Annotated in this window: 51 protein-coding genes (1 of these 51 running past the window's edge); 26 read left to right on the top strand and 25 right to left on the bottom strand. The window is 66.7% G+C overall.

The genetic code is table 11. The annotated features are described in order from the left end of the window. The 8 genes from AC27VL_RS09345 to AC27VL_RS09310 form a co-directional block, all read left to right on the top strand. On the top strand, nt 1-194 hold the 3' portion of the coding sequence (locus AC27VL_RS09345; protein ID WP_180167383.1) for a GlxA family transcriptional regulator. Its footprint begins 874 nt before the window's first position; 194 of the gene's 1,068 nt are visible here — the last part of the coding sequence; its start codon lies beyond the left edge, outside the window; it ends in the stop codon at nt 192-194. A gap of 85 nt (nt 195-279) precedes the next feature. Then, the gene (locus AC27VL_RS09340) at nt 280-1,083 is read left to right on the top strand and encodes a redoxin family protein (protein WP_346559693.1); all 804 of its coding nucleotides are present in this window, start codon (nt 280-282) and stop codon (nt 1,081-1,083) included. 30 nt (nt 1,084-1,113) lie between these two features. After that, on the top strand, nt 1,114-1,956 hold the full coding sequence (gene dsbG / locus AC27VL_RS09335) for a thiol:disulfide interchange protein DsbG (RefSeq protein WP_100460336.1): 843 nt from the start codon (nt 1,114-1,116) through the stop codon (nt 1,954-1,956). 521 nt (nt 1,957-2,477) lie between these two features. After that, on the top strand, nt 2,478-3,920 hold the full coding sequence (locus AC27VL_RS09330) for a DcaP family trimeric outer membrane transporter (protein ID WP_488766112.1): 1,443 nt from the start codon (nt 2,478-2,480) through the stop codon (nt 3,918-3,920). 78 nt (nt 3,921-3,998) lie between these two features. Next, a complete protein-coding gene (gene adiC, locus AC27VL_RS09325) occupies nt 3,999-5,351 on the top strand; it encodes an arginine/agmatine antiporter (RefSeq protein ID WP_488766111.1) in 1,353 nt (450 codons plus the stop codon). Between the two features lie 20 nt (nt 5,352-5,371). Continuing rightward, entirely contained in the window at nt 5,372-7,660 is a 2,289-nt protein-coding gene (locus tag AC27VL_RS09320; protein WP_488766110.1) for an Orn/Lys/Arg family decarboxylase, read from the top strand. 28 nt (nt 7,661-7,688) lie between these two features. Continuing rightward, entirely contained in the window at nt 7,689-8,591 is a 903-nt protein-coding gene (locus tag AC27VL_RS09315; RefSeq protein WP_100552845.1) for a cation diffusion facilitator family transporter, read from the top strand. Nucleotides 8,592-8,705: 114 nt separating this feature from the next. Beyond that, nucleotides 8,706-9,140: a RidA family protein gene (locus tag AC27VL_RS09310; RefSeq protein ID WP_049464364.1), complete on the top strand. Its 435-nt coding sequence runs from the start codon at nt 8,706-8,708 to the stop codon at nt 9,138-9,140. On the opposite strand, the gene AC27VL_RS09305 is transcribed toward AC27VL_RS09310, so the two are convergent. The 10 genes from AC27VL_RS09305 to AC27VL_RS09260 all read right to left on the bottom strand — a co-directional run bounded on the left by AC27VL_RS09305 (nt 9,137) and on the right by AC27VL_RS09260 (nt 17,579). After that, nucleotides 9,137-9,850 carry an energy transducer TonB family protein gene (locus AC27VL_RS09305; RefSeq protein ID WP_488766109.1) on the bottom strand — a complete coding sequence of 238 codons (714 nt, stop codon included), beginning with the start codon at nt 9,848-9,850 and terminating at the stop codon, nt 9,137-9,139. The two genes, AC27VL_RS09310 and AC27VL_RS09305, sit on opposite strands and share 4 nt — an antisense overlap. After that, complete coding sequence (locus tag AC27VL_RS09300) at nt 9,843-10,643, bottom strand: ChaN family lipoprotein (RefSeq protein WP_100552843.1); 801 nt, start codon at nt 10,641-10,643, stop codon at nt 9,843-9,845. The genes AC27VL_RS09305 and AC27VL_RS09300 overlap by 8 nt, the downstream gene beginning before the upstream one ends. Further along, complete coding sequence (locus tag AC27VL_RS09295; protein ID WP_488766188.1) at nt 10,630-13,104, bottom strand: TonB-dependent receptor; 2,475 nt, start codon at nt 13,102-13,104, stop codon at nt 10,630-10,632. The genes AC27VL_RS09300 and AC27VL_RS09295 overlap by 14 nt, the downstream gene beginning before the upstream one ends. A 79-nt stretch (nt 13,105-13,183) precedes the next feature. Continuing rightward, a complete protein-coding gene (locus AC27VL_RS09290) occupies nt 13,184-14,107 on the bottom strand; it encodes a FecR family protein (protein WP_488766108.1) in 924 nt (307 codons plus the stop codon). Beyond that, nucleotides 14,104-14,613 (bottom strand): RNA polymerase sigma factor, encoded by a 510-nt coding sequence (locus AC27VL_RS09285; protein WP_099784563.1) that lies wholly within the window; start codon nt 14,611-14,613, stop codon nt 14,104-14,106. The genes AC27VL_RS09290 and AC27VL_RS09285 overlap by 4 nt, the downstream gene beginning before the upstream one ends. A gap of 141 nt (nt 14,614-14,754) precedes the next feature. Next, the gene (locus AC27VL_RS09280; protein WP_488766107.1) at nt 14,755-15,294 is read right to left on the bottom strand and encodes a hypothetical protein; all 540 of its coding nucleotides are present in this window, start codon (nt 15,292-15,294) and stop codon (nt 14,755-14,757) included. After that, nucleotides 15,291-15,818 carry a hypothetical protein gene (locus AC27VL_RS09275; RefSeq protein WP_488766106.1) on the bottom strand — a complete coding sequence of 176 codons (528 nt, stop codon included), beginning with the start codon at nt 15,816-15,818 and terminating at the stop codon, nt 15,291-15,293. Before AC27VL_RS09275 ends, AC27VL_RS09280 begins: the two co-directional genes overlap by 4 nt. Before the next feature lie 68 nt (nt 15,819-15,886). Beyond that, nucleotides 15,887-16,111 carry a hypothetical protein gene (locus AC27VL_RS09270; RefSeq protein WP_488766105.1) on the bottom strand — a complete coding sequence of 75 codons (225 nt, stop codon included), beginning with the start codon at nt 16,109-16,111 and terminating at the stop codon, nt 15,887-15,889. Further along, a complete protein-coding gene (locus AC27VL_RS09265) occupies nt 16,096-16,809 on the bottom strand; it encodes a glutamine amidotransferase (protein ID WP_488766104.1) in 714 nt (237 codons plus the stop codon). The genes AC27VL_RS09270 and AC27VL_RS09265 overlap by 16 nt, the downstream gene beginning before the upstream one ends. Then, nucleotides 16,806-17,579, bottom strand: a complete 774-nt coding sequence (locus AC27VL_RS09260) for a YggS family pyridoxal phosphate-dependent enzyme (RefSeq protein ID WP_089235968.1) — start codon at nt 17,577-17,579, stop codon at nt 16,806-16,808. Before AC27VL_RS09260 ends, AC27VL_RS09265 begins: the two co-directional genes overlap by 4 nt. Nucleotides 17,580-17,654: 75 nt before the next feature. Here AC27VL_RS09260 and ptsJ point away from each other — a divergent pair, with 75 nt between their 5' ends. Then, nucleotides 17,655-18,938: a MocR-like B6 salvage transcription factor PtsJ gene (gene ptsJ, locus AC27VL_RS09255; protein WP_488766103.1), complete on the top strand. Its 1,284-nt coding sequence runs from the start codon at nt 17,655-17,657 to the stop codon at nt 18,936-18,938. Nucleotides 18,939-18,944: 6 nt separating this feature from the next. Here ptsJ and AC27VL_RS09250 read toward each other — a convergent pair whose 3' ends face one another. The 7 genes from AC27VL_RS09250 to AC27VL_RS09220 all read right to left on the bottom strand — a co-directional run bounded on the left by AC27VL_RS09250 (nt 18,945) and on the right by AC27VL_RS09220 (nt 27,736). Next, nucleotides 18,945-19,451 (bottom strand): hypothetical protein, encoded by a 507-nt coding sequence (locus tag AC27VL_RS09250; protein ID WP_100552801.1) that lies wholly within the window; start codon nt 19,449-19,451, stop codon nt 18,945-18,947. Between the two features lie 82 nt (nt 19,452-19,533). Beyond that, nucleotides 19,534-22,644, bottom strand: a complete 3,111-nt coding sequence (locus AC27VL_RS09245) for an error-prone DNA polymerase (RefSeq protein WP_488766102.1) — start codon at nt 22,642-22,644, stop codon at nt 19,534-19,536. A gap of 5 nt (nt 22,645-22,649) precedes the next feature. Next, nucleotides 22,650-24,059, bottom strand: a complete 1,410-nt coding sequence (locus AC27VL_RS09240) for a Y-family DNA polymerase (protein WP_100552800.1) — start codon at nt 24,057-24,059, stop codon at nt 22,650-22,652. A gap of 9 nt (nt 24,060-24,068) precedes the next feature. After that, complete coding sequence (gene imuA, locus AC27VL_RS09235; RefSeq protein WP_100552799.1) at nt 24,069-24,683, bottom strand: translesion DNA synthesis-associated protein ImuA; 615 nt, start codon at nt 24,681-24,683, stop codon at nt 24,069-24,071. A 315-nt stretch (nt 24,684-24,998) separates the two neighbouring features. Continuing rightward, entirely contained in the window at nt 24,999-26,006 is a 1,008-nt protein-coding gene (locus AC27VL_RS09230) for a cyclase family protein (RefSeq protein ID WP_089235963.1), read from the bottom strand. A gap of 36 nt (nt 26,007-26,042) precedes the next feature. After that, nucleotides 26,043-26,693 (bottom strand): DsbA family oxidoreductase, encoded by a 651-nt coding sequence (locus AC27VL_RS09225; protein ID WP_488766101.1) that lies wholly within the window; start codon nt 26,691-26,693, stop codon nt 26,043-26,045. 92 nt (nt 26,694-26,785) lie between these two features. Beyond that, nucleotides 26,786-27,736: a LysR family transcriptional regulator gene (locus AC27VL_RS09220; protein WP_488766100.1), complete on the bottom strand. Its 951-nt coding sequence runs from the start codon at nt 27,734-27,736 to the stop codon at nt 26,786-26,788. 107 nt (nt 27,737-27,843) lie between these two features. Here AC27VL_RS09220 and AC27VL_RS09215 point away from each other — a divergent pair, with 107 nt between their 5' ends. Continuing rightward, complete coding sequence (locus AC27VL_RS09215; protein WP_488766099.1) at nt 27,844-28,722, top strand: sterol desaturase family protein; 879 nt, start codon at nt 27,844-27,846, stop codon at nt 28,720-28,722. 8 nt (nt 28,723-28,730) lie between these two features. On the opposite strand, the gene AC27VL_RS09210 is transcribed toward AC27VL_RS09215, so the two are convergent. Next, nucleotides 28,731-29,435, bottom strand: coding sequence for a helix-turn-helix domain-containing protein (locus tag AC27VL_RS09210; protein WP_488766186.1), 705 nt, complete (start codon nt 29,433-29,435; stop codon nt 28,731-28,733). 123 nt (nt 29,436-29,558) lie between these two features. Then, nucleotides 29,559-29,993, bottom strand: a complete 435-nt coding sequence (locus AC27VL_RS09205) for a VOC family protein (RefSeq protein WP_488766098.1) — start codon at nt 29,991-29,993, stop codon at nt 29,559-29,561. Between the two features lie 336 nt (nt 29,994-30,329). Here AC27VL_RS09205 and AC27VL_RS09200 point away from each other — a divergent pair, with 336 nt between their 5' ends. Then, entirely contained in the window at nt 30,330-33,125 is a 2,796-nt protein-coding gene (locus tag AC27VL_RS09200) for a beta-glucosidase family protein (protein WP_488766097.1), read from the top strand. Nucleotides 33,126-33,239: 114 nt separating this feature from the next. On the opposite strand, the gene AC27VL_RS09195 is transcribed toward AC27VL_RS09200, so the two are convergent. Further along, nucleotides 33,240-34,136: a LysR family transcriptional regulator gene (locus AC27VL_RS09195; RefSeq protein ID WP_488766096.1), complete on the bottom strand. Its 897-nt coding sequence runs from the start codon at nt 34,134-34,136 to the stop codon at nt 33,240-33,242. Between the two features lie 104 nt (nt 34,137-34,240). Here AC27VL_RS09195 and AC27VL_RS09190 point away from each other — a divergent pair, with 104 nt between their 5' ends. From AC27VL_RS09190 to AC27VL_RS09180, 3 genes are all read left to right on the top strand, one after another. After that, nucleotides 34,241-35,599: an MFS transporter gene (locus AC27VL_RS09190; RefSeq protein ID WP_488766095.1), complete on the top strand. Its 1,359-nt coding sequence runs from the start codon at nt 34,241-34,243 to the stop codon at nt 35,597-35,599. After that, on the top strand, nt 35,599-35,985 hold the full coding sequence (locus tag AC27VL_RS09185) for a DUF4440 domain-containing protein (protein ID WP_375070237.1): 387 nt from the start codon (nt 35,599-35,601) through the stop codon (nt 35,983-35,985). The genes AC27VL_RS09190 and AC27VL_RS09185 overlap by 1 nt, the downstream gene beginning before the upstream one ends. 202 nt (nt 35,986-36,187) lie before the next feature. Continuing rightward, on the top strand, nt 36,188-38,098 hold the full coding sequence (locus tag AC27VL_RS09180; RefSeq protein WP_488766094.1) for a CocE/NonD family hydrolase: 1,911 nt from the start codon (nt 36,188-36,190) through the stop codon (nt 38,096-38,098). 261 nt (nt 38,099-38,359) lie between these two features. Here AC27VL_RS09180 and AC27VL_RS09175 read toward each other — a convergent pair whose 3' ends face one another. Beyond that, entirely contained in the window at nt 38,360-39,313 is a 954-nt protein-coding gene (locus tag AC27VL_RS09175; RefSeq protein WP_488766093.1) for a helix-turn-helix transcriptional regulator, read from the bottom strand. 91 nt (nt 39,314-39,404) lie between these two features. Beyond that, nucleotides 39,405-39,758 carry a hypothetical protein gene (locus AC27VL_RS09170; protein ID WP_488766092.1) on the bottom strand — a complete coding sequence of 118 codons (354 nt, stop codon included), beginning with the start codon at nt 39,756-39,758 and terminating at the stop codon, nt 39,405-39,407. 105 nt (nt 39,759-39,863) lie between these two features. Between AC27VL_RS09170 and AC27VL_RS09165 the strand changes: the two genes are divergently transcribed. From AC27VL_RS09165 to AC27VL_RS09135, 7 genes are all read left to right on the top strand, one after another. Further along, a complete protein-coding gene (locus AC27VL_RS09165) occupies nt 39,864-40,622 on the top strand; it encodes an SDR family NAD(P)-dependent oxidoreductase (RefSeq protein WP_100552787.1) in 759 nt (252 codons plus the stop codon). A 148-nt stretch (nt 40,623-40,770) separates the two neighbouring features. Next, entirely contained in the window at nt 40,771-41,220 is a 450-nt protein-coding gene (locus tag AC27VL_RS09160) for an MgtC/SapB family protein (protein ID WP_100460309.1), read from the top strand. Between the two features lie 178 nt (nt 41,221-41,398). Further along, complete coding sequence (gene lldP / locus AC27VL_RS09155; protein ID WP_488766091.1) at nt 41,399-43,057, top strand: L-lactate permease; 1,659 nt, start codon at nt 41,399-41,401, stop codon at nt 43,055-43,057. Nucleotides 43,058-43,109: 52 nt separating this feature from the next. Then, nucleotides 43,110-43,874, top strand: a complete 765-nt coding sequence (gene lldR / locus AC27VL_RS09150) for a transcriptional regulator LldR (RefSeq protein ID WP_089235949.1) — start codon at nt 43,110-43,112, stop codon at nt 43,872-43,874. 4 nt (nt 43,875-43,878) lie between these two features. After that, on the top strand, nt 43,879-45,018 hold the full coding sequence (gene lldD, locus AC27VL_RS09145; RefSeq protein ID WP_100552785.1) for an FMN-dependent L-lactate dehydrogenase LldD: 1,140 nt from the start codon (nt 43,879-43,881) through the stop codon (nt 45,016-45,018). After that, a complete protein-coding gene (gene dld, locus AC27VL_RS09140; protein ID WP_488766090.1) occupies nt 45,015-46,721 on the top strand; it encodes a D-lactate dehydrogenase in 1,707 nt (568 codons plus the stop codon). Before lldD ends, dld begins: the two co-directional genes overlap by 4 nt. Before the next feature lie 67 nt (nt 46,722-46,788). After that, nucleotides 46,789-47,661 (top strand): hypothetical protein, encoded by an 873-nt coding sequence (locus AC27VL_RS09135; RefSeq protein WP_488766089.1) that lies wholly within the window; start codon nt 46,789-46,791, stop codon nt 47,659-47,661. 49 nt (nt 47,662-47,710) lie between these two features. On the opposite strand, the gene AC27VL_RS09130 is transcribed toward AC27VL_RS09135, so the two are convergent. Further along, nucleotides 47,711-48,004, bottom strand: coding sequence for a hypothetical protein (locus tag AC27VL_RS09130; protein WP_025878511.1), 294 nt, complete (start codon nt 48,002-48,004; stop codon nt 47,711-47,713). 168 nt (nt 48,005-48,172) lie between these two features. Between AC27VL_RS09130 and AC27VL_RS09125 the strand changes: the two genes are divergently transcribed. Continuing rightward, the gene (locus AC27VL_RS09125) at nt 48,173-48,835 is read left to right on the top strand and encodes a decarboxylase (protein ID WP_100552783.1); all 663 of its coding nucleotides are present in this window, start codon (nt 48,173-48,175) and stop codon (nt 48,833-48,835) included. Between the two features lie 69 nt (nt 48,836-48,904). Beyond that, complete coding sequence (locus tag AC27VL_RS09120; RefSeq protein WP_488766088.1) at nt 48,905-49,678, top strand: CDP-diacylglycerol diphosphatase; 774 nt, start codon at nt 48,905-48,907, stop codon at nt 49,676-49,678. On the opposite strand, the gene AC27VL_RS09115 is transcribed toward AC27VL_RS09120, so the two are convergent. Further along, nucleotides 49,675-50,193, bottom strand: a complete 519-nt coding sequence (locus tag AC27VL_RS09115) for a GNAT family N-acetyltransferase (RefSeq protein WP_346560168.1) — start codon at nt 50,191-50,193, stop codon at nt 49,675-49,677. The genes AC27VL_RS09120 and AC27VL_RS09115 overlap by 4 nt on opposite strands. A gap of 306 nt (nt 50,194-50,499) precedes the next feature. Here AC27VL_RS09115 and AC27VL_RS09110 point away from each other — a divergent pair, with 306 nt between their 5' ends. Together AC27VL_RS09110 and AC27VL_RS09105 are read left to right on the top strand one after the other, a co-directional pair. After that, a complete protein-coding gene (locus tag AC27VL_RS09110) occupies nt 50,500-53,226 on the top strand; it encodes a TonB-dependent receptor plug domain-containing protein (protein WP_488766087.1) in 2,727 nt (908 codons plus the stop codon). A 369-nt stretch (nt 53,227-53,595) separates the two neighbouring features. Then, entirely contained in the window at nt 53,596-53,970 is a 375-nt protein-coding gene (locus AC27VL_RS09105; RefSeq protein WP_488766086.1) for a hypothetical protein, read from the top strand. Nucleotides 53,971-53,997: 27 nt separating this feature from the next. On the opposite strand, the gene AC27VL_RS09100 is transcribed toward AC27VL_RS09105, so the two are convergent. Further along, nucleotides 53,998-54,639 carry a hypothetical protein gene (locus tag AC27VL_RS09100; RefSeq protein WP_180167343.1) on the bottom strand — a complete coding sequence of 214 codons (642 nt, stop codon included), beginning with the start codon at nt 54,637-54,639 and terminating at the stop codon, nt 53,998-54,000. Between the two features lie 184 nt (nt 54,640-54,823). Between AC27VL_RS09100 and AC27VL_RS09095 the strand changes: the two genes are divergently transcribed. Continuing rightward, entirely contained in the window at nt 54,824-55,951 is a 1,128-nt protein-coding gene (locus AC27VL_RS09095) for an amidohydrolase family protein (protein WP_488766085.1), read from the top strand. The last annotated feature ends 433 nt before the right edge of the window (nt 55,952-56,384 follow it).

The following is a 56,384-nucleotide window of genomic DNA, read 5'->3' as shown; positions in this document are numbered from 1 at the left end:
CCTGGGGTGTGGGTTACGCCGATCAGAGCGCGTTCCGCCGGCTGTTCCTGCGCATTGTCGGCATGACGCCCGCCAACTATCGTCGCCACGTCAGCAGCAAACGCCGCGATCGTCCGCTGACGCCTGCTGTGGCCGGCAGCCTGCGGGGGCTGCGCGCCTCGCCGGGCACGCAGCTGGGTCGCAGCGCCGCTTGATGAACAAGGTTCAATGCGTCGTGCTTGCATCGCGGGCTCGACGCTTTGACCATGCGGGTCTGTGCAGGCAAGAGCGGGTGAGCTGATGTCGAGTGTTGGGCCGGTGCCGATGCCGGTGGTGTTGATCCTGATCTTCCTGCTGCTGGCGATGGCTATTGCGCGGATCTGGTCGCGTGGTGAGCCTGGTCAGGTTCGGCCGCCCGCAGCGGGGATGGTGCTGGACATGTTGCTGGTTGGCCTGCTGTGTGGCCGGCTGTCGTTTGTCGCAGCGCATTTCAGCCTCTATCGTGAAGCTCCCTGGAGCGTGCTGCAGATTGCCGATGGCGGGTACCACCTTCCCGTTGTTGTTGGCGCTGGATTTGCCTGGGCGCTGTGGCGGCTGCGCAGGCAGCGCCCGTTGCGGGCGCCGGTGCTGGCAGGTGCGCTGGTTGGGTTGCTGTTGTGGGGCGGGGCAAGCCAGGGGCTCGCGTACTGGCAGGCAAAGCAGATGCCACTGCCCACGCTGCAGGTGGTCGACCTGCAGGGCAGGGCGATTGAACTGCAGACGTTTCATGGCAAGCCTCTGGTACTGAACCTGTGGGCCAGCTGGTGTGGCCCGTGCCGCCGGGAGATGCCGGTGCTGGCGACGGCGCAGCAGAAACATGCCGATATCCAGTTCGTCTTCCTCAACCAGGGCGAGACCCTTGTGGAGGTCCAGACCTTTCTTGCTGCTGAACACCTCTCGCTGGGCAACGTCCTGCTGGATGAGGCTTCGGCTGCGTCGACCACGCTGGACGTCCGGGCTTTCCCTTCCACGCTCTTCTTCGATGCGCAGGGGAGGTTGCAGGAACTGCATCTCGGCGAACTGACCCAGGCCGGTCTTGAACACAAACTGCGCCGGCTGCGGTAGCCTGCGCTGGCATCCCACTACGGAGTTTCCATGTTGTCGATTTCCCCGCGCATCGCGCATACGCTGATGCTGCCGGCCATGCTGGCGCTGGCTGCCTGCAGCCAGGCACAGACCCCGACGGGCAAGGATGCCGCTGCACCGGCAACGGCTTCGGCATCGGCGGCCGCCAAGAAGGGCGAGTTGCCGGCTGTCCTGAAGGGCATCGAGAAGCATGGCTTCGAGGTGGTCTCCGAATTCGACGCGCCTGGCGGCCTGCGTGGCTTTGCCGGCATGGTTGGCGGCCAGCAGCCGGCGGCGGCTTACGTGACCGCCGATGGCAAGCACGTGCTGGTGGGCAGCCTGTTCGACGCCGAGGGCAACGAAGTTGCAGCCGAGACGCTGGAGAAGCTGGTTGCCGCGCCGATGTCGGCCAAGATGTGGAGCAAGCTTGAAACCAGTGCCTGGGTACGCGATGGCAAGGCTGATGCGCCGCGCGTGGTGTACACCTTCAGTGATGCCAACTGCCCTTACTGCCACAAATTCTGGGAGGCTGCACGCCCCTGGGTGGACGCAGGAAAGGTGCAGTTGCGCCACATCATGGTCGGCGTGATCCGTGAGGACAGCCCGGCCAAGGCGGCGGCGATCATGGCCGCACGCGATCCGAGTGCGGCACTGCTGGAGAACGAGCACCAGTTCGATCGTGGTGGCATCAAGCCGCTGCCCAACATCAGCCGGGAGATCGCAGCCAAGCTGGATGCCAACCAGGTGCTGATGGTGGAGATGGGCTTCCAGGGCACGCCGGGCATCCTGTTCCAGGATGCACAGGGCCAGGTGCAGCGACGTGCTGGCCTTCCGCAGGGCAACGATCTGCAGGCGGTACTCGGCCCGCGCTGAGGCACCTCGACATGCTGTTTTGAGCAACAGGCCCGCACGGCAACGTGTGGGCCTGTTGCTTTCTGCGACAGTCCCGGCGATGAGGGCTGCGCACGTCACGAACAGATGTCACGTCTGAATCGTGACTGACATCAAGCATTTCGCTTTGATCCCAATCAAGGCCAAAAACGACAATCGAACTAGCCTTGGCGCATGGAATACAGCGTCACTGCGCTATGGATGTCGCACACGTCATGCCCTGCAGAGGGCGTGCGCGCAATGCCATTCACGACATTCTCACCCAGCGCTTGTTACCCAGTCCGCTGCGGTCGCCACCCCTTCGGCAGCACTGCTGCAGTGGGAACGACTCCGGCGCAGTGTTGGCAATCGGGACAGTGTCATTGCCCTGTTGCCTGCAACGTGCAGGCTGGCAACGGTCGTCCACGCAGTACCCGCATTTCCAGCAACGGCTCGTTGAGGTCGGGGCCGCGCACGCGCGCTGCACGGCCGGGCAGCGGGAGTTACAGTCCAGGGAGGATGCAATGCGCTTGGCGGTACTGAGTCTGGGGTGTCTGGCGGCGATGGCCGCGATGCCGTTGCATGCACAGGATGATGCGCAGGCATTGCGTCGGGAGATCGACGCGATGCGGCAGACGCTGCAGGGTATGCAGCAGCGTCTGGACCAGCTTGAACGACGCGAAGAGCATGCAGCTGCGGCTCCCGTTGCAGCGTCGTCGCCGATTCCCGCTGCAGCGCAGGCGACCATGAATGTGCCAATCACCAGCGGCATCCTGCACCCTACCCAAGTGCCTGGCGTGGCGCCTCCTGTGCTGCCACAGCGTGAATCGGTGGCCGATCCTTCAACGGCAGCCTCGCGTCCAGACAGCGCCGCCGGCCCCACCGATCCGGATCTGAAAGGCTTCTTTGCCATTCCCGGCACCGACACCGTGATCCGCATTGGCGGCTATGCCAAGCTCGATGCGATTGCGGATTCGCGCGGGGCGGGCGACGAGGATCAGTTCATTCCCTCGTCGATGCCGGTGGGCGGCAATCATCGCGACGTCTCGAACTTCAACATCCACGCCAAGCAGACGCGTTTCAGCTTCGAGGCGCGGCGTCCAACCACGCACGGCAACCTGCGCTTCTATCTGGAGAATGATTTCTTCGGCAGCAGCGATGGCTATGAATTCCGCCTGCGCCATGCCTACGGCCAGCTGGGCAATACCTACGCAGGCTATGGCTATTCCAGTTTCATGGATCCGGACAGCCTGCCCGACACGCTGGATTTTGCTGGCCCCGGCGGCGCCGGCTACCTGCTGGTGGCTGGTATCCATCACAGCTTTGCGCTGGGCAAGGGCATCACCCTGACGCTGGCCGCCGAAGACCCGGACACCGAGCTGGCTGGCGCCAGCGATGCGATGGCGGCGGTCAATCGACTGCCGGATGTGAGTGCCATCGCGCGCATGGAGCGCGATTGGGGCCATCTGCAACTGGGCGTCGTGGCGCGCAATCTGGCCTACGACGGCGATACCCGTCGTGACCGCGTCTTTGCCGGTGGCGCGCAGCTCAGTGGCTCGGCCTCGGTGGGGGAACGCGATCTGCTGCTGTTCGGCGCGCTGGGCGGTCGCGGCCTGAGCCGCTACACCGCCGATCTCACCGGCTCCGGCCTGGATGCCGTGGTGGACGCCGATGGACGCATCGATGCGCTGGACCTGCACGGTGGCTTCGTCGGCTACACCCATTACTGGTCGGATCTGTGGCGCTCGAACCTGATCTACGGCCAGCTGACCCTGGAGCGCAATGCGGCGCTGCCGACCGATGCATTCCGGCAAAGCCGCTACGGCGTGTTCAACCTGATCTGGAGCCCGGCTCCGTCGTGGACGATGGGCATGGAGCTGCTGTACGGCCGTCTGCAGCAGCAGGGCGGAGCGCGCGGCGACACGGTCCGGGTGCAGGGCAGCCTGCAATACAACTTCATCAAGTAGGCGCCAGCGGCAGCACGCCAGCGTAGCCATTCCCCACGCCCGGGTTCACCGGGCCCATGCCAGGTACAGGAGATTGTCATGGCAGAAGCAAAGAAAATCGGGGTGGTCGGAGCCACCTTCCTCGTCGCCGGCAACATGATGGGCTCAGGCGTGTTCCTGCTGCCCTCCAGTCTGGCCAAGATCGGTACCGCCTCGATATGGGGCTGGCTGATCACCACGGCCGGTGCGCTGCTGCTGGCCTTCGTGTTCGCCAAGCTCGGCAAGCTGGCGCCCAAGGCGGGCGGCCCGTATGCGTATGCGCGCGATTGGTTCGGCCCCTACATGGGCTTCCAGACCAACACCATCTACTGGTTCGCCAACTGGATCGGCAACGTTGCCATTCCCATCGCGGCGGTGGGCTACTTCAGCTATTTCTTCCCGATCCTGTCCGAGCCGTTGGTGCGCTGCATCGCGGTGCTGATCCTGGTGTGGGCGCTGAGCTTTGCCAACATGATCGGCCCGGCATTCGTCAGCCGCGTGCAGACGGTCACTACCAGCTTCGCGCTGGTGCCGATCCTGGGCATCGCCATCTTCGGCTGGTTCTTCTTCGATGCCGACATCTTCAAGGGTGCGTACAACGTGTCCGGCGTATCGAACTTCGGCGCGATCTCCAGTGCTGCGGCATTGACCCTGTGGGCGTTCATCGGCGTGGAGTCGGCATCGGTGACCGCCGGTGTGGTCGAGAACCCGGAGAAGAACGTGGCCCGCGCCACCCTGGCCGGTGTGTTTCTGGCCGCCATCGCCTACATCGCCAGCTCGTCGGTGATCATGGGCATGGTGCCCAACGGTGAACTGCAGACCTCCGATGCACCGTTCGCACTGGCAGCGGCCAAGGCCGTCGGTGGCTGGGGTGGTGCGCTGGTCAGCCTGTGTGCCTTCGTCGGCGCCGCCGGTTCGCTGGGCGGCTGGATCCTGCTGACCGCGCAGAGCGCCAAGGCGGCCTCCGATGATGGCTTGTTCCCGAGCATCTTCAGCAAGACCAACAAGGACGACGTACCTGTCAAGGGCGTGCTGATCGTGGCCGTGCTGATGACCTTGGCGGTGCTGGTGACCTCCACCTCGAAGACGGCCTCGGCCCAGTTCGATGTGATCACCTCGGCGGCGGTGGTGTTGACGCTGCTGCCATACATCTACTCGTGCGTGGCCTGCTATTTCGTGGTGGAGCGTTCGCACACGCTGGTGCACACCGGTGCGTTCTGGACCTTGACCAGCCTGACGGTCGTGTACTGCCTGTGGGCGATCTATGGCTCGTCGGGAACGATCGTGCAGTACGCCTTCCTGTTCGTGCTGTTCATCACTGTGTTCTATCCCTTCTTCAGCGAGGAGCGTCGCCAGCAGCGGCAGCGTTCCCGCGAGGCGGCGGCGATTTCGGCCGGCGCGCAGCGTTCCTGAGTTAGACAAGGAGAATCAACGTGTATTTCAAGTCCCTGGATTATCCGGTCATCGTCATTGATGGTGACTACGATTCGCCGCGCATCGGCGGCATCCTCATCCGCGCGCTGGTGGAAGAACTGCGCAGCAATGACCAGCGCGTGCTGTGCGGCCTGAACCTGGATGACGCCCGTGCCGGTGCCCGTACCTACGTGGCCGCTTCGGCGGTGCTGATCTCGATCGACGGCAGCGAGGAGGTCGATGGCGAGTTCCAGCGCCTGACCGCCTTCCTGCGCGAACAGAGTGCGCGCCGCGCCAATCTTCCGGTGTTCCTGTATGGCGAACGACGCACCATCGAGAAGGTGCCGAGCAAGCTGCTCAAGTACATCCACGGCTTCATCTTCCTGTTCGAAGATACCAAGAGCTTCATCTCGCGGCAGGTGATGCGAGCAGCCGAAGACTACATGCAGAACCTGCTGCCGCCGTTCTTCAAGGCGCTGATCCATCACGCCGCCGAGTCGAACTATTCCTGGCATACGCCGGGCCATGCCGGTGGTGTGGCCTTCACCAAGTCACCGGTCGGGCGCGCCTTCCACCAGTTCTATGGTGAGAACACGCTGCGCAGCGATCTGTCGATTTCAGTGCCGGAACTGGGCTCGCTGCTGGACCACACCGGCCCGATCAAGGACGCCGAGAACGAGGCAGCACGCAACTTCGGTGCCGACCACACCTTCTTCGTCACCAACGGTACGTCGACGGCCAACAAGATCGTGTGGCACGGCACCGTGGCCCGCGGCGACGTGGTGTTCGTTGACCGGAACTGCCACAAGTCGCTGCTGCATTCGTTGATCATGACCGGCGCGGTGCCGGTGTATTTCACGCCCAGCCGCAATGCACACGGCATCATCGGCCCGATCAGCCTGGACCAGTTCACTCCGGAAGCACTGCAGCAGCGCATCGCCGCCAATCCGCTGGCCAGCCAGGCCTACCAGGCCGGCTCCAAGCCGCGTATCGCGGTGGTGACCAACTCGACCTACGACGGCCTGTGCTACAACGCCGAGAAGATCGCTGAGGAGATCGGCAGCGCGGTCGACTTCCTGCATTTCGACGAGGCCTGGTATGCCTATGCCGCATTCCATCCGTTCTATGAAAATCACTACGGCATGGCCAAGGGCAAGCCGCGCGAGCAGGATGCGATCATCTTCACCACGCATTCGACCCACAAGCTGCTGGCGGCGTTCTCGCAGGCCTCGATGATCCATGTACGCAACTCGGCCAGCCGCGACCTGGATGCCGAGCGCTTCAACGAAGCGTTCATGATGCATACCTCGACCAGCCCGCACTACGGGGTGATCGCCGCGTGTGATGTGGCCTCGAAGATGATGGAGGGCGATGCCGGTCGTTCGCTGGTGCAGGAAATGCATGACGAAGCGATCGCTTTCCGCCGTGCGATGCTGCACGTACGCGACGATCTGGGCCGCGATGACTGGTGGTTCAGCGTGTGGCAACCGACGAAGGTCGAGCGCAGCCTGGACAAGGGCGATACGCCGGCGCCGCTGGTGGCCAAGCGCGAGGAATGGTACCTGCAGCCCGATGCGCATTGGCACGGGTTCGAGAACCTGGTCGATGACTATGTGCTGATCGATCCGATCAAGGTGACCCTGCTGACGCCGGGCCTGTCGATGGACGGCAGCATGGGCAAGCTGGGCATCCCGGCTGCAGTGCTGAGCAAGTTCCTGTGGGGCCGCGGCATCACCGTGGAGAAGACCAACCTGTACTCGGTGCTGTTCCTGTTCTCGATGGGCATCACCAAGGGCAAGTGGAGCACGCTGGTTACCGAACTGATGGCGTTCAAGGAGCTGTACGACCGCAACGCGCCGCTGACCCAGGCGCTGCCGTCGCTGGCTGCCGACTACCCCCATGCCTATGCCGGCTGGGGCCTGCGTGACCTGTGTGACGCGTTGCATGCGTTCAACCAGGAGTTCGCGGTGGCCAAGGTGATGCGCGAGATGTACGTGGACCTGCCGACACCGGTGATGACCCCGGCCGATGCCTACAACCACCTGGTGAAGGGCGAGATCGAGCGGGTCGACATCGAGCAGGTCAGCGGCCGTATCGCTGCGACGATGCTGGTGCCGTACCCGCCGGGCATCCCGACCATCATGCCGGGCGAGCGCTTCGGCGACCGCGACGAGCCGATCATCCAGTCGCTGCGCATCGCCCGCGAGCAGAACGCGCGCTTCCCGGGCTTCGAGTCGGACGTGCATGGCCTTATCATCGAGCGCGATGGCGACGTGCCGTCCTACAAGGTGGAGGTGCTGAAGGCCTGAGCCGGTACGGTCGGCCCTTCGGCGAACGATGGATACCGCGCGCGAGCAACGCATCCTGAAGTTCTCGATCGGGGTCACCGTGGCGGTCAGCGCGGTCGGCTTCATCGGTGGCCTGCTGGTGGGATCGCAGGCCATCCTGTTCGACGGCATCTACAGCCTGGTTGACGTAGCCCTGACCCTGGTGTCGTTGTCGGTGCTGCGGCTGGTGGCGCGGGAACACAGCCCGCGCTTCCAGTACGGCTATTGGCATCTGGAGCCGATGGTCGAGGCGCTGGGCGGAGTGATCCTGTCGCTGGCCTGCGTGTACGCGCTGGCCAACGCGGTGATTGGATTGACCACCGGCGGGCACGAAGTGAAATTCGGGCCCGCCCTCTGGTGGGCGGTGCTGCTGAGTGCCAGCAACCTGGGCATGGCCGCGTTCGTGGCCCAGCGTGCCCGCAGGTTGCAGTCGGCATTGCTGTGGCTGGATGTGCGTGGCTGGCTGCTGGGTGGATTGATGAGCCTGGCGGTGGTGCTGGCCTTCGTGTTGGCGCTGGCGTTGCACGGTGGGCAGTGGCACCACTGGGTGCCGTATCTGGATTCGATGGTGCTGGCGCTGATCAGCCTTGCGGTGTTGCCGGTGCCGGCGCGCAGTGCGTGGAAGGCCATGCGGGAAGTGCTGCAGGTGGCACCCGATGACCTGGACGAGCGTGTGCAGCAGGTGATGCAGGCATTCGTGGCCGAGCATGGCTATGCCGGCTTCACCAGCCATGTCGCGAAGATGGGGCGCATGCGGTTCATCGAGATCCACATCCTGACCTCGCCGTCGACGCCGCTGGGCACGGTGGGTGAGGTGGATGCGATGCGCGATGAGATCGCGGTGCGGATGGACGCGCGAAGCAGCACGTTCTGGCTGACGATCGATTTCACCGCGGACCCGGCATGGACCTGATGTTGTTGCAGCCGATCGTTGCATGCGGTGAGCCGCTCTGTTGCATGCAATAGGTTTGACCTCAACAGCAGTTGAGGTAGCAGACTGCCTCGCATTCCCTACGAGGCATGCGGTATGAACCTGCTGACCACTCCGGACTTCAGCCATGGCCTGCTGGATCTGTTCGATCCCCCTGGCCTGCACGATCCCAGTGCCAACGGATACTCGCACGTGGCGGTGGTGCGACTGCCAGCGCGGGTGATCCATATCGCTGGGCAGGGTGGTGAAGATGATCAGGGAAACCTGTCACCCAGCTTCGAGGAGCAGGTGTCGCAGGCACTGGACAATCTGCAGACCGCGCTGCGCTCGGCCCATGCGGATCTGACCGATGTTGCGCGACTGCGGATCCTGGTGGTCGACCACGATGAGGATCGCCTGGGCATCATCGCCCGGCAGGTGCGGCGGCGCTGGGCCAATCGCCCGGCACCGACCTGCACGCTTATTCCGGTGCCCCGGCTGGCGTTGGACGGAATGCTGTTCGAGATCGAGGCCGAGGCCTACAGCGCCTAGCGCAGGTAGTACTCCACCGGCACCACCAGTTCCTGCGGAGCTGGCAGCTCTTCTGGAATCCGCGGCAGGGGCTGCGCGCGCCGGAATGTCTGCAGCGCACTTTCATCCAGCATCGGTTGTCCGCTGGGCTGCTCGAGGCGCAATGCCAGCAGGTGGCCTTCACGGCTGATGCTGGCCCTGACCCATGCGGTGCCCTGCTGGCGCCGCGACCTCGCTACGGCGGGGTAGTAGCGGTAACGCTCCAGCCGCGCCATCAGGCGGGCTTCCCACTGGTCGCTGGCGGCGCCGGCCTGGAAGTCCGCCGGTGGTGCGTCCGGGGCGGGCGGTGCGGCCGTGATCGATGCCGGTGCGGAACGGGCATCGGTCGCGGCCGCTGGCGGGGCCACGGGCAAGGGCTGGTGGCCGTCGCCATTCTTCTCGCTGGCGGCGAGGTTGCCTTCGGGTGCCGCCGTGGCGCGTGGCGGCGGGGGTGCTTTGCGTGCTTCGGCCGCCCGCGATTGCTGCGCCTGGCTGGGGCGCTCGGCCTGCAGTTCTTCCACCGGCTGCGGTGGTGTGGCCGGTGCCAGCAGGCGCAGGCTGATGCGCACGTCCTGTTCGGGAGGCGGTGGCAGCGGCGGAGTGGACACCCAGTGGACGAACAGCAGCAACGGCAGCAGGTGCAGGCCGATGCTGATCGTCACCGCTTGCCAGTGCTGCCGACGCTCACTCATCGCCGACCACCCACAACAGATCAGCGTCATCTCTCGCCACATCTTCGTCGACTGAGGCCAGCGCGATCACCAGCGCTGGCGCAGAGGTTGGCAGATAACCGGGTACGCCCGTGCCACGCAGCACATGCCAGCGGCCGGCGACGAGCAGGGCGGGTGCCGGCGACTGCATCAGCACCCGTGCCATCCGCGTGTCCCGCGCGTGCTGAACGGCGAGCATGCCGTCGAGCATGGGCGCAGCGTCGGCGTGCTGGGCCAGCACCACTGCTGACAACCGTTGCCGCGCGCCGTCGGCCGGGAACACCACCTCGGGCGATGACGCCAGCAGCGTATTGACTTCAGCGCGCGACAGGTTGCTGCCCTGCAGGCGGATGCCGCTATCGGTGGCGATCTGTACCAGTCCGCCATAGCGTGTCCAAGGCCAGCGGGGATCCCAGTCCAGCAGTTCGGCCAGCCGTTGCGGTTCTGCCCGGTTGCCCTTGTCCAGCCAGCGCTGCACACGCTGCAGTCGCGGCTGGCGTTCGCTGGCGATCATCTCCAGCACCAGCGCGCCCTGCGGACGCCGCTGCTGCAATGCCTGCAGCAGCCAACGTTCGGCGTCATGGTCGGCATCGATATCGTGACGCTCGCCGAGCAGCACGCGCTCGGCGGCAGCAACCCGCTGCACGAAGGCAGCCTGGTCGAGCTCCTTGCCACTGGCCAGGTCGATCACCTTGCCGGGCATCGGCTGCGCGCTGGCTGCCGCCGCCAGCGCGATCAGACCCAGCCCCAGCCAGCGCCGGCTAGAACGCCACATTGACGCCCACCGAGACGGTACGGCCACGGCCGTTGCCGCGGTCCAGGATCGGGCTGAAGATGCTGTCGATGGAGGCGTTGTTGTCATAGGCCTTGTTCTGCAGGTTTTCGATGTTCAGCCACAGCGTGGTGTTGGCCTGTGGCTTGAAGCTGGCATAGAAGTCCAGCAGCACGCCGGTGCCGCCGGTCTTGCGGGTCTGGAAGAAGTCGTAACCCTCTTCGGTGGGGCCGGAGTACTCGGCGCGCACACCGGCCTGCAGGCGCTGCTGCCACCAGCGGCCGCCGACATCCAGCGTCCAGTAGCGGTCGGGCAGGGCGGTGATGTCTTCCAGGTTGACGAATTCGATGGCCGGCGCGCTGGTGCGCGAGCGGGTCCAGCTGAGGGTGGCGTGGTAGTGCTCGCTGGCGTAGTGCGCTTCCAGTTCGAGGCCGCGCATGCGCACCACGCCGGGATGGTTCATCCAGCGCGTGGTGGTGCTGAAGTCGTCCACGTCCAGGCTGTCGGTCCACGCGTTGAGCTGCGGGTCGCTGTCGATCGGCACCACGAACGGTTCTACTTCCGGCGGGTGCACGATCAGCAGGTACTGCGGCTTGATGTAGTCGCGGATGCGGTTGTCGAAGCGGGTCAGGCGCAGCTGCGCCAGGTCGCCGTCGACCAGCAGCGAGCTGGCGCTGAGGTTGGCGCCGAACTGCAGGTTGCGCGAACGTTCGCGGCGCAGGAAGGGGTTGGCGCCGACGCCGTCGGCATCGCTCATCCCTTCCAGCGGGATCTTCTCGAAGAACATTTCCTGCACGCGCGGCGGCCGCGAGGTGCGCGAGACTTCGGCAAACAGCTGCATCCAGTCAGTGGCCTGCACCGACAGTGAGAGGCTGGGGCTGAGCGCATGCTGGGTGCGATCGACGTCGATGCCACCACCTCCGATCTCCAGGCATTGCCCAGGCACATCCGAGCAGGTGGGGACGTGGCCACGGATGCCGTAGCGGTCCTGGCGCAGGCCCGCCGACAGCGCGTAGATGTCGTACTGCAGCTCCAGCGTGGTGAACACGCTGTCGAGTTGGCTGCGCCCTTGTGGGTTGGCGCCGCGCAGGGTGGGGGTATCGGCAACGAAGATGTCCGACTGGTGCTTGATGCCGGTGTTCCAGCGTGCCTGTACGGCGCCGATGTCGAAGCGGCTGGTGTTGTCCACGTTCCAGCTGCTCAGGCTGCTGTGAGTACGCCGGCCGATGTAGCTGGAGTCTTCCACGGGCGGATAGAACAGCCGGGTCTTGTTGGCGGCGAAACTGGCGCGCAGGTCGATCCACGGCGAGTAGGGCGTGTAGTGGTAGCTGGCGCGCTGGTTGCGAGCGGAAATCTGCCACGGATAGTTGTGGTAGAAGTCGTTTTCATAGCGCATGTGGCTCAGGTCCAGGCGGTGCTGGTCGCTGGGCTGCAGGCGCGCTTTCAGCAGCCAGCTGCTGGGTTGCTGGCTGCCGGGGTCGGCGCTGTTTTTCTGGCCACGGGACGTTGCGTATTCACTGCTGCGGCTGCTGCTGGCTGCTGCCAACAGGCCGAACTGGCGATCGCCGCCGTCTTCGCTGTGGCGCCAGGCGCCGGCGAAGGTACGTCCGCTGCCATAGCCGTTGTTGCCATGCCGATAGCCCGCACGCAGGCCCCACTCGCGGCCGTCGGAGACCAGGTCTTCGATGTCCAGGGTGCGGAAGTTGGCACTACCGGCCAGCGTGCCGGCACCCTCGCCACCACTGACCGCGCCGCGCTGTACGTCGACGCCTGCCAACAGGAACGGGTCCACGTAGGCGAACGGGCCGCCCGAACCATGGCCGGCGTTGTTGCGGAAGGTCTGGGTGACGCCGTCGATCATGGTGTTGACCCGGCCTGCGCCGGCCATGCCGCGGATGTTGACCTGCAGGCCGGGCTGGCTGCGCGAGTGGAAGCTGTGCGTGCCGGGCATCGAGCGCAGCAGGCTGTTGCCGTCCTGGCGCTCGGCCATGGCGACCCGCTCGCTGCCGATCTTCGGCGCGAAGCCATCCTGCGTGGCCGGAATGTACTGGCTGGCACCCGTGCCCGGTGTCGTGGCATGGGCAGTGCGCCCCTGCACGCGCAGCGGGCCGGTGTGGCGGCTGCCGTCGCCGGTGCTGGCCGGCGCCGGTTCGAGGGTGGCACGGCGTGCATCGATGAAGCGCGCGCGCAGGCCACTGCCGGCCAGCAGCCGTGCCAATGCCTGGGTGTCGTCGAAGTCACCCTGCAGGGCGGGTGCGCTCTGGTTGGCTGGCAGGGCACGGCCGATCACCAGATCGACGCCGCTGAGGCGGCTGTAGGCGTCCAGCGCGGTGACCAGCGGCTGTGCGGGAATATCGTAACGGCGGGTTGCGCTGGCCTGCGCCTGCGCGGTGGCAGCAAGCACGGGGGCGATACCGGCGCAGGCAAGAGACAGCGCAAGAACAAGGGGGCGGTGGGACAGCATCGTGGGCTCCAGGGAGTGACGCAGTGCGTCGTCACCCTGGGAAGACGCAGCGATGGCCCGGATGTCAGGGTCGATGCGTTCAGCGTGCATCGGACGATGCCTTCGCCGGCAGCCACACCTGCAGGTCGGGCCCGATACGGACAACGCGCACGTGCAGTTCGGCGGCCAGCTGGTCGCGGCTGCGCGCGGCCGTATCCGCGTCGGCCAGCACCGTGACCGGCTGCCGCCGCAGTGCGTCGCCGGCGATCCAGGTGCGGCCGCCGTGCCAGCGATCCAGATCCTGGACAACGTCAGCCAGCGGCGCGGAGACCCAGGCCAGCCGGCGTTCGCGCCATGCCAGCTGCGCCGGGGCTGCTGCAAGCGCGGCCGAGGGCGCCGTGCCATCGAAGCGCAGCTGCTGGCCGGCGGCTGCTTCGCTGCTGCCCGAGCCACTGTCCACGCGCACCTGGTGTTCGGTGACGGTCACTACGCTGGCATCGCCGTTGACCGCGATATCGAAGGCAGTACCCACCGCCGTGACCGTACCGTGCGGCGTATGCACCTGGAACGGACGGTCGCGATCAGGTGCGACCTGGAACCAGGCCTGGCCGTGCCGCAGCTGCAACGCACGCCGGTTGGCATCGATGCGCACGCCCAGTTCGCTGTCCGGCGAGAGCTGCAGGCGAGAACCGTCCTGCAGGCGCACCTCTTCGATTTCGCCTGATGCCGTGCGCAGTGTCTGTTCCGGCGGGAGGGCGTTGTGCCGGGTGTAGAGGCCGAGCGCACACAGCAGCAGCACGGCGATGCCGGCTTCGCGCAGGCGCCGGCGCTGGCGACGCTGCTGTTGCCGTTGCAGGCTTGGCAGTGCTGCACCGGCCTGCCACAGCCGCAACAGGTGCTGGTACTGCGCCGCGTGGCGTGGATCGGCCTCGTACCACTGGGTGAAGGCAGCTTCGTCGCGCTGTTCGTCGTGCGCATGCAGCCACCAGCGCGCTGCCTCGCGGGCGATCGGATCCTGGCTCATGCGGTCGGCACCTGCTGCAGGGCCACCAGCGCGCGCAGCAGATGGCCATGCGCGGTCTGCCGGCTGATGCCAAGCTGGCGGCCGATGTCGGCAAGGCCGAGCTGTTCGACGCGCGCCAGCAGGAACACCTCGCGCGAGCGCGGCGGCAGGGCGGCGATGATCGCGTCTAGGTGACGCAGTTGTTCGGCATCGAGCAGGCGTTGCTCGGGCAACGGGGCGGGATCGGCGATGGCCTGCAGCTGCGCGTCGTCCAAGGCCTCTTCGCGACGCCGCTGGATCAGGCGATAGTGGTCTGCGATCAGGTTGTGGGCGACGCGATACAGGTAGGCGCGGCCATTGCCGAGCAGGCCGCTGGCGGCGACTTTGACGACACGCAGCCAGGTTTCCTGGACGACATCATCGGCGTCACTGCGTTGTGGGAGTTTGCGACGGACGTGGGCGTGCAGCGGCCGGTAATGGGCGGCGCACAGCTGCGCGACATCCGTCGATTCGACAGGCGTGGGCACGGGGCGGGCGAAGGCTGGGGAAGGGAACAGCCCGCGGCGGCAAGGGCAGCGGCATTACCTTACAGTAAAGGAGAATCATTTGCATCTATAGGCGAGGAGGCAGGGTGCCGAGCGGATGTGCGTTGGCGGGTGCAGAGAGCGCTACGGCGAGCGCGCAGCGTTGGCCATCTGCAGCAGCAGTCTGTGGGCAGGGAACAGGCGCAGGGTGGAGTAGCGGGCGCGGTAGTAAGCATCCCAGTAGCTGGCGGCGCGTTGTCGGCAGAGGTCGAAGAAGGCGTGGTTCTCGCTGATGAGCGCGGCATAGCGCTGCAGGCCGGTGTGCCGCGCCTGGATCGCCACGGTCGATGCGATCTCGTCTACGTACTCACCCAGCAACGCGAGATGGAAGGCATGCACCCAGGGCATCGGCGAGGGCCCCAGCGTCTCGATCGCACGTTGCCGTACATGTCCGTCGCAGTGACGCGAGAGCAGGCAGAGGCAGAGGGCGCGCGTATCACCCTGCAGTTGGGATGCGAGCCGGAACAGGTCCGTGGCGTCGGCGTAGATACGATAAGGGAACCGCAGCAGTTCTCCTTCGATGATGAGGCTTCGTTCACCATTGCCCGACAGGTTGTCGATCCGGCCCAGCCGTTGCTGAAGGTCGGTGCAGGTTGCCTGCAACGCGCGGGGAACGTCGATCAACGCGACGGTTCCGCCAGCGTGGTGCCGCGATAGTCGCAGTGGATCTGCAGGCTCTCCGTGGCGTTGGGGTGCAGATCGAAGCCGCATCGCTGCAGTGCATCCTTGGCCGCTGCAACGGCGTCGGCGTGGCGGCTGACGCGCTGCTGCTGCCAGCGCAGTGGAGTGAACACGCCCAGCGGAAGCAGGCGCAGGCGCTGGCCGTGCAGGACCAGCGAGACATCCACATGACGCCCGTCCACGTCGTGGCCATTGGCGCCGAAGATGGCGTCGATCTCATCATGGCGATGTCGATAGCAGCAGCGGAACATGGCGATGCCCAGCCGCCGGACCAGGCGCCGGAAGCCGCCCAGCGGTCCCTGGCTGCATTCGAAGCCACGGGTGACCAGCAGGCGCAGTGTGGACGGCAGCAGTGCCTGCGCATCGAGCAGGCGCTGCAGGACCTCGGCCTCGACGATGACCTGTGACGCGGGCCAGCGTGGGGCAATGCGCAGGCCGTCGATGGTGCCGCGTGACAGTTTCAACATGCGTGAAGCTTCGCATGGGAGTGGGTAGCCGGGTAGTGCCGGCCGCTGGCCGGCACCCGGCGCGATGGTCAGAGATCGCGGTACTGGATCTGCGCGGCCAGCACGCGCAGGCCATCGGCAGTGCTGGAGAGGATGCGCTCCTCACCGATGCCCTTCTGCCGTTGCAGGGTGAAGCCTTCGGTAGCGGGCAGGCGTGCGGCGATGGCATCGATGCGTTGCAGCGCGTTGGGACCGTCGCAGTCGACATGGCCCCAATGGATGCCGTTGTGCTGGATGGTCAGGCGGTAGTGCATTGGCGGGTCTCCGGCAGGTCGTGCAGCCACTGATGGAACATCGCGGTCGCCGCGGCGGCGAGAGGCCCGCCGTAGCGGCGGGCCTGCGTGCGCAGGTCGACGGGATCGATACCGGTCTCGGCCAGCTCCAGCGCATGGCCGATCAGCCAGCGCTCGAACTGGCGCGCATCCAGTTCGGGATGGCATTGCAACGCGAGTGCATGGTGGCCGATGGCGAAGGCCTGGTGGCGACAGGCGGGCGTGCTGGCGAGGCGCCGCGCGCCCACCGGCAGCTCGAAGGCTTCGCCATGCCAGTGCAGCACCGGGATGCCCTGCAATGCCTGCAATGGTGAGCGCTGGCCTTCGTCGGTGAGCAGCAGCGGTGCGAAACCAATTTCCTTGCCACCGGTGGGGGCGACGCCAGCGTGCAGTGCGCGCGCCATCAACTGGGCGCCGAGGCAGATGCCGAGCGTCGGCCGCTGCTGCTGCAGCCGACGCTGCAGCAACGCGATGCTGTCGGCGAGGAACGGATAGGCCGCTCCATCGTTGACGCTGATCGGCCCCCCCAGCACCACCAGCAGATCGGCATCTTCGGCGTCGTCGAGTGCATCCACGCCTGCCTGCAGGACCTGCACCTGCCACCCTTGTGCGAGCAGCAGCGGGTGCAGGGTGCCGAGATCTTCAAAGGCCACGTGCTGCAGGGCAACGGCGCGCTTCATGCCGGTGCTCCCGGAACGGGCCAGTAGAAGCTGTCGGGCGTGGAGCGTGCACCGAAGATCGCCTGGCCGACACGGACGACGGTGGCACCTTCCTCGATGGCGACTTCAAAATCACCGGACATGCCCATCGACAGCTGCGACAGGTCGATGCCGGCCGGCGCTGTCTGCTGCAGCTGATCGCGCAGCTCGCGCAGGCGCACGAAGCAGGCGCGTACCCGTTCCACTTCGGGGGTGAAGATGGCCAGGGTCATCAGGCCACGCACGCGCAGGCGGTCGAAGGCGGGCAGCTGCTGCACGAAGTCGGCCACCGCGGCCGGCTCCAGGCCGTATTTGCTGGGCTCGGCCGAAGTGTTGACCTGTACGAACACATCCAGCGTGCGGTCCTCCAGCAGCAGCCGCTGCTGCAGCGCCTCGGCCACGCGCAGGCTGTCCAGCGCCTGGAACTCGCTGGCGAAGCGTGCGACGTAGCGGGCCTTGTTGGTCTGCAGGTGGCCGATGACCGACCAGTGCACGCCAAGGTCGGCCATGGCCTCGGCCTTGCGCTGCGCCTCCTGCACCTTGTTTTCGCCCAGTTCGTGGCAACCGGCGGCTACGGCCATGCGGATGCGCGCTTCATCGACGGTCTTGCTGACCGGCAGCAGGCGCACGCTGGCCGGATCACGTCCGGCGCGGGCACAGGCGCTGGCGATGCGCTGGCGCACGGTGGCCAGGTTGGCGGCGATCTGTTCGACGGACTGGGCGACGGGCCAGTCGGCGGGGGCGAGGGACATGGGGCACCTCCGGTGCGGGGTGGCCAGGGTGGGATACACTGGCACAGGACAAGAGATAGTTTGGCATAGGACAAAATGAAAATCACCGGGAGCAGCGCCGAAGCGATCTTCGACAGCATCCGCGAGGGCATCGGCAGTGGCCATCTGGCGGCGGGCAGCGTGCTGCCGCCGGTGCGGGACCTGGCCGATCAGCTGGGGGTCAACCGCAATACCGTGGCCGCCGCCTACAAGCGGCTGGATGCGGCGGGCCTGGCCAGTACGGCGGGGCGTCGCGGCACCGTGGTGCGCGGCCTGCCGGCGACGATGGCACGCGAGGGCAGTGCGCCAGGGCTGGCCCTGCATGATCTGGCCGGTGGTAATCCGGATCCGCGCTGCCTGCCCAGCCTGCGCGTAGCTGCCACGGCCTCGCGCCTGTATGGGGTGGAGACGGTCGATCCACGCATGCAGCACCTGGCACGGGCCTCGCTGGATGCCGATTGCCCGCCGGGCTATGCGCTGGAACTGACCCATGGCGCGGTCGATGGCATCGAGCGCCTGTTGTCGGCGTGGCTGCTGCCGGGGGACCGCATTGCAGTGGAGGATCCCTGTTTCCTGGGCAGCCTCAATGTCCTCGGTGCGGCCGGGCACGCGCCGTTGCCGGTGGCGGTGGATGCGCACGGCATGCAGGTGGAATCACTGCGGCAGGCGTTGGATGCGGGTGCACGTGCGGTGCTGCTGACCCCGCGCGCACACAATCCCACCGGTGCCAGCCTGGATGCGAAGCGTGCGCGTGCGCTGCGCCAGTTGCTGGCCGGCTATCCGCAGGTCGCGGTGCTGATCGACGATCACTACGCTCTGCTCTCGCAACAGAGCTATCACTCGGTGCTGCCGATGGACGGTCGGCGTTGGGCGCTGCTGCGTTCGTTGTCCAAGGCATTGGGCCCGGACCTGCGCGTGGCCTGGTTGGCCTGTGATGGGCAGACCGCGGCACGCCTTCGCCTGCGCTTGGCGGCGGGCACCGGCTGGGTCAGCCATCTGTTGCAGTATGCGGTCAGTGCGGTGCTGGAGTCGGCGCAGCAACGAGCGAAGGTCGCTGCGGCCGGTGAACGCTACCAGCAGCGGCTGCAGGGTCTGCAGGCGCTGTTGCAGGCGCGTGGGCTGCCGACACCCATGCCGATGGAAGGTTTGAATCTGTGGCTGCCACTGCCGGCCGACAGCACGCCACAGGTGCTGGCGCTGGCCGCGCGTGGCTGGCATGTGCGCGGGGGCGAAGTCTTTGCCGTGGCTGCACCGGCGCATGGGCTGCGCATCACCTGTGCGGCACTCGGCCCGCCGCAGCAACGGCGATTGGCCGATGACCTGGCGGCGGTGATGCGCTGAGCGTGCTCAGGGCGCGGCGCTGGCGCCGGGGCGCACGTAGTAGGACTGGCCGCTGTCGTCGAGGAACACCAGTTCCGGCTTGCCCTGCCAGGAACTCAGCATGGCGCCGGTGTTGTTCTGGTGCTTGACCATCAGGCTGGCACCGCGGTCCGGGTTGGCGACCACTTTGAAGACTTCGGTGGTGCCGGTGGCATCGTCAAGGGTCAGCATCGCTTCGCCACCCCGGTCGCTGGTGCCATAGCCACCGCGCTCGGAACCATCGGGGCCGAGCAGGATCACGCCGGACAAGGCGGTGGCACGCGGCCCCTGCGGGCGGCCCTGGCTGAGGGGATCGGGGACCGGTGCACCGAGGATCACCCGTGGCTGGCCACTGGCATCGTGGATGATCAGGCCGCGCGCTTCGATCACGCGTTGCGGTGACTGGCTGCGATGCAGGTTCCAGGCGGTCCAGCCGGAAACGAGCAACGCGAGTGTGGCGACCACCAGGGTGGTCAGGGTCAGGGCACGAGCCATTGTGTATTCCTTCCTTGGACGTGGCCGACGATAGCGGAATCCGGTCGATCGTGGCCAGTGCGTTGTGTGACGATGTGTATCGTCAATGGAAGTCGCGGCTGTGGCTGCGCAGTCCCTGCAGCAGTTCGTCCAGGCAGTGCATGCGCTGCACGATCACATGCTGCACGCCATCCACGCGTTCCAGTCGGCCATCGATCTGCATCAGCTGGGTGTCTACCAGGATGTGGTGCTGGCGGTCGGCCAGATGTCGCCAGACCACGGCGTTGACCATGCCGGTTTCATCTTCCAGGGTAAGGAAGGTGACGCCGCTGGCGGTCTGCGGGCGCTGGCGCATGCGTACCAGGCCGGCGATGCGCACGCGCCGGCCATGGCCGTGGTTGGCCAGCTGCGCGGCATCCAGGCAGCCGCGGGTTCGCAGCTGCGCGCGCAGGAATGACATCGGATGGCGGCCGAGGGTGGTGCCGGTGCTGCGGTAATCGGCCTGCATGTCTTCCCAGGCGCTGGGCAGGGGCAGGGCCACGCGTGCTTCGGCGGTGGCGCGGGCCTGGTCGAACAACGGCAGGCGGTTCTCCACGCCGGAAATATCCCAGCGTGCACGGTGGCGATGGCCGCTGAGGCCGCGCAGGGCGCCGGCATCGGCAAGCAGGCCCTGCTGGCGGCGATCCAGTGCGGTGCGCTGGCAGAGGTCGCCGACATCGTCGAATGGGCGCCGCGCACGTTCGCGCATGATGGCCTGCGCGGCCGGTTCGCTGCAGCCATCGACCAGGCGCAGGCCGAGGCGGATTGCCGCGGCGCCTTTGCCGAAGTCCAGCGTGCAGTCCCAGTCGCTGTGGCGCACGTCCACCGGCAGTACCGTGATGCCATGCCGGCGCGCATCCTGCAGCAGCTGGTCGGGGCTGTAGAAGCCCAGCGGTTGGCTGTTGATCAGGCTGGCGGCGAACGCGGCCGGATGATGGCACTTCAGCCAGCAGCTGGCATAGGTGAGCAGGGCGAAGCTGGCGGCGTGGCTTTCGGGAAATCCGTAATCGCCGAAACCCTTGATCTGCTCGAACAGGTGCTCGCCGTATTCAAGGCTGAAACCATTTTTCAGCATGCCGGTCAGCAGCTTTTCGCGATGGGGCTCCAGGCCGCCACGACGCTTCCACGCGGCCATCGAGCGGCGCAGGGCATCGGCTTCACCGGCGGTGTAGTTGGCCGCATCCACCGCCAGCTGCATCACCTGTTCCTGGAACAAGGGCACACCGAGCGTGCGGGCAAATACGCGCTCCAACCGGGCGGGATAGAGTGGATTGTCCGGATCGTTCAACGCATCCGGCCCTTGTTCGCGCAGGATCCGCCGACGTTCCAGGTAGGGGTGGACCATGTCGCCCTGGATCGGGCCGGGGCGCACGATTGCTACCTCGATCACCAGGTCATAGAAATTGCGCGGTTGCATGCGTGGCAGCATCGCCATCTGCGCGCGCGACTCGATCTGGAACACGCCGATGGTGTCGGCGGCGCAGATCATGTCGTAGGTCCTGGCATCTTTGGAAGGAATGGCATCCATCCGCCCTGCATGCAGGCCATGCTGCTGCAGCATCGCCAGGCATTTGCGGATGGCGGTGAGCATGCCCAGCGCCAGGCAGTCGACCTTCATCAGGCCGGTGGCGTCCAGGTCGTCCTTGTCCCACTGGATGACGGTGCGGTCGGCCATCGCCGCGTTCTCCACCGGCACCAGCGTCGACAGCGGGTGTTCGGAAATCACGAAGCCACCCGGATGCTGCGACAGGTGGCGCGGGAAATCGATCAGCTCGGCGGTCAATGCCAGCAGCCGTCGCATCAACGGTGTTTCCGGATCGAAGCCGCGCTCGCGCAGGGTTTCCGGCAGTGGGATGTTGCCGCCCCAATGATCCATTGCCGCACCCAGCTCGTTGACCTGGTCCATCGGCAGGCCCAGCGCACGGGCGACATCGCGGATCGCGCTGCGCCCACGGTAGCTGATCGCCACCGCAGTCAACGCGGCACGCTCGCGGCCATAGCGGTTGAACACGTACTGCAGCACTTCCTCGCGGCGCTCGTGCTCGAAGTCGATGTCGATGTCCGGTGGTTCATCACGCTCTGCGGAAATGAAGCGCTCGAACAGCAGGTTGCTGCGCGCCGGGTCGATCTCGGTCACGCCCAGCACGAAACACACCGCCGAATTGGCAGCCGAGCCACGGCCCTGGCAGAGGATGTCCTGGCTGCGGGCAAAGCGCACGATGTCCTGCACGGTGAGGAAATAGGAGGCGTACTGCTTCTGCTTGATCAGCGCCAGTTCGTGCTCGATCTGCTTGCGCTGGGCTGGCTCGATGCCCTTCTTCCAACGCCACGGAATGCCGCGCTCGACCAGCACGCGCAGCCAGCTGTCCGGGTCGTGGCCTTCGGGTACCAGTTCGCGCGGGTAGGTGTATTTCAGCTGGTCCAGGGTGAAGTGGCAGCGTTCGGCGATGCGCAGGGTTTCAGCCAGCAGTTCGGGTGGATACAGCTGGGCCAGTGCGGTGCGTGGGCGCAGATGGCGCTCGCCATTGGCAAACAGCCGCCAGCCGGCCTCGGCCACGCTGCAGCGGTGGCGGATCGCAGTCAGCGTGTCCTGCAGGGCGCGGCGCCGGCGCACGTGCATGTGCACGTCACCACTGGCGACCAGTGGCAGCTGGTGGCGTTCGCCGAAAGCCTGCAACTGCTGCAGCCGGCGCGTGTCGTCGTGTTCGTGATGCAGCTCCACCGCCAGCCACAGGCGCTGCGGAAAACAACGGCGCAGCAGTTCCAGTTCGGTGGCCGCCGGTTGCCGGTCCAGCCACAGGCACAGCAGGCCCTCGGGGAGCTCATGCAGATCCTCGCGCAGGCAGCGGTATTCGCCCTTGGCCGCCCGCCGACGGCAGGTGGTGATCAGCTGGCACAGCCCGGCATAGGCCGCCTGGTCGGTGCACAGCAGGGCCAGTTTCGGCCCGTCCTCGACCTGGAATTCGGCGCCGACGATCAGTGCCACGCCGTGTGTCTTCGCCGCCTGCCAGGCACGCACGATGCCGGCCAACGAGCATTCGTCGGTGATCGCCAGTGCGCGATAGCCCTGTCCGGCAGCGCGTGCGAACAGCTCCTCGGCGATGGAGGCGCCACGCTGGAAACTGAAGGCCGACAGGCAATGCAGCTCGGCGTACCCGGGCAGGTCGGTGTGCATGGGGATCAGCCGAACCAGCCGTGCAGCATCCATGGTGCATGCGGATCATTGCGCGTGCGGAAGGCCCAACCACGCTGGCCCTGCGCGGTTTCCACCACGTAATAGTCGCGGCGCGCATCAGCCTGGTCCCACCAGCCCGATTCGATCCGCTCCGGCCCGGCGACGATACGCAGGCGCGGATCGCGCAGCGGCTGCGGCGTATCCAGCAGCCAGCCGGGGCGCAGCGGCCACCAGGCAGGTGGCTTGGCCGGCGGTTGGGTGCCGCTGGCACGTTCAGGGCGGTGGTCGGCCTGCACGGCCAGTGGCTGCACGGCGTCATCGCCAAGGCGGGCACGCAGGCGCTCGCGCAGCTGCGTCCATGGCATTGCCTGCGCCGGGCGCGTGTCGAACAGATCGCGTGCGGCCGGCACGAACGGCGGCAGCTGCTCGGCCTGCAGGCGCAACGCACGGCTGCCGGCGGGCAGGGCGAAGGCTTCCATGCGGTTGCGCGCGATCTCGAACAGCAGCGCCGCATCACGTTCGGGGGCCAGCAGGCCGATGGTCAGTACGCTGGCCGGCAGCAGGTCGTGTTCGAAATGGAGGTCGAAACGCTGCACGCCGCCATCGCGCGAACACAGGAACGCGGCCAGGTCCAGCAGCAGGCGCCGCAGCGGGAACAGCAGGGCCTGGCTGGATTCGATCTCGTATTCGAATTCGATGCGCGCATCGAACCGGTCCGGCGGCTGGTAATAGCGCAACGGCGCGCTGCCCAGGCCGCGCACGGCATCCAGCTGCTGCAGCACCTCGGGGGCGAAGCGGCGGGCCAGGCTTTCGCGTGGCAGATCGAAGGCCGCGCCCAGCGTGCGCAGGCCGGAGCGTGCCAGTACGGTCACCGCATCAACGGGCAGGCCACTACGTGCCAGTGGCAGCTGCGCCAGTGCGGCGGGCAGTTGCTGCGCATCGATGCCAAGGCCATCGTGCACATTGGCCAGCACGCGCGCGGCATGCGGGTTGGGGGCGGCGACCAGGCGATGGCGGAAGCCCAGTTCGTGCAGGCCGTGGCGCAGGCGTTGTTCGATCGTCAGCCAATCGCCGAACAGGGCACGGCTGGCACCGATCTCCAGCACCAGCGCATGCGGAAAATCGAGGCTGACCAGCGAACTGGTGGCATACAGCCAGCTGGCCAGCAACTGCCGGGTGTGCTGTTCGGCGCTGGGATCGTAGTCGTGCAGCTGCAGGTCCTGCACCAGCACCTGCGCGGCCGACAGCAGCATGCCCGGGCGCAGCCCCGCTGCCCGCGCGGCAGGGCTGACCGCACGCAGCACACGACGCTGCGCCGGCCCCTGCAGCAGCACCAGCGGCCGCTGCGGATCCGGCTGCAGGCGCAGCACGCTGTCCAGCGCCAGCTGCGGCAACAACAGGCAGGCCCAGTGCATGGCGCGGCCTCAGTGGGCGATGGCCAGCGGCAACGGCTGCGCCGGTGGCAGCCCGCCGCGGCACTTCAACACCCGCACCTGGCCGTGGTCGAGCTGCAGGCGCAGGCTGGCCGGGGAGGGGTTGCGGGCGGCGCGGGCCTCGCGGAACACGAAACCCAGGCACTGGCCGCTGTCGGCAGCAACCTGCAGGCGACGCAGGGCGCGATCGTCGGCCTGCTGCGGCCAGCACAGCACGGCGGCGCAGGCAGCAGAGCGCAGGCACTGCTCGGTCGCCCACAGGGCCTGCTTTGGTGTGGCGTGGATGATCTGCAGCTGGGCCAGGTCGAGCCCGGCAGCGGCCCATGCCGGGGCATGCGGGCGGTAGGGCGGGGCGACCAGCACGATCGGCCGTTCGCGCTGGCTCAGTTTCGCCAGCGCCGGCCAGACCAGGGCCAGTTCGCCGACCCCGGGAGCGGCCTGCAGCACTTCGCACAGCCCGCTGGCCGGCCAGCCACCGCCGGGCAGGCGCGCGTCCAGCGCCGGGTGGCCACTGGCCAGATGGTCGCTGGCCTGGCCCTGGCGTGCCGGCCCGCGCCAGACCTGGCGGCCGTCCAGCAGGCGGTCGAGGGCGACGACGGCGCCCATCAGCCGGTCCTCCGAGAGAGGCGCCGGGCTGGCAGGAAGCGACAGGAGTGGGCGGAAACGGCAGGCATGGAACGAGTATCGACAGGCCGGTATCAGGGGCTGAGACCGGACATGCTACTCGGCTTGTGAGTAATATTACTAATGAAATCGGAGGGTGAGGTTTCAGCTTGCTGAAGGAGGTAAGGCATCCACGCATGGCGTGGATCTACTGGAGAATGGGGGCCTGGCCACAGTAGATCCACGCCATGCGTGGATGGGGGAAATGCGGTACCGACCAAGGTCGGCACCGCCGGATCCTGGCCCGGCGCTATCGGGTCACGGGCGGACCGGCAGGGCCACCGGGCGCAGCGGGGCGGCGTCGCCACCGCGGATCTTCAGCGGGCCACCGATGAAGGCGAACTCGTAGACCTTGTCGCGGGCCAGTTCATCCAGCGCCACCAGTTCGATGATCGGCGCGCCCTGCTGCGCCAGCAGGTAGGTGTGCAGCGGCACGTAGTCGTCCGACACTTCAGAAGGGAAGGTCTCGAAGCTGAGGTTGTCGGCGCCGACGATCATCGCGCCGCTGTCCTCGACCAGGAAACGCGCCGCATCCAGGCCCATGCCCGGCGGGTTGGCCATGTAGGCCCTGGGCTGTTCGAACAGGCGCATGCGACCGGTGCGGATCAGCACGATGTCGCCCTGCTGCAACTGCACGTGCTGGCGCGCCAGCGCATCCTTCAGGTCCTGGCGGGTGACGCGGTAGCTGTCCGGCAGCATGTCCATGCCCTTGGCGCCGGCCACGTCGATCAGCACGCCACGGGCGATCAGCGGCGGGAACTTCTCGATGCCGGTGACGTTCCAGCCGCGGTCGCCGAGGTGCTTGTCGGCCTCGAAGCCATTCCAGATCTTTCCATGGATGCCGAAGTGGTTCAGCGCATCGATGTGGGTACCGGTGTGGCTGTACATCGAGAACGCGGTGCCGGTGTAGCTGCGGGTGAGGTTCATCGTCTCGCCCACGCCCATCGGGTCGTCCATCACTGTGCCGCGCGGGGTGTGGGTCATCCAGAACTGGTAGTGCGGGTCGCCGGCATCCTGCCAGCTAGGCATGCCGACGTAGTACTCGGTAGCCAGATCGTAGGCCTTGCCGCCGCTGACCCGCGACAGGATCGCCGCGCGCGAGGCCTCGGTGATCAGGTTGAGGCGGCCGATCTCGTCCTTCGGCCCCCAGGGGCTGGTGCCGACCTGCTGGCCGGAAGGAACGCGTTCGTGTGCGGATACGGGAATGCTGACGGCGGCGCCGGCCAGCAGCAGGGCCAGGGCGGTGCCCAGGGTACGTGGGGTCATGGGAAATCTCCTTGCAGGGTGGGGAAACGGTGCGGCTCAGGCCGCGACCAGCGGCGCCAGGGCCTGGCGCAGTTGCGGCAGCGGCAGGGTCTGCAGGCGCAGGCCGTGGCCGGTGATGACGGTGGGAATGGAGCGGATGCCGAGCGCGGCAGCTTCAGCGCGGTCGGCCTGCACGCGCTGGCGCACCTCATCGCTGCGCATCCGGTCGGCGAAGACGCCACGCCGATGACCCAGGTGTTCGGCGATATCGAGCAGCACTTCGGCATCGCCGATGTTGCGGTGCTGGTGCAGGTGTGCCCACTGCACGGCATCGAACATCGCGCCGTGCGCGTCGTTGCCGCCGAGCATGCCGGCGGCCTGGCAGGCCAGTGCGCCGAGCCATCCGGAGGGATACTCGAAGTCCTGTGCGCGCATGCCTTCGATGTCGATGCGCGCGCTGTCTTCATGCGCGGCGCAGTCGGCCCAGTGGCGCAGGATGATGGCCTTGGCGCGCGGCATCGAGCCGAACACCTCGACCATCTGCGCGCGCGAGTCCTGCAGCACGAAGCTGCGGTGGCGCACCTGGATGCCGAGTTCGGCCGAGACCTGCTGCAGGCGCGGGGCCAGCACGAAGCACCAGCCGCAGACTACGTCATGGAAGAAATCGACCACCGGTGCAGTGGTGGTCAGTAAAGGAGAGGCGATCATCGGCCTGCCGTCCGTGAGAGGGGAGGCGGCAGAGTAGGCAGCGCCGCCGGGCCGAAACAGCACGCGGCGGGCAGCTCAGTTTTCGCTGGCGGTTACGAATCCAGGCCGGCGCAGGTGGGCAGCTCGGCGTGCAGGAAATCGATGAAGGCGCGTACCTTCGGTTGCAGGTGGCGCGCGGTGGGGTAGACCGCGTAGACGAACCGCGGCGGATAGCGATGGTCGGGCAGCACCTGCTGCAGCTCGCCGCTGGCCAGTGCCGGTGCGGCCAGGAACGAGGGCAGCGCACCGATACCGACGCCGGCGACCAGCAGGTCACGCAGCAACAGGCTGTTGTTGGCGGTGACCCGTGTCGGCAGGGTCACCGTGACCTGGCCATCGGGGCCGAGCAGCGGCCAGCTGCGGGGTGAATCGGACAGGCTGTAGCCGAGCACGCTGTGCGCCTGCAGTTCCTCCACCACCTGCGGTGCCGGATGGTGCTGCAGGTAGGACGGCGCCGCGCACAGCACCTGCTGCAGCGACGCCAGGCGGCGTGCGACCAGCCGCGAATCTTCCAGCTCGGCGCGGATGCGCAGGGATACGTCGAAGCCTTCGCCGACCGCATCGAGCAGCCGGTCTTCCATCACCAGGTCGAGCGCAAGCTGCGGATGCTGCTGCAGGAAACGTGGCAGCAGCGGCGACAGCGTGCTCAGCGCGAACGACTGCGGTGCATTGACGCGCAGGCGTCCGCTCACTTCACCGCGCTGCTGGGCGATGCCGCGCTCCAGTGCGTCCAGCTCATCGAGCAGGCGGCAGCATTCGCGGTAATAGGCATGGCCGGTTTCGGTCAGGCTCATGCGGCGGGTGGTCCGCTGCAGCAGCACCACGCCCAGGTGCGTTTCCAGCGTGCGCAGCTGCTTGCTCAGCCCTGCTGGCGACAGGCCCAGGTCTTCGGCGGCGCGGGCCAGGCTGCCGCGTTCGACGATGCGGCGGAAGGCACGCATCAAGGTGAAGGAGTCCATGCCGGTCCCGGCCGCGATGAGGCCGCCATTGTAGATCCACGCCATGCGTGGATGGACGACGCGAGGTGTTGCGCCGTTTGTTCAAGCCGACAGTCTGTACGCCCCGCCAACATGCAGGCCCCTCACTTCCCGGGTTGCCCATGAAGCACTGGATGCTCCGCCTGTATGCCCCGTTGTTCCTGCTGGGTTTTGTTGCTGCCGCCATCGGCTGGGTCGGTCACCATCACGGTGATCCGCTGTGGCTGCTTGCCTTGCTGGCTGTGGCCATCACGGTGTCGTTCGCTGCCGAGCGGATGTGGCCATACGACCCGGCGTTCAACCACGACCATGGCGACCGCCTGCGTGACGTCCTGCATGCGCTGGTCAATGAAAGCCTGAACCTGCTGTCGATCGCCACAGTGCCGCTGCTGGCGGCGATCGTGCCCTGGCACATCTGGCCGATGCAGTGGCCATTCGCGCTGCAGGTGCTGGTGGCGATCATCGCGGCTGACCTTGGCATCACCCTGGCCCACTACGCCAGCCATCGCATCGGCTGGTTGTGGCGGCTGCATGCGGTGCATCACAGCGTAACCCGCATGTACGGTTTCAATGGATTGATGAAACACCCGCTGCACCAGGCCGCCGAAGCAGTGGGTGGCGTATTGCCGCTGCTGTTGCTGGGAATGCCGATGCCGGTGGCCGCAGTGCTGGCGTTTGCCATTGCGATCCAGTTGCTGCTGCAGCATTCCAACGTGGACATGCGCCCGGGTGTGCTGGGCAGGGTGATGGCATGGGCGCCGCTGCATCGTTTCCACCACATCCGCTATGGCACTGCGGGCGACGTCAATTTCGGTTTGTTCCTGACCGTGTGGGACCAACTGCTGGGAACGGCGTTCGATGCGCCGGGCTATCGGCTGGGGCAGCGTGATCTGGGTATCGGCAGCCAGCCGGACTATCCGCAGGCGTATTCCGCACAACTGCTGGCGCCCTTCCGCGAGCTGCCGCATGGCGATGTGCCGGAGCTGCCGGAGGGGCTGCGCAGGCGCGGTTGACCGGTGCGTCAGGCCGCGTGCAGCTGCAGGCCCTGCAGTTGCGCGGCGCCGATGCCGAACATGCGGCGCAGGCTGCGCGAGAGGTGGGGCAGGTCGGCGAAACCGGCGGCATGCGCGCTGTCGGTCAGGCTGTGCCCGCGCAGATGATGCGCCAGTGCGCTGCGCAGCCGTTGCCACAGCACCCAGCCGCGCAGGGTCACGGCCAAGTCGGACTGGAAGCGCCGATGCAGCTGGCTGGTCGACAGATGCGCGGCCTCGGCGATATCGGCGGCCGGCACCGGGCCGGGCAGGTGCTGGGTGATGCGGGCCAGCGCCGCCTGCACGCGACGGTCCAGGGGCTGCGGTCGGCTCAGCCGTGGCAGCCATTCGTGCAGCTGCGCGGCATTGCCTGGCAACGACTGAAGGTGCTGCTGGATCTGATCGAGGTCGGCATGCGCCGGTTCGAGGAACACCGTGCAGCCGTCAGTGGGAGCCGACAGGATCGCGTGTGGCTGGAAGGAGGTCAGCCATAACCGCTGGCCCTGCTGCCGCGCGCCATCGATCTCGATCTGCCAGGGCGCGCCTTCGCTCAGCAGCAGTTGATGGGCGTAGTGCGCATGCGCAGCGCTGTCACCGGCGTGGCCCTGCAGCACGGCAACGTGTGCATCCAGCAGCAGGGTGCCATTCCAGGGCAGAGCGGGGGAGGACATGGTGGGATTGTAGATCCACGCCATGCGTGGATGGCGCAGGTAGAGCAGTAGATCCACGCCATGCGTGGATAGCGGTCATGGTGCCGCACGGCTCCGGGTGCAAGGCATCCACGCATGGCGTGGATCTACTGAGGTGGGGCCGCCACCTCAGCGCCCCTGCGGGTCCGGCCGATGGTGCACGTACTCGACCACGGTGCCGTCGGGATGCACCGCATTGAACGCCGCACCGGTGGGCACTACCTGCAGCGGGAAGATGATCTCGGCGCCAGCGGCCACCAGCTTGTCGTGATACGGGCGAACGTCGTCGACCAGCAACGTGCCCGTGGTCGAAGTGAAGGGCGCCAGCGCCTCGTCGCAGCCTTCGATCAGCAGGAACGCACCGACCATCGCCAGGCGCAGCCCCGCCTCGGGAAACGGAAAGCCGGCATCGGCGACCACACCCTGCAGCTGCTCGTAGAAGGCCACGCTGCGTTCCAGCTCCTCTGGGGCGACGAATACCCGGATCAGCACGCGCGGGCTGCGCTGGCTGGATGTGTCACAGCGGTCGCGCCAGAGATGGTCGAAGTCGCGATGTACGGTCATGGGCTCGATTCGTCGCCGGGGAGATCCATTATCGGCAGCGTCGTGCAGCCCGTTGATGACCGCCGGTGATGGGCTGATAACCATAGCGCAGGTGGCGCCTGTGACTTAGGTCCTGTTGACAGCGATGAACGCCCTCGCACACTCTTCACATGATGGGTCGCCCTGCGCGGCCCGGACAGGCAGGTTGTCACGCACGGGAGGAGGGTCCCGCGCGCAGACCGGCCCGTCCTCTGGCCTGCAAGGCGTTGCCCGGCAACGCATACGCGGCATGACGCTGCACCCTTCGGCGGCACTTTCCCTGGACCGATTGCCTTGGCAACGGAATTACGCCCGCCGATGAAAACGTTTACAAAGCCGCTCGCCCTGTCCCTGGCCCTGTCTGCCGTACTGGCCACCCCGGCCTGGGCCGACTCCGCCGCCTTCACCGTGCTGACCCTGGAGCAGGCGCCGACAGCGGACGCGATGCCGGCCCTGGCTGCCCAGTTGAAGACCCTGCAGGTGGACGCGGTCAGCGTTCGCCAGGTACAGCGCGGCATCGGCCAGGTCGACCCGCTGCAGCTGCTGGCCGATGGCCTGGGCTACCAGTACCGCTTCATCGCCGCCGGCAAGGACGATGGCCAGACCCAGCAGGGCCAGGCCGTGTTGACCAGGCTGCCGATCGCCGCCGAATCCGGCCCGGACCAGCCGGGCCTGAACTATCTGCGTCTGGATGACGGCCGCCATGCGGTGGCGGTCTATACCGACGCTGGCGCTGGAGCCACGCAGTTGCCGGCGTTGGTGTCGCGTTCGCGGCTCGGCGCGCCGGCGGTGCTGCTCGGTGCGGTGGCCGGTGAATCGGCCAAGGCCGCCGGCTTCGACCCGGCACGCGTGGCCCTGGAAGCCGATGCCAGCTATTTCAGCGATGGTTTCCAGGCTGCCAGCAGTGCGCCGTTCAAGGTGGAAGGCAGCACGCTGCGCGCGACCCTGTTGACGCTGGCTTATGCCGCCGACAAGGGCGGCGAGCAGCCGTGGATGGACACCACGCTCACCGCTGATGCGCGCGCTGCGCTGCTGCTGAAGGCGATGACCGAGGACGAGAAGTTCCAGATGCTGCACAGCTACTTCGGGCTGGGCAAGGATGGCGGCAAGCTGCCGGAAGGCGCGGTGGGCTCGGCCGGTTTCGTGCCGGGCGTGGCGCGCTTGGGCATTCCGTCGCAGCAATCGGCCGACGCCGGCGTGGGCGTGACCAATCCGGGGGGGATCCGCCCGGGTGATTTCGCCACGGCGATGCCGTCGGGCCCGTCCACGGCGTCCACCTGGAACCGTGGTGTTGCCTTTGCCGGTGGCGCAACGATGGGTCGCGAAGCCTGGCAGCAGCGCTTCAACATCCTGCTGTCCGGCAGCGTCAACCTGCAGCGTGACCCGCGCAACGGCCGCAACTTCGAATACGCCGGTGAAGACCCGCTGCTGGCCGGTTCGATGGTCGGTGCGCTGATCCAGGGCGTGCAGAGCCAGCACGTGATCTCCTCGATGAAGCACTTCGCGCTGAACGACATGGAGACCCGCCGCAACTTCCACGACGTGCGCATCGGCGAGCAGGCCATGCACGAATCGGACCTGCTGGCGTTCGAGATCGCGCTGGAAGCCGGTCGTCCGGGCGTGGCGATGTGTTCCTACAACAAGATCAATGGCACCTACGGCTGCGAGAACGGCTACCTGATGAACCAGGTGCTGAAGCAGGAGTGGAAATTCCCCGGTTTCGTGATGTCCGACTGGGGCGGCGTGCACAGCGGTTCGAAGGCGGCGCTGGCCGGCCTGGACCAGCAGTCGGCCGGTGAAGTGTTCGATGCGGCAGTGTTCTTCGATGAGCCGCTGCGTCTGGCCGTGCACGGCGGCGTAGTGCCGCAGGTGCGCCTGAACGACATGGTGGCGCGCATCCTGCGCACGATGTTCCTGCACGGCAACTTCGACAACCCGCCGCAGCACCAGAAGGTCGACGCCGAGGCCGGTTTCGCCGTGGCCCAGCGCACGGTGGAAGAAGGCAGCGTGCTGCTGCGCAATGAAGGCAGCCTGCTGCCGCTGGCCGACAGCGCCAAGCGCATCGTCATCATCGGTGGCCATGCCGACAAGGGCGTGATCGGTGGCGGTGGTTCGTCGATGGTGGGCGTTACTGCCAAGGGCACCAATGCGGTGCCGGGCGTGCTGCCGACCACCTGGCCGGGCCCGGTGATCTTCCACCCGTCCTCGCCGTTGGAATCGCTGCGTGCCGCGCGTCCGGATGCCACCATCACCTATGTGGACGGCACCAATGCTGCCGCTGCGGCCAAGGCTGCCGCACAGGCGGATGTGGCCATCGTGTTTGCTACCCAGTGGGCCGCCGAATCGGTGGACCTGCCGGACATGCAGTTGCCGGACAACCAGGATGCGCTGATTTCAGCGGTGGCCAAGGCCAACCCGAAGACCGTGCTGGTGCTGGAGACCAATGGCCCGGTGCGCACGCCGTGGCTGGCACAGGTGCCGGCGGTGCTGCAGGCCTGGTACCCGGGCATCCGCGGCGGTGAAGGCATTGCCGCACTGCTGACCGGCCAGGCCAATCCGTCCGGCCGCCTGCCGGTGACCTGGGTGGTGGACGAATCGCAGCTGCCGCGCCCGCACATCGATGGCCTCGGTTTCAAGCCGGCCAAGCCGTTCGGCGATGTGTTCGATTTCGATATCGAAGGCGCCAACGTCGGCTACAAGTGGATGGCGGCCAAGGGCCTGACCCCGACCTTCGCGTTCGGCCACGGCCTGTCCTACACCTCGTTCGCCTATGAAAACCTGAAGGTGAGCGTGGAAGGCTCGCGTCTGGTCGCCAGCGTCGACATCCGCAATACCGGCAAGCGCGCTGGCGCCGACGTCGCCCAGCTGTACCTGAAGCTGCCCGCCGGCAGCACCACGCCGATCCGCTTGATCGGCTACGACAAGGTCGAACTGCAGCCGGGCGAGCAGCGCCGCATCCGCATCGAAGCCGAGCCGAAGACCCTGGCCCATTACGATGCACAGGCCCGCCAGTGGAAGATCGATGGCGGCACCTACCAGGTGCAGCTGTCGCGCAATGCTGCCGAGCCGTTGCAGACGGTGGACGTGCAGCTGGTGGAGCAGGTGCTGCGCTGATACGGCGGGTTGTTGATGCTTGAAGACACGGCCCCGCAAGGGGCCGTGAAAAAAGGGGACGGAGGGGATTAAGTCGTTTATGCCACAAACGACTTAATCCCCTCCGTCCCCTTTTCATGTTCCAAACCACACGCGCAGGAAATCGATCAGCTGCCGCACCTTCGGCGATGGCTGCGTGCTGTGCGGGTATACCGCGTACACGCTCTGCTGCGGAAAGCGGTGCTGGCGCAGAACGGGCCGCAGGCGGTCGTGGGCGAGATCGTCTTCGATCAGCCAGCGTGGCAGCACGGTGACGCCTGCACCGGCAAGGGCAAACGCACGCAGGCTGCTGGCCCCATCCACGCGTACCACTGCGTTGCCCGGGTTGGTGGCGAACAGGGCATCGCTGCCATCCGGTGCGACCACCGGCACATCGGCCAGGCGCGGATAGCCGAGGCGGGGCAGGGTGCTCAACTGTGCCGGATCGTCCGCCGCTTCAGCGGACCCCAGGCGGGCCAGCAATGCCGGCGCGGCGACTGCGCACAACGGATGCCGCTCCAGCTCGCTGGCATGCAGTCCCGAGTCCGGCAGGCGGCCAAGGCGGATCGCCAGGTCGAAGCGTTCGGGAATCAGGTCGGCCGGTGCGGGCGACGTCGACAGATGCAGCACCAGCGCTGGATGCTGCGTGCGGAAGGCTTCCAGTGCCGGAATCAGCCGCAGCTGCGCGTACTCCGGGGTGGTGGTCAGGCGCAGCATGCCCTGCAGCTGATGCTGGTCGCGGCGTGCGGCATCGATCGCGGCCTGCGCGGCATCCAGTGCCTGCACGCAGTGCTGCAGGAACTGTTCGCCGGCCTCGGTCAGCGCCAGGTGGCGGGTACTGCGCAAAAGCAGGGTCACCCCCAGCTCCTGCTCCAGCCGCTTCAGGTTGAAGCTGACAACGGCACGGCTCAGGCCCAGGCGCTCGGCGGCGGCAGTCAGGCTGCCGGCCTCGACCACGGCGCGGAAGATATCGAAGCGATCGAGGCTGACCATGGTGGCTTATTGTCAAAGCAGATTTGACAGTGTTGCAGCTGTCGTCGTGTTTTTCCAACAACGCCGGTCCGCCATGCTGGCGCCTTCGCTGCTGGAGCCTGCTGATGCCTTCCCCGCGCCTGCGCCATGAGGCGATCTTCCTGCTGGTGTTCGCCCTGGACCTGGTCAACATGTTCATCGCCACGGTGGCCTATCCGGCGCTGGCGGCCGAGCTGCATGCGGACGTCGGTACCCTGGCCTGGGTGGGCACCGCCTACATGCTGGGCCTGAGCGTGGTGATTCCGCTGGCACCGTGGCTGGCCGCGCGCTGCGGTGAGCGTCGCCTGCTGCTGGTTGCCTTGTTGCTGTTCGCGGTGGCCGCGGGCCTGGCCGGCGCCGCACCGTCCATTGGCTGGCTGCTGGGCTGGCGGTTGCTGCAGGGGCTGGCCGGTGGCCTGCTGATTCCGGTGGCGCAGGCGGCGGCGTACCGGCAGTGCACGCCTGAACAACGCGGTGCGCTGACCCGGCGCATCCTGCTGGTGGCGTTGCTGGTGCCGGCACTGGCACCGGCCCTTGGCGGCCTGCTGGTGCAGTGGCTGTCCTGGCGCGGCGTGCTGTGGGCCAGCCTGCCGCTGGCGGTGCTGGCGATCGCCCTGGTGCTGGCGTGGATGCCGGCTGATGGCCGGCGCAGTGCGCCGCGCCTGCAAGGCTATGCGTTGACCACCGCGATGTCTGCGCTGGGCGCGTTGCTGCTGGCGCTGACCTGGCTGGGTGAGCCCGGCCATCGCTTCGCCGGTGCAGGGTTGCTGCTGCTGGCGACAGTGCTGGCTGTCGCTCATCTACGCCATGCGCGCCGGCAGCCGCAGCCGCTGCTGCGCTGGTCGCTGCTGTCCCATCGAGGCCTGCGCATGGCGATGCTGGTCTATCTGGCGGTGCCGGGTGTGTTCATCGGTAGCCAGCTGGCCAGCACCCTGCAGTTGAACCACGCCGGTTACAGCGCTGCGCAGATCGGCGCCCTGATGCTGCCGTGGGCGCTGGCCTCGGCACTGGCGATCACCGGCAGCCGGCGATTGCTGGCGCGCGTCGGGCCGGGCACGGTACTGCGGCTGGGCATGGTCCTGCAGGCCAGCGGTCTGCTGCTGATGGCGCTGCAATCACAGCCACCGTTCGTGCTGGCCGCCATGCTGTTCGCCTTGATGGGTGCGGGTGGCAGCCTGTGCAGCAGCACCGCGCAGACGCTGGCGTTCCATGGTGTGGACGCCGAGGCGCTGGGCGATGCCAGTGCGCTGTGGAACCTCAACCGCCAGCTCAGCTTCTGCCTGGGTACCGCCGCCATCGCCCTGCTGCTGGCCTTGGCCATGCAGTGGTGGCCGGCGCATGCCACCGGCATGGCGCTGGGACTGGCCGCCGTACTCACCCTGTTGCCGCTGGCGCTGCTGCACCGCGCGCAGCTGCATTCCCTTTCCACGACGGAGACCGCTTGATGGACATGACCGCCGAACACGAAATCCACCTTCTGCACGACAAGCTGCAGGCCTGGTTCCGCGCGGGGATCGCGGCCGATGCACTGGACGATCTGATGGCGCATTTCTGCGCGGACTTCAGCATGGTCGGCATTGCCGGACGCAGGTTGGACCGGAGTGCAGTGCAGGCGCTGTTCGCGGGTGGCCACGGTGCGCGACCTGGGCTGCAGATCGCCGTCGAGGCTGTGCAGGCGGTCGACGCCCCGTCGCCGCTGGCAGTGCTGCGCTATCGCGAGGGGCATGCCGTAGGCGCGGGCGAACCCACATGGCGGGAATCGCTGGCGGTGCTGCGGCAGGAAGACGGGCGCTGGCGCTGGCTGGCGTTGCATGAAGTGCCGGTGACGTGATGGATCCGCCGGGCATGGCCAGGCGCTATCGTGGTTGTCCGCGAACGGGTAGCGCCGGGCAATGCCCGGCGAGCGCAGCGGCAGCGGCCCGCACATGTGCCATCAGTCCTGCCTGTAAACGCCGCAGAATGCAAAGCAGGCACGCGCTTTGCCGCGTGCTACGGGAGTAGGCTGGGGTCTTTCCTGCCGGGAGGTGATGTCCATGCGTGTGCGTGCCGTTGCTGTTGCCGTAGCCCTGAGCCTGTCCAGCACCGTGCTGGCCGCCGACACGCCGCCGATGACCCCGGACATCAGCGGAAAACCCTTCGTCGCTCCCGATGTGGGCCGCGACTACGACAAGCGCGTGGTGATGGTGCCGATGCGCGATGGCACCAGGCTGTATACGGTGATCGTGGTGCCCAAGGGTGCCCACAACGCGCCGATCCTGTTGACCCGCACACCGTACGACGCCGCCGGCCGCGCCAGCCGCAGCGATTCTCCGCGCATGCGCGATCTGCTGCCGCAGGGCGATGAAGTGTTCGTCGATGGCGGCTACATCCGCGTGTTCCAGGATATCCGTGGCAAGTTCGGTTCCGAGGGCGATTACGTGATGACCCGGCCGCTGCGCGGGCCGCTGAACGGTACCAAGGTCGATCATTCCACCGATGCGTGGGACACCATCGATTGGCTGGTCAAGCATGTGCCGGAAACCAATGGCAAGGTCGGCATGCTCGGCTCGTCGTATGAAGGCTTTACCGTGGTGATGGCGCTGACCGATCCGCACCCGGCACTGAAGGTGGCAGCGCCACAGAGCCCGATGGTCGATGGCTGGATGGGCGACGACTGGCTCAACTACGGCGCCTTCCGTCAGGTCAATTTCAACTACTTCGCGATGCAGACCGAGAAGCGGGGCAAGGGCACGCCGCTGCCGTCGCTGGGCTACGACGATTACAGCACCTTCCTGCGCATCGGCTCGGCCGGCGACTACGCGCGTTTCACCGGTGTGGACCAGCTGACCTGGTGGAAGAAGCTGGTGCAGCACCCTGCATACGATGCGTTCTGGCAGGGCCAGGCGCTGGACGCGGTGATGGCGAAGACGCCGCTGAAGGTGCCGACCATGTGGCTGCAGGGCCTGTGGGACCAGGAAGACATGTGGGGTGCCAACCATGCCTACCAGGCGATGGAAGGGCGCGATACCGGCAACACCCACAACTACCTGGTGATGGGACCGTGGCGGCACAGCCAGGTGAACTATGACGGCAGCCAGTTGGGGGCGCTGAAGTTCGACGGCGATACCGCGCTGCAGTTCCGCCGCGACGTGCTCAAGCCGTTCTTCGACCAGTACCTGGTGGACGGCGCGCCGAAGGCCGATACGCCACCGGTGCTGGTCTACAACACCGGTGAAAACCACTGGGACCGCCTGCAGGGCTGGCCGCGCAGCTGCGAGAAGGCGTGCGCGGCAAACAGCAAGCCGCTGTACCTGCGTGCCGGTGGCAAGCTGGCGTTCCAGGCACCGGCGACGGGCGAGGGCGACTTCGAAGAATACGTGTCCGATCCGGCCAAGCCGGTGCCGTTCGTACCGCGGCCGGTGCGCTTCGGCGACCGCGACATGTGGACCACCTGGATGGTCAAGGACCAGCGCTTTGTCGATGGCCGGCCTGACGTGCTGACCTTCATCACCGAGCCGTTGACCGCGCCGCTGCGCATCGGTGGCGCGCCGGTGGTGAACCTGCAGGCGTCCACCAGTGGCACCGACAGCGACTGGGTGGTGAAGCTGATCGACGTCTATCCCGACCAGGAGGCATCGACGCCGGAAATGGGCGGCTATGAGCTGCCGGTGTCACTGGCGATCTTCCGTGGCCGTTACCGCGAGAGCTTCAGCGATCCCAAGGCGCTGGCGGCCAACCAGGTGCTGCCGTACCGCTTCGACCTGCCCAATGCCAACCACACCTTCCAGAAGGGCCATCGGGTGATGGTGCAGGTGCAGTCCAGCCTGTTCCCGCTGTACGACCGCAACCCGCAGACCTACGTGCCCAACATCTACCTGGCCAAGCCGGGTGATTACCGGAAGGCCACGCAGCGGGTGTGGCACAGCGCCGCGCAGGCCAGCTACATCGAGCTGCCGGTGTATTGAGGCGGAGGGGGTGACGCCGGGCATGGCCCGGCGCTACCCGGGGCGGCGCACGATGTTGGTAGCGCCGGGCCATGCCCGGCGTCTGCGATGACGCGAAAGCGTGTCGACCAAGGTCGACACCTACCAGAGCAGATGGGCGTCAGCCGAACTTCGAAGGGCCAGTGCGCCAGCGGCGGGTGTGGTAGTGCCGGCCGCTGGCCGGCGTCTGCGATGACGCGAAAGCGTGTCGACCAAGGTCGACACCTACCAGAGCAGATGGCTTCAGCCGACCTTCGACGGCCCGGTGCGCCAGCGGCTGGGCACCAGCCCGAAGCGCTTGCGGAATGCCGCGGCGAAGTTGCTGGGATGCCGATAGCCGGTTTCCGCAGCGGCCCGCTCCACGCTCCAGCCAGATTCGCGAAGGCCCTGCTCGGCATGACGCATACGCTGTTCGTGCAGGTAGTCGAATACCGAGCAGCCATATTCCTGGACGAAGTGCCGGCGCAGCGCGCTGGGGCTCATGCAGGCCAACTGGGCCAGCTCGACCAGGCTGTGCGCATGGCTGGGGTCATCGTGCAGGAAAGCCCGCACGCGCTCGAGCCGGCTGCGCTGGCCGCTGCGCAGCATGCGCGCGCCTTCAACGTGCAGATCATCGGCCTGCAGGCCCACCGTCAGCAGCTGCAGCGCCACGCCTTCGCGCCAGAGTGCATCCAGATCGTCCTGCCAAGGGCTGTCGAACAACTGCGCGAGGGTCGGCAGCATCGCGTGCGGGATGGCCCAATGGCGGCATTCCAGCGACGCGCGCAGCGCCTGTTGCAGTTGCGGTTGCTGGAACACGTCCGGATCCAGGTCGGCGGGCACCAACAGGCTGATGCCACGCAGGCGCGTATTGCCCGGATGGACGCCGACCATCGCCACATGGTCGCGGTGGCTGGTAGTCACTGCGGTGCCTGCGCGCAGGCTGAAATCACTGCGGTTGGGAACCTGCACGTCGACCTGGCCCTGCAGCATCACGCGGATGACCAGGCCGGGCCTTTCATGCGCTGTGGCGGTATAGGCGATGCGGTTGTGCACATCCGATGCGAGCAGGCTCATTCCCCCGCGCAGGGTCTGTTCGTGCAGGTCGCCATGGCCGGCCCACTGTTCTTCGCGCAGGTGGCTTGGATCGGCACGGTAGTCATAGCCGTGTCGCTGGCCAAAACGGCGGTAATCGGCAAACGTGAAATATCGGGACATCGCTCGGCGCTCAACAATAAAAGACGGGTGCCGGCGACGATGTGCCCGCACGTTCCATCGTGCACCTGCAGCGCGGATCGGTCCTGCGCTTTCAGAGGTAGAAATAGATCCCTGTCATTTTCTCCAATGCCAGCCCGAATGCGATATCCAGCGGGTCAATCGATTGGCATTTACGGCCAAGTTGAAGGTCGCGCAGCAATGCGCGTGCGTACTGCAACTGCTCGGTGCGGGTGATCGATTCGTCTTCGTAGCGGTCAAAGAGCAGACCGAAACGGGTATTGAGGGTGGTGAGGAAGCCGCTGTCGAACAGAAGATCGACCGTGGAATCGCTGAGCATCACCTCGTACAGGTCGCCAGGCAGGCAGGAATCGGTGTCCAGGCGCCGTTCGGCATCGGCAGTAAGCGGAACGCAGGCTGTACGCGTGGGAGATTGTTGGCCGGGCATGCGCGCAAGTATCCCCCATGCAGCGCTTTCGTCACGAAGAAAGGCGTAGTGTCTATGAGGTCGGACGTTTCTGTCCGCATCGATTCCCCCACATGGAGACCACAGATGATTGATTACCAGCTCAACGGAAAAACCGCGATCGTGACCGGTGGTGTTTCCGGTATCGGCCTGGCGGTAGCAGAAACGCTCGCTGCATCCGGTGCGCGTATTTCGGTGTGGGACCTGAAGCAGGAAGCGGTGGATGCAACAGTAGCCGTGCTGCGCAGCCAGGGCGCTGAGGCCATCGGAATCGCGCTGGATGTGACCGACGAAGCGGCGGTGGAAGCGGCGGTGCAGCGCACGGTGAAGGAACTGGGCGGCGTGCACATCGCGGTGAACAATGCGGGCATCGGCGGGCCAGCGGCAAGCAGTGGCGACTACCCGATCGATGGCTGGAAACGCGTGGTGGATGTGAACCTGACCAGCGTGTTCCTGTGCCAGCGGGCGCAGATCCAGGCGATGCGTGCGGTGGGCAGCGGCGGCAGCATCATCAACATGGCCTCCATCCTGGGCCAGGTGGGTTATGCCGGCTCGACCGCCTATGCGGCGGCCAAGCACGGCGTGGTCGGCCTGACCCAGACGGCTGCATGGGAGCACGCCGCCGATGGTATCCGCATCAATGCGGTGGGCCCGGGCTTCATCAACACGCCATTGCTTGAAAAGATGGACGCCAAGGTGCGTGCAACGCTGGAAGGGCGGCATGCGCTCAAGCGCTTGGGAACGCCGCAGGAAGTGGCCGCGCTGGTGGCCTGGCTGGCCAGCGACGATGCCTCGTTCGCGACGGGTGCCTACTACGCCATCGATGGTGGCTATCTGGCGCAGTAACCGTGTGCAACAGGGGTACGCATGGCGGTCATCACCAGATCCATGCCATGCGTGGATGAATCCGTGCGGTGAAGAGGGTGTGCCATCGCCTTCACCCCCATCCCACGGCCGCCGCGCAACGCTCCGGGAAACTACCGGAGCCCCCCCTATGGAACTCACCCAGGACATGTCCATTCTGCTGCGCGTGGCCGCCGCCATGGTCTTTGGCGGCGTGCTGGGCGTCGAGCGCGAGATGGGCAAGCACGCTGCCGGCCTGCGCACGCACATGCTGATTGCCGGTGCCGCTGCGCTGATCGTCGGCCTCGGTGACTCGGTGGCCGAACACTTCCAGCAGGAGCGCTACCGCGATCTGCTGCAGGTCGACCCGGTGCGCTTGATCGAAGCGGTGGTGGCCTGCGTCGGTTTCGTCGCCGCCGGCACCATCCTGCGTGGAAACCGCGAGGACCAGGTCAGCGGGCTCACCACGGCCAGCTCTTTGATCATGGCGGCGGCCATCGGTATTGCCGTGGGCATCGGCAAGTACGTGATCGCACTCGGCGTCAGCGTGCTGTGCGTGCTGGTGCTCGCACTGATCCGACGGGTTGAGAAGAAGCTGTAAGCCGGTAAATGGTAAGACCAATAATTTCGTATAGCCCTATGGTCTAATAGGCTCTTCGCAGGATTGGCGGTTCAATTCGCGCCTGTGGTCCGATCATCGGTCAAAGTGGTACGACCAATAATGACGGACACGACGCCCCCACGCGGTGGGGAACCTCCTGTTCCTGTCGAGAGCCCTCATGCAGCCCTGGCAACACGTGTACGACCCCGCTGGCAACCTGTGGTTGTCGAGCCTGATCGCGCTGCTGCCGATCGCCTTCTTCTTCGTTGCCCTGGCAGTGCTGCGCATGAAGGGCTGGATCGCCGGCACCATCACCGTGGCCATCGCGCTTGGCGTGGCCCTGCTGTTCTATCGCATGCCGGTGGCGCAGGCGCTGGGGGCGGCGGGCTTCGGCTTCGTCTATGGCCTGTGGCCGATTGCCTGGATCATCATCGGCGCGGTGTTCCTGTACAAGGTCTCGGTCAAGACCGGCCAGTTCGACATCATCCGCGCCTCGATCCTGTCGGTCACTGAGGACCAGCGGCTGCAGATGCTGATGGTCGGCTTCGCCTTCGGTGCCTTCCTGGAGGGTGCGGCCGGGTTCGGTGCGCCGGTGGCGATTACCGCTGCGCTGCTGGTCGGGCTGGGCTTCAAGCCGCTGTATGCGGCCGGCCTGTGCCTGATCGTCAACACCGCGCCGGTGGCGTTCGGTGCGATGGGCATTCCGATCATCGTGGCAGGGCAGGTTACCGGCCTGGATGCCTTCGAGATCGGCCAGATGGCGGGTCGCCAGCTGCCGTTCCTGACCATCATCGTGCTGTTCTGGATCATGGCGATCATGGATGGCTGGCGCGGCATCAAGGAAACCTGGCCGGCGGTGCTGGTGGCCGGCGGTTCGTTCGCCATTGCCCAGTACCTGACCTCCAACTTCATCGGCCCGGAACTGCCGGACATCACCGCTTCGCTGGCGTCGCTGGTCTGCCTGACCCTGTTCCTGCGCCGCTGGAAGCCGGTGCGGATCTTCCGCTTCGATACCGAAACCAGCGCCGAGGCGGCCGCACAGGCACTGGAAGCGCCGCGCCATAGCGTCGGCCAGATTGCCAAGGCATGGTCGCCGTTCCTGATCCTCACCGCGATGGTCACTGTGTGGAGCATCAAGCCGTTCAAGTCGCTGTTCGCAGCCGGTGGCCCGCTTGAAGGCTGGGCGCTGAAGATCCCGGTGCCGGGCCTGGACCAGATGGTGCAGAAGATGCCGCCGATCGTCGATGCGCCACTGAGCTATGAGGCGGTGTACAAGTTCGACTGGTTCTCGGCCACCGGTACCTCGATCATCCTCGCCGCGGTGATCGCGATCATCGCCCTGCGCATGCCGGCACGGTCGGCGCTGCAGACCTTCGGTGAAACCGTGCGCGAGCTGCGCATGCCGATCTTCTCGATCGGCATGGTGCTGGCGTTCGCCTTCATCGCCAACTATTCGGGCCTGTCGGCCACGCTGGCGCTGGCACTGGCGCACACCGGCAAGGCGTTCCCGTTCTTCTCGCCGTTCCTGGGCTGGCTGGGCGTGTTCCTGACCGGCTCGGATACCTCGTCCAATGCGCTGTTCTCGGCGCTGCAGGCCACCACCGCGCAGCAGATCGGCGTTTCCGACGTGCTGCTGGTAGCGGCCAACACCACCGGCGGCGTCACCGGCAAGATGATCTCGCCGCAGTCCATTGCCATCGCCTGCGCAGCGGTGGGCCTGGCCGGCAAGGAATCGGATCTGTTCCGCTTCACCGTCAAGCACAGCCTGATTTTCACCACGATGGTCGGCCTGATCACCCTGGCCCAGGCCTACTGGCTGACCTGGATGATTCCCTGAGCATGCAGCGCAGGCCGACCAACAGCGGCGTGCTTCGGGCCACAATGGCGCCATGAGCACACAACGGGTTTCGGACAAGGTGGCCGCGCAGCTGCGTGCGCTGGTGCAGGAACAGCAGCTGCAGCCGGGCGACAGGCTGCCGGCCGAGCGCACGTTGGCGGTGCAGCTGGGGGTCTCGCGCACCGCGCTGCGCGAGGCCATCGCACAGTTGGCCAGCCACGGTCTGCTGACCGCGCGCGTGGGTGGTGGCACCTATGTGAGCGAGCCCGCCGCACGGGCACGGCAGGCACTGGATGAACCCTTGGTGCCATACCTGCCGCTGTTCCAGGGCGACCCGGAATACCGCTTCGACGTGCTGGAAATCCGCCACGCGCTGGAAGGCGCCACGGCCTGGCACGCGGCGCTGCGCGCCACCGACGAGGACCGTGCGCGCATCGCCCAGGCGTTCCAGACCATGATGGACGCGCATGGCAAGGACGACCCCACTGGCGAAGCCGAGGCCGACGCGGCCTTCCACCTGTCCATCGCCGAGGCGTCGCACAACCTGGTGCTGCTGCAGGTGATGCGTGGTCTGTTCGAACTGCTGCAGACCAACATCTCGCAGAGCCGGGAAAAGCTGTACACCTCGGCCAGGACCTTCTCGCCGCTGTCCGACCAGCACCGCGAAATGATGGATGCGGTGCTGGCCGGCGATCCCGAACGTGCGCGCGCCGCCGCGCATGCCCATCTTGAGTTCGTGCACACCACGCTGCGCACGCTCGACGACAACGAAGCCCGGCGTACGCGGGCCTCGCGCCTGCCTTCCCCACACGGTTGACCCCATGATCATTTCCGCCTCCACCGATTACCGTGCAGCAGCCGAACGTCGGTTGCCGCCGTTCCTGTTCCACTACATCGATGGTGGCGCGTATGCCGAGCACACGCTGAAGCGCAACGTGTCCGACCTGTCCGACATCGCGTTGCGCCAGCGCATCCTGCGCAACATGTCCGACCTGAGCCTGGAAACCGAGCTGTTCGGCGAGAAGCTGGCGATGCCGGTGGCGCTTGCCCCGGTCGGCCTGACCGGCATGTATGCCCGCCGTGGCGAAGTGCAGGCGGCGCGCGCAGCCGACAGCCGCGGCATTCCGTTCACGTTGTCCACGGTGTCGGTGTGCCCGATCGAAGAAGTCGCACCGGCAATCCAGCGCCCGATGTGGTTCCAGCTGTACGTGCTGCGCGATCGCGGTTTCATGCGCAATGCGCTGGAGCGCGCGCAGGCGGCGGGTGTGACCACCCTGGTGTTCACCGTCGACATGCCGGTGCCGGGCGCGCGCTATCGTGACGCACACTCGGGCATGAGTGGTCCGAATGCTGCAATGCGCCGGATCGGCCAGGCCATCACCCATCCGCGCTGGGCGTGGGACGTGGGCCTGCGCGGACGCCCGCATGATCTCGGCAACATTTCCACCTACCGTGGCAACCCAACGGGCCTGGAGGACTACATCGGCTGGCTGGGCAGCAACTTCGATCCGTCCATTTCGTGGAAGGACCTGGAGTGGATCCGCGAGTTCTGGAAGGGCCCGATGGTGATCAAGGGCATCCTCGACCCGGACGATGCGCGTGACGCGGTCGCCTTCGGCGCCGATGGCATCGTGGTCTCCAACCATGGCGGCCGCCAGCTGGATGGTGTGCTGTCCACTGCGCGCGCCTTGCCTGCCATCGCCGACGCGGTGCAGGGCGACCTGAAGATCCTCGCCGATTCGGGTATCCGCACCGGCCTGGACGTGGTGCGCATGCTGGCGCTGGGCGCCGATACCGTGCTGCTGGGGCGCGCCTTCGTCTACGCGCTTGCCGCACAGGGCGAGGCCGGCGTGGCCAATCTGCTGGACCTGATCGCCAAGGAAATGCGCGTGGCGATGACACTGACCGGTGCACACCGCATCGCCGATATCGGCCGTGATTCGCTGGTGCGCCTGCCATGAGTGATCGCAACACGGTGCTGGCGCAGTTGCGTGCCGCGGTGGGGGACCGCCACGTACTGACCGGCGACAAGGCCACCCGCCGCTTCCGTCGCGGCTATCGCTTCGGCGACGGCCCGGTGCTGGCGGTGGTGCGTCCGGGCTCGCTGCTGCAGCTGTGGCAGGTGCTGCAGGCGGCGGTGCAGGGCGGCGCGGCGATCATCCTGCAGGCGGCCAATACCGGCCTGACCGGCGGTTCCACCCCCGATGGTGACGATTACGGCCGGCCGATCGTGCTGGTCAGCACTCTGCGCCTGGCCGGCATCCAGCTGTTGAACGAGGGGCGGCAGGTACTGTGCCTTCCCGGCGCGACGCTGGACCGGCTGGAGCAGACGCTGGCACCGCTGGGTCGCGAGCCGCACTCGGTGATCGGCTCGTCGTGCATCGGCGCCTCGGTGCTGGGTGGCATCTGCAACAACTCCGGTGGCGCACTGGTGCGCCGTGGCCCTGCCTATACCGAGATGGCGCTGTATGCCCAGGTTGACGCGCGGGGCGAACTGCAGCTGGTCAACCATCTGGGCATCGCGTTGGGCGATACGCCCGAGCAGATCCTGCAACGCCTGCAGGACGGCGACTACAGCACTGCAGATGTCAGCAACGGTAATGGCCGTGCCGCGTCCGATCCGCGTTACGCCGAGGAAGTACGCAAGGTGGATGCGGATACTCCGGCACGCTTCAATGCTGACCCCAGCCGCCATTTCGAGGCGACCGGATCTGCCGGCAAGCTGGCGGTGTTCGCCGTGCGCCTGGATACGTTCGAGAAGGAGGCCGCCGAGGTCTTCTATATCGGCAGCAACCGCACCGACAGCCTGACCGCGATCCGCCGCCAGCTGCTGACCGGCTTCGAGCGCCTGCCCATCGCCGGCGAGTACATCCACCGCGATGCCTATGACATCGGTGAGCGTTACGGCAAGGACAGTTTCCTGCTGATCGACAAGCTCGGCACCGCGCGCGTGCCGGCCGCGTTCGCGCTGAAGAGCCGGGTCGATGGCTGGTTTGAACGGCTTGGCCTGCGTGGTGTCACCGATCGGGTGATGCAGACGCTGACCGGCCTGCTGCCTTCGCACCTGCCCAAGCGCATGGGCGAGTTCCGCCAGCGTTACGAGCATCACCTGTTGCTGAAGGTTTCCGCACAGGATGCGGCCGCCACCGAGACATGGCTGCGCGGCTTCTTCAACGACCATGAAGGCGGGTACTTCCACTGCACCGCGGACGAGGGACGCAAGGCGTTCCTGCATCGCTTCGCCGTGGCCGGTGCCGCCGTGCGCTATCGCGAAGTGCACCGCGAGCAGGTGCAGGACATCGTCGCGCTGGACATTGCGCTGCGCCGCGACGATGCCGAGTGGTTCGAGCAGCTGCCGGCTGATATCGATGGCCGCCTGCTGCACAAGCTGTACTACGGCCACTTCCTGTGCCACGTGTTCCACCAGGATTACATCGCGCGCAAGGGTGAAGACCCGATGGCCATCGAGCATGCGATGTGGGCGTTGCTGGACCAGCGCGGTGCCGAGTACCCGGCCGAGCACAATGTCGGCCATCTGTATCCAGCCAAGCCGGCGCTGGCCGGTTTCTACCGCACGCTGGACCCGAGCAATACCTTCAACCCCGGCATCGGCCAGACGTCGAAGGCGAAAGGGTGGGGTGGGTGCGACTGCGACGGGCACTGAGCCGCAGCGCGGTGCCTGCGCTACCATCGGCCCCTCGCAAGGACGTGCCGGCGCGCACAGGATGATCATGAATTCCACGCGTATTGCTTACGCCGTGCTGTCCGCCCTGCTGCTGGCATCGTCGCTGCCGGCAGCGGCGGACGTCGCGCCCGTTCAACACGATGCCGCGGGCAACCGGCTGGAAGCGCTGTTGCTGCAGGGCGAGCAGGGAGCGGACGACCCCGAGCGCTACTGCACTGCCGATGGCCAGTGGTGCGTGCGGGCGTTGCCCGCAACAGGCCAAGACCAGCCGGCAGCGCTGGAAGTCGCCGAGCGTGCGGGTGATGACGCCGAACCAAAGATGCGACACGTCCCCATCGAGGTGGTTGACGATGGCGACCTGCGGGTCTGGCCCTTCATCGTGCGCCTGGCCCCCGGCGCGGGCGCAGGCCAGGCCGTGGCCGCTCCGCAACAGGCGGCACTGCAGAACGTGCTCGTTGGCGGTCTGGTGGAGGCCCGCGCGATGTATTCCGGCGGCGGTGCCAGCGCATCGACCCTGCAACTGGCGCGCATCCGCCATCTCGACGATGGCGTCCAGGTGGACGCCGACGTGCTGTCCGTTGCGTGGTCGGCCAACAAGATGATCCGGGCCTGTTTCAGCGAGCGCGATTTCGCTCAGCGCGCCGGTGCCTGCCACGACGAGTACAGTTTCGATGCGGAACTTGCGTTGGCAACCGAAGGGCAGGGCATGCCCGTGCTGCGCTACCGCACCGAGGCCAGCAACTATCCGGCCGGGGTATCGCCGCAGCGGGACTCGCTGGCCAAAGGAAAGTTGAAGAAGAAGGATCTGCGCACCGAGCAGGATGCGGAGTGCAGCTACACGCGCGTCTTCCGCTTCACCTCATGGGCTTACCAGCCGGATCAGCCATTGCCGGAGTGCTCGGGCTACACCGAGCCCTGAGCCATGGAGCCGGGCTTGGGCCCGGCTCTACGCGACGGCGCTGGCGTGCTTACTCGCAACGCGTGGCGGTGATGATGTTGTCCTTGTCCACGAACACGCGCAGGCGATCCTGGCGGATGTCCTTGGTGGTGATGGTGGCCGGGCCGATGGGATTGACCATGCCGGCGCCGCTTTCGCTGGACAGGCGGCGGATGTTCGGCTCGTTGGCCGGCTGGCCGATGGCCCAGCCCAGCTGGCTGGCATCGCAGCGGCCACTGCCCTTGACCTCCGGGCCGGGAGTGCTGACACAGGCCGACAGCAACAAGGCCGAGGCGGGCAGCAACAGAGTCAGGCGGATGGTCATGCGGGCGCTCCTGCGCAGGGGATTGGCGGCACGATAGCACTGACCGCGCGAAACCCGGCAGCGTTCGGGTCATTGCCCGCGCGGCCGCCGCACTGCATAGTGGCCGGCGTTGCCGGCAGCGTGCCGGCGGGCAGACCGGGCCAGTCCGGTGCAGGTGTTGGATCGGGTATGACGGCAGGCAGTTTGCGTGGCAGGCAGAACGCAGTGAAGGCGGTGGCAGTGCTGTCGCTGCTTTGCATGGCAGTGGCAGCCGTGGCCGCCGAACCGGTCGCAGCGCCGGCTGCGGAAACACCGGTGTTTGGTGGCTGGCGCAACCTGCAGACCGAAGCTGGTTACCAGCCGGCGCAGCGCAACCTGGCGTTCGCGATGCTGCCGCAGGCCGCCACCCGGGGTGATCGCTTCGTGGTCCTCGACCGTGAAGGCAAGCGCGCGGTGTGCTGCCTGCAGGTGGCCAGCGAGTCGCTGGGCGTTGCCGCGCTTCGCGAGCAGTACCACCTGCCGCAGGCCGGGGTGACCGATCTGAGCAACGGCCGCAGCCCGGCGCGCCCGTACCTGCCGCATGTCTATGCGATGCAGCGGGTGGATGAATTGGCCGACTATGGTTTCGCCGATGTTGCCGGTGCCTACAGCGATCTGGGCGGGCTGCTGCTGCCCGACGCCGCCGCGCTGGCCGCCGACGGCAGCGAGGTGCGCCTGGGCGAGGCCCATTATCGCCTGCAGTTCCATCGCCAGCCGCTGGCCGATGATGATGGCGCACTGGACCGCTATACCCTGCAGTTGCTGCCTACGGGTGCACCGGTCGTGGTTGAAGTGCCGTTCGGCACCTACTGATTGCCACATTCCACTGGCTAGAATGGCGCGCGGCGCTGCCTGTCGCGCCTGATCCCGCGAGTTGTTGCCGTGCGATTCCTGCTGCTGCCCCTGATGTTGCTGGCCGGTTGTGCCAGCGTGCCCCCCGCGCCGCCACCGGCACATTCGGATGCGCTGTGGCGCCTGATCGAGCGTGATTGCCAGGGCGCACAGTCGCCACGCGGCGATTGCCTGCAGGTGCGCCCTGCCGTTGATCACCGCGATGTGCTGGTCAAGGATGCGCACGGCCACTATCAGTTCCTGCTGATGCCGCTGGACAAGGTCAGCGGCATCGAAAGCCCCGCGCTGTACCGGCGTCGGGCACCCAATTACTTCGCTGCCGCCTGGCAGGCCCGCACGCGCACCGAACAGGCGCTGGGCCAGCCGCTGCCGCGCAGCGTCGCCAGCCTGGCATTGAATTCGCCGCATGGTCGTTCGCAGCACCAGCTGCACATCCACGTCGACTGCCTGCGCGCTGACGTTCTGCAGGCGTTGGAAGACAATCGCGCGACCCTCGGCACGCAGTGGGCACCACTTCCGGTGCTGTTGCGCGGCCATCAGTACCAGGCGCGGCTGCTGCCCGGCGAAGCGCTGACTGCCAATCCGCTCAACCTGCTGGCCTATGGCCTGAGCGGCGTGGGCAAGGTTGGCCAATGGAGTCTGCTGGTGGCGGGGCACGAGGACGTGCACGGCGCGCCCGGTTTCATCCTGCTGGCCACGCAGCTGGACCCGGACAGCGGCAACGATGCCAGCGCCGAGGAACTGCAGGACCATGCCTGCAGCGTGTTGACCGGTGCGGATGCTTCGCTGGAGCGGGTGCGCTAGTTTTCCGTTGGCTGCCGCTGCAGCCAGACGGGGGCAGTCAGGGCGTACAGCTGGCGGTCCTGCCAGCCTTCGGCATCCAGGTGGTGGTCGCGCAGCAGGCCTTCGCGCTCGAAGCCGAGCGCCTGCAGGGTAGCGACCAGTTCGCTGCCTGCATCGGGCGGCAGCAGCACGAACAAGCGACGGATTCCTACCTGTTCGAACAGGAACGTGCACAGCGCCTGCAACGAAGCGTGCAGCTGCCGTTGCCGGGGACAGCCTGCTGCATGCAGCCAGCGCAGTTCGACGCTGCGCGCATGCGCGCAATGCAGGCGCAGATTCAGCTGGTCCAGCAGCTCACCCACTGCATCGAAGCTGCCCAGCAGCAGGTGATCGTTGTCGTGTTGCAGCTGCGAACGCTGCACACCGCAGAGGAAGTGGGCTTCGGCATCGAAATGGCCAGGCAGGTTGCTGCTGCGTTCGACCTGCTGATGGTAGTGACGCCAGGCGGAAAGGTCTGAACGCTGCAGGGGGCGCAATACGACGGGCCCGTGCTGGAGCCGCAGGAGATGGCGGCGCAGCACCGGTCGCAGCGGTGGCAGGGAAGCAGGGAAATACCGGTTCATGGGGTGGGACGATGCCGCACCTGGGCGAACTGGAACAATGAAAGAAGTTGCAAACGCGGTGTTGCCGACGCCTGCGGTCTGATTCGGTTCAGGCATAAGGCCATCAGGCCTGGTCATTTCCGTTGCAACCATCCGTTCAGGACACTTTCGTTACGGGATCGTTATGCGCGCACCGTCGCCAGCGTCCCGGACCACCCGCCCAACTCCCCCAGGAAGCCCATGTCCGCCTCTTCCCTGGCGCTGCGCCCGCGTCCGCTGGTGCTTGCCTTGTCGTCCCTGATGCTGGCCTCGTTGCCGGCCTTCGCGCAGGAAAGCGCACCCACCTCATTGCAGGAAGTGAAGGTCACCGGCTCGCGCATCCCGCGTGCCAGCGTCGAGGGGCCATCGCCGGTCACGGTGATCAGCCGCGAGCAGATCGATGCGCAGGGCTACCGCAACGCCTTCGATGCGTTGAGCGCGCTCACTGAAAACACCGGTAACGTGCAGGGCGAAGACTTCGGCAATACTTTCACCCCGGCGGCGAATACCATCAACCTGCGTGGCCTCGGCCCGAACCGCACGCTGGTGCTGGTCAATGGCCGCCGCCAGGCCGACTATCCGCTGGCCTACGAGGGCTCGGTGAACGTGGTCAACCTGGCCAACATCCCCAGTGCGTTGATCGAGCGCATCGAGGTGCTGGCCGCAGGCGCATCAGCGGTGTACGGCTCCGATGCGATCGCCGGCGTGGTCAACATCATCCTCAAGGACCGTTTCGACGGCGTGGACGTCAACGTGCGTGCCGGCGGCACCCAGCAGGGTGGTGGTGACAACCAGCGCGTGCAGGTGGTGGGCGGCAGCTCGGGCGATCGCTGGGAAGGCCTGTTCGGCTTCGAACTGGACGTGCGCAAGGCGATCCACGCGCGGCAGCGCGACTTCATGGATTCGCTGGACGATGATCCTACCGGCAAGGCGCCGCAGCCGACGGCCGTCGCCTATCGTCGCAACGCCGCTACCGGTCGCAACATCGATCCCGGCGCGGCCGGCTGCGATGCCGCTTCGGCCATCTACGGTGGCAGCGTGCTGCGCACCAACAATCCGCGCCAGGGATGGTACTGCGGTAGCAACGAAGCCGCTGCCAGCTACTGGACCGTGCAGACCGAGAAGCGCAACCTCAACGGCTACGGCCTGCTGACGTTCCACGTCAACGACACTACCGACCTGTTCGCCGATGTCGCCGTGGGCAGCGCACGGATCCACAACAACACGCGTGCACCCACCTGGACCTCGTCACGCAACTACTTCTACAACCAGAACACGGGCAACCTGGAGAGCTGGTACCGCCGCTTTGCGCCAGAGGAAATCGGCGGCCTGCCACGCAACGCCAATCGCTTCCTGGAAAACTCGTGGTCGTTCAATGTCGGTGCGCGTGGCCAGTTCGGTGACAGCGGCTGGGACTACGAGGCGGTCTACAGCCGCTCGCGCTACGAGAACCGCACGCGCCGGCCGGTGCTGCTGGCCGGTATCAACGAGTACCTGCTCGGTCCGCAGCTCGGTGTGCGAAACGGCGTGGAGGTCTATGCGCCGGATCCCTCGCGCCTGTTCCGGCCGCTGACGCCCGATGAGTACGGTCGCCTGTCCGACTACCAGGAAAGCCGCAACGCGGCGTGGCTGCAGACCTTCAGTGCGACGGTCAATGGTCGCCTGTTCGCCTTGCCGGGTGGCGACGCCGCGTTGGCCGCGGTGGTCGAAGCGGGCAGCCAGGGCTATCGCAACCGCCCGGACCCACGCCTGGGCACCGGCGAATTCTGGAACACCAGCGCCGGCATCGGTGCCGGTGGCGAACGTGACCGCTATGCGGCCGGTGTTGAACTGCAGCTGCCGTTGCTGCAGTCGCTGACCACCACCCTGGCAGGTCGCTACGACCAGTACCGCGCCGGTGGCGAGCATCTCGGCAAGGCAACCTGGAGCTTCGGTGTCGAATTCCGTCCGATCGAAAGCCTGCTGATCCGCGGCACTGCGGCCACCAGCTTCCGTGCGCCGGACATGAACTATGTGTTTGCCACCGAGACCCGTGGCTACAACCCGGGCATGACCGACTACTGGCGCTGCCGCACCGCCGGCCAGTCGTACGACAACTGCGACTACAACGGCCTGTCGATCGACTACAGCAACCGCGCCAATCCGCAGCTGCAGCCGGAGTCGGCCAAGTCGTATGGTTTCGGCGTGGTCTGGTCGCCGCTGTCCGGGCTGGATTTCAGCGCCGACTACTACGACATCCGCATCGACAACGAGGTGACCAGCCTGGACACCAGCCGCATCCTGCGTGATGAGGCCGACTGCCGGCTGGGTCGCACCCTCGGCGGCGAGGCGCGCGACATCGGTTCGTCGCTGTGCCAGGACGCGCTGTCGCGGGTGATCCGCAACCCCTCCAATGCCACCGTGCAGCCGGACCAGGTAACCCGCGTACTGATCAACCCGATCAATGCAGCGTCCGAATCGGTGCGTGGCATCGACCTGAAGGGTAACTGGCGCTTTGATGCGGGCCGCTATGGCCGCTTCACCACGCGTCTGGCCTACACCCTGGTGCTGGAGCACGAGTACAAGCAGTTTGACGATGACGAAGTGCGCGACATCCGCAATTCGCTGGATGACTGGCAGTGGCGCAGCAAGGCCAATGGCAGCATCACCTGGAACCAGGGCGACTGGACCGCGACGATCTATGGCAACCGCTATGGCTCGTTGCCCAAGAGTGATGGCAGTGGACGCATCGCGCCGTACATGACCTACAACGCCAGTGTGTTCCGCCAGTTCGGCGAGAACCTGACACTGGGTGTGATCGTCAACAACCTGCGCGACAGCCGGCCGCCGGCGGACAAGAATGGGGGTGGTTGGCCGTTCTATCCGGTCGGCAACTACGACCCGTATGGCCGTCAGTTCTGGGTGGAGCTGGATTACCGGTTCCGTTGATCGAAGCGGAAAACGAAAGGCCCGGCATTGCCGGGCTTTTCTTTGTCTGGCACTTCGCTTCCAGCGCCATGGAGTGGCATGCTCACAAGCTCACCAGGGAGGGAGCAGCGCATGGACGTTCGTCATCTGATGGTTGTGGCGTTGGCAGTTGCGGGCTGCAGCAGCAAGCAAGAAGTACCACCTGTTGCTGCCATGGATGCTGCGATGGCGCCTGCCGACCGGAGTGAGGCAGCGACACCGGCACACGCCGCGGCAACACCCGCAGGTACTGCCGCCGCTTCGCCAGGGCTTGCAGTCGTTGCTCCGGGGGCCACTCAATCGGGTGCGGCTTTCCTCTCTGGCGAAAGGAGCCTGTTGAGCGAGGGGGCGATGTCCGTCGAAAGATTCCAGGCAGTGGTCGGCTCGAACAAAGCATTCGCACAGGCGGTCGGCCAGTTCGAGCAGGACGTGGCGCGCAACCCGGAAGCGCAGGATCTGACCGCGCTGTACAGGTCAGCGGTGACCGCCGCACTGGACGGAAATACGGACCTTGTCTCGTTCGCGTGCGGTTACAGCCTGTGCCTGGGCGAGATCCGCAGCCGGACCGACGACGGCTTCAGCGCTTGGGCACGCTCCTTCGGTGACGGCAATACGCCCCCCGTCTATGCATTCGCAACGGCCGAGTACACCCTGGGCCGGAACCTGCATTCGGGGCGCTTTGTGTTCTCCACCGATCCTGCTGCCAACGGCATCACCACCCAGTAGGCGAAGGCATGCTGGGCCGATGAAACGCTACGGCAGCGCCTGCACCAGGTACGACTCGATGACGTAGCTGAAAGGCTGCCGCTGGCGGTCACGGAGCAGGGCGCGCACTTCCAGGATGACGCCATGGTCGCCTTCGCCGCGTGGTGGCCAGAACGTCTGGTCGGTGAGGGTCTGGCGCTGGAAGCCGAGCGGACCGACCACACGGCCAAAGGGCTCGTCGGTGGTGTCGAGCACCTGGTTCATGGCCGCGCTGAGATGATCGGGCAGGTACCAGTTGTCGGCCTCCGACAGCACCCGGCTGCCGCAGGCCAGCTGCACACGGCGGTAACGCAGGGGCGTGGAGGCATTGGCGCCCAAGGCCTGCAGCACGTCGGCCGGCGCAGGCTTGTCCTGGCCATGTACGCGCACGGCGCGGACCCGGGCCTGCTCGGCCAGGCCGTGCTCGGCACACCAGCTTTCCAGGGTGGCGGTTGCGCTTTGGCCGGCCAGCACGCGCTGGTGCAGCACCTCGACCAGCGCAGCCGAGGCGATCCGCTGCTGGCCCGGCGGCGCCTGCAGGGGCGCGCTGGCGTTGGCATCGGTGGCGGACAGGCTGGCGATCGGGGCGGCGGCCAACAGGGACGCGGCCTGCCAGCGGCGAAGACGATCGTGGCGGTCGGACGGGCCCATGCGGCATCACAGCGGAAACAGGCGCCCATGTTACCCGTTCAGGCGTGTATCCGGCGTCCCTGCGGCGCAGGGTCGCGGGCGGGATTCATCGTGCCGGTGAATGCATGGCATGCGGATATTTCGTTGGCCGATGGCAGCGGTGACGGGCAGGATGGCGCCAGTATTGGCTTTCCGGGAGATCCAGATGACTCTGCAGTTCGTCCATGGTGGCGTCGATCGCGACGGCACCCCACTGCATTTCCATGTCCGTGATGGCCGTTTCGTCGGCATCAACAGCGACGATGCCGCACCGGAGGAGGCCGAAAGCGTCGACCTGACCGGCTTTACTGTTCTGCCGGGACTGGTCGACGGCCATATCCATCTGGACAAGAGCTTCGTCGGCGACCGCTGGCATCCGCATCAGCCAGTGAACAGCCTGCGCGAACGCCTGGCGGTGGAGAAGACCGCGATTGCCGCCGCTGCACCGATGGCGGACCGTGCCGAGGCGCTGATCCGCCAGTGCAGCGGATTCGGTACGGTGGCGATGCGTTGCCACGTCGACATCGATGGCAGTACCGGCCTGCAGCATCTGCAGGCCGTGCGCGAGGCGGCGCTGCGCTGTGCCGACATCATGCGCATCCAGCTGGTGGCGTTCCCGCAGGCGGGGGTGATGTCGTGCCCGGGTACGGCGGCGGTGCTGGAACAGGCGATTGCTGCAGGAGTGGAAGTACTGGGTGGCATCGACCCGAGCTCGCTGGACGGGGATGCCGACGGCCAGCTTGCGTTGTTGTTCGGGCTGGCCGAGCGCTATGGCGTGCGCTTGGACATCCATCTGCACGAGCCGGGCGAGACCGGGTTGGCGCAGCTGCTGCGGATCGCGGCGCGCACGCGCGCGGCGGGCCTGCAGGGCAGGGTGGCGGTCAGTCACGCTTATGCGCTGGGCGAGGTGCCATTGGCGCGGGCGCTGCAGGTGGGTGAGGCGTTGGCTGCTGCAGGCGTAGCGATCATGAGCAATGCACCGGGCGACCATCCGTTCCCGCCGTTGCGCGCACTGCACGACGCGGGTGTACGCGTGTTTGCCGGCAACGACAACATCCGCGACTGCTGGTGGCCCTACGGCAATGGCGACCTGCTGCAGCGGGCGATGCTGCTGGGCTATCGATCGGGCTTCTACACCGATGTGGACCTGATGCTGGCGTTGGACATGGTCACCACCCATGCGGCGGAGGTGATCGGGTTGCCGCAGTACGGCATTGCAGACGATCTTCCGGCCACCTTCGTGGCGGTGCGTGCCGACCATGGCCCGGCGGTGGTCGCCGGGCGCTGGCTGTAGCGGCCGGGCGGCGCCCGGCACCCGCGGTAGTGCCGGCCGCTGGCCGGCAACCTCAGAAGCAACAGCAACAGCAACAGCAACAGCAAAGGCGTGCATCCCGTGGGAGGCGGGGCGGTGTCGGATTGCGGGGACGCCGTAAACCCATCCATGGGGGCTTGGCAGCCGCATCCATGCGGCTGACACCCCGCAATCCGACACCGCCCCACCTTCGACAGCTTCCCGTCATCTGGCACATCCACGCCATGCGTGGATGAATCTCCATCGAAATCGAATATTTCGATATCTGGTCGAAGAGCATCCACGCATGGCGTGGATCTACGTGTCGACCAAGGTCGACACCCACCAAGAGTAGGCCATGCCATTCCCACAGATCGCGGGAATCTATCGAAGGCGGGGTGGGTCCGGTGGCAGGGGCGTGAGCCGCATGGATGCG

The organism is Stenotrophomonas sp. 14P6.2.3 (assembly GCF_057799055.1).
The sequence above is the reverse complement of the archived record's forward strand: the minus strand, read 5'-3'. Positions and strand labels throughout refer to the sequence as shown.

What these genes read in the sequence shown, in the direction of transcription:
- AC27VL_RS09340 (WP_346559693.1), top strand. Translation starts at nt 280, where the DNA reads ATGTCGAGTGTTGGGCCGGTGCCGATGCCGGTGGTGTTGATCCTGATC.
- dsbG (WP_100460336.1), top strand. Translation starts at nt 1,114, where the DNA reads ATGTTGTCGATTTCCCCGCGCATCGCGCATACGCTGATGCTGCCGGCC.
- AC27VL_RS09330 (WP_488766112.1), top strand. Translation starts at nt 2,478, where the DNA reads ATGCGCTTGGCGGTACTGAGTCTGGGGTGTCTGGCGGCGATGGCCGCG.
- adiC (WP_488766111.1), top strand. Translation starts at nt 3,999, where the DNA reads ATGGCAGAAGCAAAGAAAATCGGGGTGGTCGGAGCCACCTTCCTCGTC.
- AC27VL_RS09315 (WP_100552845.1), top strand. Translation starts at nt 7,689, where the DNA reads ATGGATACCGCGCGCGAGCAACGCATCCTGAAGTTCTCGATCGGGGTC.
- AC27VL_RS09310 (WP_049464364.1), top strand. Translation starts at nt 8,706, where the DNA reads ATGAACCTGCTGACCACTCCGGACTTCAGCCATGGCCTGCTGGATCTG.
- AC27VL_RS09305 (WP_488766109.1), bottom strand. Translation starts at nt 9,850, where the DNA reads ATGAGTGAGCGTCGGCAGCACTGGCAAGCGGTGACGATCAGCATCGGC.
- AC27VL_RS09300 (WP_100552843.1), bottom strand. Translation starts at nt 10,643, where the DNA reads ATGTGGCGTTCTAGCCGGCGCTGGCTGGGGCTGGGTCTGATCGCGCTG.
- AC27VL_RS09295 (WP_488766188.1), bottom strand. Translation starts at nt 13,104, where the DNA reads ATGCTGTCCCACCGCCCCCTTGTTCTTGCGCTGTCTCTTGCCTGCGCC.
- AC27VL_RS09290 (WP_488766108.1), bottom strand. Translation starts at nt 14,107, where the DNA reads ATGAGCCAGGATCCGATCGCCCGCGAGGCAGCGCGCTGGTGGCTGCAT.
- AC27VL_RS09275 (WP_488766106.1), bottom strand. Translation starts at nt 15,818, where the DNA reads ATGTTGAAACTGTCACGCGGCACCATCGACGGCCTGCGCATTGCCCCA.
- AC27VL_RS09270 (WP_488766105.1), bottom strand. Translation starts at nt 16,111, where the DNA reads ATGCACTACCGCCTGACCATCCAGCACAACGGCATCCATTGGGGCCAT.
- AC27VL_RS09265 (WP_488766104.1), bottom strand. Translation starts at nt 16,809, where the DNA reads ATGAAGCGCGCCGTTGCCCTGCAGCACGTGGCCTTTGAAGATCTCGGC.
- AC27VL_RS09260 (WP_089235968.1), bottom strand. Translation starts at nt 17,579, where the DNA reads ATGTCCCTCGCCCCCGCCGACTGGCCCGTCGCCCAGTCCGTCGAACAG.
- ptsJ (WP_488766103.1), top strand. Translation starts at nt 17,655, where the DNA reads ATGAAAATCACCGGGAGCAGCGCCGAAGCGATCTTCGACAGCATCCGC.
- AC27VL_RS09250 (WP_100552801.1), bottom strand. Translation starts at nt 19,451, where the DNA reads ATGGCTCGTGCCCTGACCCTGACCACCCTGGTGGTCGCCACACTCGCG.
- AC27VL_RS09245 (WP_488766102.1), bottom strand. Translation starts at nt 22,644, where the DNA reads ATGCACACCGACCTGCCCGGGTACGCCGAGCTGCATTGCCTGTCGGCC.
- AC27VL_RS09240 (WP_100552800.1), bottom strand. Translation starts at nt 24,059, where the DNA reads ATGCACTGGGCCTGCCTGTTGTTGCCGCAGCTGGCGCTGGACAGCGTG.
- imuA (WP_100552799.1), bottom strand. Translation starts at nt 24,683, where the DNA reads ATGGGCGCCGTCGTCGCCCTCGACCGCCTGCTGGACGGCCGCCAGGTC.
- AC27VL_RS09230 (WP_089235963.1), bottom strand. Translation starts at nt 26,006, where the DNA reads ATGACCCCACGTACCCTGGGCACCGCCCTGGCCCTGCTGCTGGCCGGC.
- AC27VL_RS09225 (WP_488766101.1), bottom strand. Translation starts at nt 26,693, where the DNA reads ATGATCGCCTCTCCTTTACTGACCACCACTGCACCGGTGGTCGATTTC.
- AC27VL_RS09220 (WP_488766100.1), bottom strand. Translation starts at nt 27,736, where the DNA reads ATGGCGTGGATCTACAATGGCGGCCTCATCGCGGCCGGGACCGGCATG.
- AC27VL_RS09215 (WP_488766099.1), top strand. Translation starts at nt 27,844, where the DNA reads ATGCTCCGCCTGTATGCCCCGTTGTTCCTGCTGGGTTTTGTTGCTGCC.
- AC27VL_RS09210 (WP_488766186.1), bottom strand. Translation starts at nt 29,435, where the DNA reads ATGGCGTGGATCTACAATCCCACCATGTCCTCCCCCGCTCTGCCCTGG.
- AC27VL_RS09205 (WP_488766098.1), bottom strand. Translation starts at nt 29,993, where the DNA reads ATGACCGTACATCGCGACTTCGACCATCTCTGGCGCGACCGCTGTGAC.
- AC27VL_RS09200 (WP_488766097.1), top strand. Translation starts at nt 30,330, where the DNA reads ATGAAAACGTTTACAAAGCCGCTCGCCCTGTCCCTGGCCCTGTCTGCC.
- AC27VL_RS09195 (WP_488766096.1), bottom strand. Translation starts at nt 34,136, where the DNA reads ATGGTCAGCCTCGATCGCTTCGATATCTTCCGCGCCGTGGTCGAGGCC.
- AC27VL_RS09190 (WP_488766095.1), top strand. Translation starts at nt 34,241, where the DNA reads ATGCCTTCCCCGCGCCTGCGCCATGAGGCGATCTTCCTGCTGGTGTTC.
- AC27VL_RS09185 (WP_375070237.1), top strand. Translation starts at nt 35,599, where the DNA reads ATGGACATGACCGCCGAACACGAAATCCACCTTCTGCACGACAAGCTG.
- AC27VL_RS09180 (WP_488766094.1), top strand. Translation starts at nt 36,188, where the DNA reads ATGCGTGTGCGTGCCGTTGCTGTTGCCGTAGCCCTGAGCCTGTCCAGC.
- AC27VL_RS09175 (WP_488766093.1), bottom strand. Translation starts at nt 39,313, where the DNA reads ATGTCCCGATATTTCACGTTTGCCGATTACCGCCGTTTTGGCCAGCGA.
- AC27VL_RS09170 (WP_488766092.1), bottom strand. Translation starts at nt 39,758, where the DNA reads ATGCCCGGCCAACAATCTCCCACGCGTACAGCCTGCGTTCCGCTTACT.
- AC27VL_RS09165 (WP_100552787.1), top strand. Translation starts at nt 39,864, where the DNA reads ATGATTGATTACCAGCTCAACGGAAAAACCGCGATCGTGACCGGTGGT.
- AC27VL_RS09160 (WP_100460309.1), top strand. Translation starts at nt 40,771, where the DNA reads ATGGAACTCACCCAGGACATGTCCATTCTGCTGCGCGTGGCCGCCGCC.
- lldP (WP_488766091.1), top strand. Translation starts at nt 41,399, where the DNA reads ATGCAGCCCTGGCAACACGTGTACGACCCCGCTGGCAACCTGTGGTTG.
- lldR (WP_089235949.1), top strand. Translation starts at nt 43,110, where the DNA reads ATGAGCACACAACGGGTTTCGGACAAGGTGGCCGCGCAGCTGCGTGCG.
- lldD (WP_100552785.1), top strand. Translation starts at nt 43,879, where the DNA reads ATGATCATTTCCGCCTCCACCGATTACCGTGCAGCAGCCGAACGTCGG.
- dld (WP_488766090.1), top strand. Translation starts at nt 45,015, where the DNA reads ATGAGTGATCGCAACACGGTGCTGGCGCAGTTGCGTGCCGCGGTGGGG.
- AC27VL_RS09135 (WP_488766089.1), top strand. Translation starts at nt 46,789, where the DNA reads ATGAATTCCACGCGTATTGCTTACGCCGTGCTGTCCGCCCTGCTGCTG.
- AC27VL_RS09130 (WP_025878511.1), bottom strand. Translation starts at nt 48,004, where the DNA reads ATGACCATCCGCCTGACTCTGTTGCTGCCCGCCTCGGCCTTGTTGCTG.
- AC27VL_RS09125 (WP_100552783.1), top strand. Translation starts at nt 48,173, where the DNA reads ATGACGGCAGGCAGTTTGCGTGGCAGGCAGAACGCAGTGAAGGCGGTG.
- AC27VL_RS09110 (WP_488766087.1), top strand. Translation starts at nt 50,500, where the DNA reads ATGTCCGCCTCTTCCCTGGCGCTGCGCCCGCGTCCGCTGGTGCTTGCC.
- AC27VL_RS09105 (WP_488766086.1), top strand. Translation starts at nt 53,596, where the DNA reads ATGTCCGTCGAAAGATTCCAGGCAGTGGTCGGCTCGAACAAAGCATTC.
- AC27VL_RS09100 (WP_180167343.1), bottom strand. Translation starts at nt 54,639, where the DNA reads ATGGGCCCGTCCGACCGCCACGATCGTCTTCGCCGCTGGCAGGCCGCG.
- AC27VL_RS09095 (WP_488766085.1), top strand. Translation starts at nt 54,824, where the DNA reads ATGACTCTGCAGTTCGTCCATGGTGGCGTCGATCGCGACGGCACCCCA.